The organism is Kitasatospora sp. NPDC001175, from assembly GCF_053598215.1.
Genome location: NZ_JBSFJU010000010.1, coordinates 1 through 55759 on the forward strand (window position 1 = coordinate 1; position 55759 = coordinate 55759).

General features: G+C 72.0%; 50 protein-coding genes and 3 pseudogenes. 23 read left to right on the top strand and 30 right to left on the bottom strand.

The genetic code is table 11. The features are described from left to right. Window positions 1-88: 88 nt before the first annotated feature. The 3 genes from ACWDAK_RS09945 to ACWDAK_RS09955 all read right to left on the bottom strand — a co-directional run bounded on the left by ACWDAK_RS09945 (window position 89) and on the right by ACWDAK_RS09955 (window position 1612). On the bottom strand, window positions 89-418 hold the full coding sequence (locus ACWDAK_RS09945) for a hypothetical protein (RefSeq protein WP_344636145.1): 330 nt from the start codon (window positions 416-418) through the stop codon (window positions 89-91). 13 nt (window positions 419-431) lie between these two features. Further along, window positions 432-590: a hypothetical protein gene (locus tag ACWDAK_RS09950; RefSeq protein WP_427395691.1), complete on the bottom strand. Its 159-nt coding sequence runs from the start codon at window positions 588-590 to the stop codon at window positions 432-434. A gap of 278 nt (window positions 591-868) precedes the next feature. Continuing rightward, entirely contained in the window at window positions 869-1612 is a 744-nt protein-coding gene (locus ACWDAK_RS09955) for an SCO2400 family protein (RefSeq protein WP_449806454.1), read from the bottom strand. Between the two features lie 202 nt (window positions 1613-1814). On the opposite strand from ACWDAK_RS09955, the gene ACWDAK_RS09960 reads away from it, so the two are divergent. Then, window positions 1815-2741, top strand: coding sequence for an AurF N-oxygenase family protein (locus ACWDAK_RS09960; protein ID WP_344636143.1), 927 nt, complete (start codon window positions 1815-1817; stop codon window positions 2739-2741). Window positions 2742-2784: 43 nt separating this feature from the next. Here ACWDAK_RS09960 and ACWDAK_RS09965 read toward each other — a convergent pair whose 3' ends face one another. From ACWDAK_RS09965 to ACWDAK_RS09985, 5 genes are all read right to left on the bottom strand, one after another. Then, the gene (locus ACWDAK_RS09965) at window positions 2785-3627 is read right to left on the bottom strand and encodes a C40 family peptidase (protein WP_427395689.1); all 843 of its coding nucleotides are present in this window, start codon (window positions 3625-3627) and stop codon (window positions 2785-2787) included. Between the two features lie 435 nt (window positions 3628-4062). Next, window positions 4063-4452 (bottom strand): phosphopantetheine-binding protein, encoded by a 390-nt coding sequence (locus ACWDAK_RS09970; RefSeq protein WP_427395688.1) that lies wholly within the window; start codon window positions 4450-4452, stop codon window positions 4063-4065. Window positions 4453-4689: 237 nt separating this feature from the next. Next, window positions 4690-6264, bottom strand: a complete 1575-nt coding sequence (locus ACWDAK_RS09975; RefSeq protein WP_427395687.1) for an MFS transporter — start codon at window positions 6262-6264, stop codon at window positions 4690-4692. Window positions 6265-6322: 58 nt separating this feature from the next. Next, window positions 6323-10336 carry an nSTAND1 domain-containing NTPase gene (locus tag ACWDAK_RS09980; protein WP_427395686.1) on the bottom strand — a complete coding sequence of 1338 codons (4014 nt, stop codon included), beginning with the start codon at window positions 10334-10336 and terminating at the stop codon, window positions 6323-6325. Between the two features lie 217 nt (window positions 10337-10553). After that, complete coding sequence (locus tag ACWDAK_RS09985; RefSeq protein ID WP_344636138.1) at window positions 10554-11333, bottom strand: SGNH/GDSL hydrolase family protein; 780 nt, start codon at window positions 11331-11333, stop codon at window positions 10554-10556. Between the two features lie 357 nt (window positions 11334-11690). Between ACWDAK_RS09985 and corA the strand changes: the two genes are divergently transcribed. After that, entirely contained in the window at window positions 11691-12665 is a 975-nt protein-coding gene (corA, locus tag ACWDAK_RS09990; RefSeq protein ID WP_427395685.1) for a magnesium/cobalt transporter CorA, read from the top strand. Window positions 12666-13124: 459 nt separating this feature from the next. Here corA and ACWDAK_RS09995 read toward each other — a convergent pair whose 3' ends face one another. Beyond that, window positions 13125-13733 (bottom strand): hypothetical protein, encoded by a 609-nt coding sequence (locus ACWDAK_RS09995; protein ID WP_427395684.1) that lies wholly within the window; start codon window positions 13731-13733, stop codon window positions 13125-13127. Window positions 13734-13935: 202 nt separating this feature from the next. Here ACWDAK_RS09995 and ACWDAK_RS10000 point away from each other — a divergent pair, with 202 nt between their 5' ends. Both ACWDAK_RS10000 and ACWDAK_RS10005 read left to right on the top strand, forming a co-directional pair. Then, on the top strand, window positions 13936-14406 hold the full coding sequence (locus tag ACWDAK_RS10000) for a hypothetical protein (RefSeq protein WP_344636135.1): 471 nt from the start codon (window positions 13936-13938) through the stop codon (window positions 14404-14406). After that, on the top strand, window positions 14403-14915 hold the full coding sequence (locus tag ACWDAK_RS10005; protein WP_427395683.1) for a hypothetical protein: 513 nt from the start codon (window positions 14403-14405) through the stop codon (window positions 14913-14915). The genes ACWDAK_RS10000 and ACWDAK_RS10005 overlap by 4 nt, the downstream gene beginning before the upstream one ends. A gap of 87 nt (window positions 14916-15002) precedes the next feature. Here the strand turns inward: ACWDAK_RS10005 and ACWDAK_RS10010 are convergent, their stop codons facing one another. From ACWDAK_RS10010 to ACWDAK_RS10020, 3 genes are all read right to left on the bottom strand, one after another. Continuing rightward, entirely contained in the window at window positions 15003-16493 is a 1491-nt protein-coding gene (locus ACWDAK_RS10010) for a M1 family metallopeptidase (RefSeq protein WP_427395682.1), read from the bottom strand. A 273-nt stretch (window positions 16494-16766) separates the two neighbouring features. Then, window positions 16767-17234, bottom strand: a complete 468-nt coding sequence (locus ACWDAK_RS10015) for a YchJ family protein (protein WP_344636133.1) — start codon at window positions 17232-17234, stop codon at window positions 16767-16769. Window positions 17235-17277: 43 nt separating this feature from the next. Then, window positions 17278-17946: a hypothetical protein gene (locus tag ACWDAK_RS10020; protein WP_425557579.1), complete on the bottom strand. Its 669-nt coding sequence runs from the start codon at window positions 17944-17946 to the stop codon at window positions 17278-17280. Between the two features lie 331 nt (window positions 17947-18277). Here ACWDAK_RS10020 and ACWDAK_RS10025 point away from each other — a divergent pair, with 331 nt between their 5' ends. Beyond that, window positions 18278-18508 carry a hypothetical protein gene (locus ACWDAK_RS10025; RefSeq protein WP_344636132.1) on the top strand — a complete coding sequence of 77 codons (231 nt, stop codon included), beginning with the start codon at window positions 18278-18280 and terminating at the stop codon, window positions 18506-18508. A 315-nt stretch (window positions 18509-18823) separates the two neighbouring features. Continuing rightward, complete coding sequence (locus ACWDAK_RS10030) at window positions 18824-19819, top strand: pirin family protein (protein ID WP_427395681.1); 996 nt, start codon at window positions 18824-18826, stop codon at window positions 19817-19819. A gap of 142 nt (window positions 19820-19961) precedes the next feature. Here the strand turns inward: ACWDAK_RS10030 and ACWDAK_RS10035 are convergent, their stop codons facing one another. Further along, the gene (locus ACWDAK_RS10035; protein WP_427395680.1) at window positions 19962-22409 is read right to left on the bottom strand and encodes a GH92 family glycosyl hydrolase; all 2448 of its coding nucleotides are present in this window, start codon (window positions 22407-22409) and stop codon (window positions 19962-19964) included. A gap of 390 nt (window positions 22410-22799) precedes the next feature. On the opposite strand from ACWDAK_RS10035, the gene ACWDAK_RS10040 reads away from it, so the two are divergent. The 4 genes from ACWDAK_RS10040 (at window position 22800) to ACWDAK_RS10055 (ending at window position 26438) form a co-directional block, all read left to right on the top strand. Continuing rightward, window positions 22800-24338: an AMP-binding protein gene (locus ACWDAK_RS10040; RefSeq protein WP_344636129.1), complete on the top strand. Its 1539-nt coding sequence runs from the start codon at window positions 22800-22802 to the stop codon at window positions 24336-24338. 126 nt (window positions 24339-24464) lie between these two features. Then, window positions 24465-24611: a hypothetical protein gene (locus ACWDAK_RS10045; RefSeq protein ID WP_344636128.1), complete on the top strand. Its 147-nt coding sequence runs from the start codon at window positions 24465-24467 to the stop codon at window positions 24609-24611. A gap of 305 nt (window positions 24612-24916) precedes the next feature. Then, the gene (locus tag ACWDAK_RS10050) at window positions 24917-25516 is read left to right on the top strand and encodes a cysteine hydrolase family protein (protein ID WP_344636127.1); all 600 of its coding nucleotides are present in this window, start codon (window positions 24917-24919) and stop codon (window positions 25514-25516) included. A gap of 10 nt (window positions 25517-25526) precedes the next feature. After that, complete coding sequence (locus ACWDAK_RS10055; protein WP_344636126.1) at window positions 25527-26438, top strand: GlxA family transcriptional regulator; 912 nt, start codon at window positions 25527-25529, stop codon at window positions 26436-26438. A gap of 7 nt (window positions 26439-26445) precedes the next feature. On the opposite strand, the gene ACWDAK_RS10060 is transcribed toward ACWDAK_RS10055, so the two are convergent. The 7 genes from ACWDAK_RS10060 to ACWDAK_RS10090 form a co-directional block, all read right to left on the bottom strand. Next, complete coding sequence (locus tag ACWDAK_RS10060; protein WP_427395679.1) at window positions 26446-27258, bottom strand: trans-aconitate 2-methyltransferase; 813 nt, start codon at window positions 27256-27258, stop codon at window positions 26446-26448. Window positions 27259-27604: 346 nt separating this feature from the next. Next, complete coding sequence (locus tag ACWDAK_RS10065; RefSeq protein ID WP_344636124.1) at window positions 27605-27751, bottom strand: hypothetical protein; 147 nt, start codon at window positions 27749-27751, stop codon at window positions 27605-27607. 36 nt (window positions 27752-27787) lie between these two features. Beyond that, a complete protein-coding gene (gene efeB / locus ACWDAK_RS10070) occupies window positions 27788-29050 on the bottom strand; it encodes an iron uptake transporter deferrochelatase/peroxidase subunit (RefSeq protein ID WP_427395678.1) in 1263 nt (420 codons plus the stop codon). Beyond that, complete coding sequence (locus tag ACWDAK_RS10075; RefSeq protein ID WP_427395677.1) at window positions 29047-30264, bottom strand: EfeM/EfeO family lipoprotein; 1218 nt, start codon at window positions 30262-30264, stop codon at window positions 29047-29049. The genes efeB and ACWDAK_RS10075 overlap by 4 nt, the downstream gene beginning before the upstream one ends. Window positions 30265-30332: 68 nt before the next feature. Further along, window positions 30333-31205, bottom strand: coding sequence for an alkaline phosphatase family protein (locus ACWDAK_RS10080; protein WP_344636121.1), 873 nt, complete (start codon window positions 31203-31205; stop codon window positions 30333-30335). A gap of 508 nt (window positions 31206-31713) precedes the next feature. Next, window positions 31714-32922 carry a GNAT family N-acetyltransferase gene (locus ACWDAK_RS10085; RefSeq protein WP_427395692.1) on the bottom strand — a complete coding sequence of 403 codons (1209 nt, stop codon included), beginning with the start codon at window positions 32920-32922 and terminating at the stop codon, window positions 31714-31716. A gap of 273 nt (window positions 32923-33195) precedes the next feature. Then, window positions 33196-34095, bottom strand: a complete 900-nt coding sequence (locus ACWDAK_RS10090) for a spherulation-specific family 4 protein (protein ID WP_427395676.1) — start codon at window positions 34093-34095, stop codon at window positions 33196-33198. 159 nt (window positions 34096-34254) lie between these two features. Between ACWDAK_RS10090 and ACWDAK_RS10095 the strand changes: the two genes are divergently transcribed. Further along, window positions 34255-35802: an AMP-binding protein gene (locus tag ACWDAK_RS10095; protein WP_344636119.1), complete on the top strand. Its 1548-nt coding sequence runs from the start codon at window positions 34255-34257 to the stop codon at window positions 35800-35802. Window positions 35803-35836: 34 nt separating this feature from the next. Here ACWDAK_RS10095 and ACWDAK_RS10100 read toward each other — a convergent pair whose 3' ends face one another. Together ACWDAK_RS10100 and ACWDAK_RS10105 are read right to left on the bottom strand one after the other, a co-directional pair. Further along, window positions 35837-37231, bottom strand: coding sequence for an APC family permease (locus ACWDAK_RS10100; RefSeq protein WP_344636118.1), 1395 nt, complete (start codon window positions 37229-37231; stop codon window positions 35837-35839). Between the two features lie 29 nt (window positions 37232-37260). After that, window positions 37261-38481 carry a hypothetical protein gene (locus ACWDAK_RS10105; RefSeq protein ID WP_344636117.1) on the bottom strand — a complete coding sequence of 407 codons (1221 nt, stop codon included), beginning with the start codon at window positions 38479-38481 and terminating at the stop codon, window positions 37261-37263. Between the two features lie 114 nt (window positions 38482-38595). On the opposite strand from ACWDAK_RS10105, the gene ACWDAK_RS10110 reads away from it, so the two are divergent. From ACWDAK_RS10110 to ACWDAK_RS10125, 4 genes and pseudogenes are all read left to right on the top strand, one after another. Then, complete coding sequence (locus tag ACWDAK_RS10110) at window positions 38596-39456, top strand: class I SAM-dependent methyltransferase (RefSeq protein WP_344636116.1); 861 nt, start codon at window positions 38596-38598, stop codon at window positions 39454-39456. A gap of 806 nt (window positions 39457-40262) precedes the next feature. Next, a pseudogene (locus tag ACWDAK_RS10115) lies at window positions 40263-40365 on the top strand (site-specific integrase); the annotation flags it as partial. A 532-nt stretch (window positions 40366-40897) separates the two neighbouring features. Then, on the top strand, window positions 40898-41104 hold the full coding sequence (locus tag ACWDAK_RS10120; protein ID WP_344636115.1) for a hypothetical protein: 207 nt from the start codon (window positions 40898-40900) through the stop codon (window positions 41102-41104). Further along, window positions 41095-41244, top strand: coding sequence for a hypothetical protein (locus ACWDAK_RS10125; protein ID WP_344636114.1), 150 nt, complete (start codon window positions 41095-41097; stop codon window positions 41242-41244). The genes ACWDAK_RS10120 and ACWDAK_RS10125 overlap by 10 nt, the downstream gene beginning before the upstream one ends. A gap of 526 nt (window positions 41245-41770) precedes the next feature. On the opposite strand, the gene ACWDAK_RS10130 is transcribed toward ACWDAK_RS10125, so the two are convergent. Then, the gene (locus ACWDAK_RS10130) at window positions 41771-42166 is read right to left on the bottom strand and encodes a RidA family protein (RefSeq protein WP_344636113.1); all 396 of its coding nucleotides are present in this window, start codon (window positions 42164-42166) and stop codon (window positions 41771-41773) included. A 126-nt stretch (window positions 42167-42292) separates the two neighbouring features. Then, window positions 42293-42487 carry a hypothetical protein gene (locus tag ACWDAK_RS10135; protein WP_427396007.1) on the bottom strand — a complete coding sequence of 65 codons (195 nt, stop codon included), beginning with the start codon at window positions 42485-42487 and terminating at the stop codon, window positions 42293-42295. Window positions 42488-42539: 52 nt separating this feature from the next. On the opposite strand from ACWDAK_RS10135, the gene ACWDAK_RS10140 reads away from it, so the two are divergent. After that, a complete protein-coding gene (locus ACWDAK_RS10140; RefSeq protein ID WP_427396008.1) occupies window positions 42540-43451 on the top strand; it encodes an aminotransferase-like domain-containing protein in 912 nt (303 codons plus the stop codon). 274 nt (window positions 43452-43725) lie between these two features. After that, window positions 43726-44595: a class II glutamine amidotransferase gene (locus ACWDAK_RS10145; RefSeq protein ID WP_427396009.1), complete on the top strand. Its 870-nt coding sequence runs from the start codon at window positions 43726-43728 to the stop codon at window positions 44593-44595. Window positions 44596-44706: 111 nt separating this feature from the next. Here the strand turns inward: ACWDAK_RS10145 and ACWDAK_RS10150 are convergent, their stop codons facing one another. The 3 genes from ACWDAK_RS10150 to ACWDAK_RS10160 form a co-directional block, all read right to left on the bottom strand. Continuing rightward, on the bottom strand, window positions 44707-45918 hold the full coding sequence (locus ACWDAK_RS10150; protein ID WP_344636109.1) for an FUSC family protein: 1212 nt from the start codon (window positions 45916-45918) through the stop codon (window positions 44707-44709). Window positions 45919-46010: 92 nt separating this feature from the next. After that, complete coding sequence (locus ACWDAK_RS10155; RefSeq protein ID WP_427396010.1) at window positions 46011-46772, bottom strand: HdeD family acid-resistance protein; 762 nt, start codon at window positions 46770-46772, stop codon at window positions 46011-46013. Between the two features lie 436 nt (window positions 46773-47208). Then, window positions 47209-48375, bottom strand: coding sequence for a deoxynucleoside kinase (locus tag ACWDAK_RS10160; RefSeq protein ID WP_427396011.1), 1167 nt, complete (start codon window positions 48373-48375; stop codon window positions 47209-47211). Window positions 48376-49087: 712 nt separating this feature from the next. Here ACWDAK_RS10160 and ACWDAK_RS10165 point away from each other — a divergent pair. From ACWDAK_RS10165 to ACWDAK_RS10175, 3 genes and pseudogenes are all read left to right on the top strand, one after another. Continuing rightward, complete coding sequence (locus tag ACWDAK_RS10165) at window positions 49088-49738, top strand: TetR/AcrR family transcriptional regulator (protein ID WP_344636106.1); 651 nt, start codon at window positions 49088-49090, stop codon at window positions 49736-49738. Then, window positions 49735-50160: pseudogene (locus tag ACWDAK_RS10170) on the top strand (MFS transporter); the annotation flags it as partial. The gene ACWDAK_RS10165 and the pseudogene ACWDAK_RS10170, both read left to right, overlap by 4 nt. Window positions 50161-50287: 127 nt before the next feature. Next, window positions 50288-50494, top strand: a pseudogene (locus tag ACWDAK_RS10175) (short-chain fatty acyl-CoA regulator family protein); the annotation flags it as partial. 45 nt (window positions 50495-50539) lie between these two features. Here the strand turns inward: ACWDAK_RS10175 and ACWDAK_RS10180 are convergent. The 3 genes from ACWDAK_RS10180 to ACWDAK_RS10190 all read right to left on the bottom strand — a co-directional run bounded on the left by ACWDAK_RS10180 (window position 50540) and on the right by ACWDAK_RS10190 (window position 52142). Then, window positions 50540-51136 (bottom strand): hypothetical protein, encoded by a 597-nt coding sequence (locus ACWDAK_RS10180; RefSeq protein ID WP_344636105.1) that lies wholly within the window; start codon window positions 51134-51136, stop codon window positions 50540-50542. Between the two features lie 172 nt (window positions 51137-51308). After that, window positions 51309-51803: a hypothetical protein gene (locus tag ACWDAK_RS10185; RefSeq protein WP_344636104.1), complete on the bottom strand. Its 495-nt coding sequence runs from the start codon at window positions 51801-51803 to the stop codon at window positions 51309-51311. Between the two features lie 123 nt (window positions 51804-51926). Further along, window positions 51927-52142 (bottom strand): pyroglutamyl-peptidase I family protein, encoded by a 216-nt coding sequence (locus tag ACWDAK_RS10190; protein WP_427396012.1) that lies wholly within the window; start codon window positions 52140-52142, stop codon window positions 51927-51929. A gap of 642 nt (window positions 52143-52784) precedes the next feature. On the opposite strand from ACWDAK_RS10190, the gene ACWDAK_RS10195 reads away from it, so the two are divergent. The 3 genes from ACWDAK_RS10195 to ACWDAK_RS10205 are packed head-to-tail and all read left to right on the top strand — an operon-like array spanning window position 52785 to window position 55539. Next, complete coding sequence (locus ACWDAK_RS10195) at window positions 52785-53978, top strand: molybdopterin-dependent oxidoreductase (RefSeq protein WP_344636102.1); 1194 nt, start codon at window positions 52785-52787, stop codon at window positions 53976-53978. Between the two features lie 2 nt (window positions 53979-53980). Next, window positions 53981-54454, top strand: coding sequence for a hypothetical protein (locus ACWDAK_RS10200; RefSeq protein WP_427396013.1), 474 nt, complete (start codon window positions 53981-53983; stop codon window positions 54452-54454). Between the two features lie 14 nt (window positions 54455-54468). Next, a complete protein-coding gene (locus ACWDAK_RS10205; protein ID WP_449806455.1) occupies window positions 54469-55539 on the top strand; it encodes a class I SAM-dependent methyltransferase in 1071 nt (356 codons plus the stop codon). Window positions 55540-55759 lie beyond the last annotated feature (220 nt).

A 55759-nucleotide genomic window follows, 5' to 3' on the forward strand; every position in this document is an offset into this window, starting at 1 on the left:
GCCGTCGGGCCTGAGGGCGAGCATCGGCGTCGTACTACTCGAGCCGGACGGTGACCCCGAGCCGGGTGGGCCGTCAGGACTGGTGGGCCTACTCGGCTGTGCGCAACTGGGCCAGCTCCGCCTCCAGAGCCTCGATCCGGGCCTCCAACTGCTGCTTGTCCCGTACGGCGTCCGCGTAGCCCTCCTTGTGGCGCTTGGCGATGTGGCTGAGCGTGTCGACGCGGTCGGCGAAGGCGTCCCGTTCGGCGGCGATCGGTTGGACGACGTGCTCGGCGACGGTGGCCGCGATCCAGTCCGCCCAGTTGCTGATGTGCTGGGCGCCTCCCGGACCGTGGAGTTGGGCGTCCTGCAGACCGCTGAGCATGGCGGGGCGAATGGTGTCGGCGATCCGCTGGGCAACGGCGGTCTGCTCGCTCACGGCGTCTCCTTCTTCAGTGGTCGGACGGGTTCGGTGGTCGGACGGGCCGGCCGTCGCGGTCGACGGTCTCCTGGGCACCATTGTGAAGGCCGAGGCAGTCGTCGTGGCCGCCGGCTGCGGGCACGGGGTCCGCGTCCTTGGCGGGTACGACGGTCGCCGGGGTACGGTCCACGGCTGCGGTGGTGTGCGCGGGCAGTGTTCGCGGGCGTGAGACGGCTACGGACCGCACCGACCGAGCCGCGCGTACGCATGGCCGGGTTCCCGGCCTACCGCGCGCGTGCTGGCCCGTTCCCCGTCGCGAGAGATGGCCGACGGGCACCGAACGGTCGGCGCGGGGGCACTCGCCTGATTACCGGCTCGTCGCCCCGGAACGGCCTGCAGGGACGGCGGAGAGGGTGGCGACTGCTACGGGCGGAGGAGCGGGTGCGGCCAACGGGAGGCGGGCCCGGCTCAGCTGCACCAGAAGAGGAAGTGGGTACAGGTCGGTGACGGCGACGGCGCGGGTTTCGTCGGTCGAAGGGTCGTGGACGGCCTCGGTGCGGTCGTCGAGGAGGCGGTCGCCGCCGAGACGGTGGGGACGGGTGCCGAGCTGGACGGGGGGCCGCTCGGCCGTGAGTGGGCTCTGGACCTGGTCGCTCCGGCCGACGGCGAGGTGCTGGGGGTGATCGGCGACGGAGCGGGCGGCGCCGTCTGGAGGGCCACCTCCGGTCCGTGGTCCTCGGCGGCGGGTGTGGGGGCCGGCCCGGTCGGCCCGCCGGACTGCGGCGGGGTCAGTGCCAGCACGCCCGCGCCGCCGAGGGCCAGCGTCACCGCCGTGACGGCGAGCAGCCGCCCCCGACGCCGGGATCTGCGTCTGCTGCGCCGGTTGCGGCGAGCCTCCGCCGGCCCGGGCAGCGGGTCGGTGACGGGGCCCGGGTGGTCCGCTGGTCCGGGCGTGGATCCGGCGAAGGGGGCTTCGGCGGAGGCCGGCGCACCGCAGCCGGGACAGGACAGCGCACCGTTGAGGTGGCGGCGGCAGGGTGCGCAGTAGTCCATCGTCGTCTTTCCAAGCTCTGTGCTCTGTTCGGTGCGTTCCGGCGCTCTGTCCCGCCGTTCTGTCTCGCGCCTCGGACGCGATCCGCGTCCAGGAGACAGTAGGCACGGCACCCGATCGACCGACAGGTGCCAGATGTGAGGCTTTGGGAGAGACCCCATGGTGGTGGCGGCGCTGCTGGTGGGCAGCCGAGCGGGCGAACACACGGAAAGCCCCTCGAGCGGACCGGCGCAGCAGCCCTGTGCCCCGCGGGCGCGGGCGTCTGCTGCCACCGCTATTGACGCAACGTCTAATAGTCTCTAGCTTCGGGAAGGAGAGGCTTGCCAGGCCGGCCGCCCCTCGTGAGCCGAGGAGGAGTTGCCCATGACCGTGACCCAGCGCAGCCGCGCGGGCGCCGAGCAGCAGGTGCGGGACCGCCGGCGTACGGCCGAGCGCCTGCTCGCCTCCTCCGCCAAGCTCTCCTTCGACCCGCTCAAGGACGTCGACTGGTCCGCCGCTCCGCTGCCCGGGCGCTACTACTGCCCGCCGAGGCACCTCTCGCTCTACGGCACCGAGCTGTGGGAGGGGCTGTCGGAGGAGCAGCGGATCGAGCTCAGCAAGCACGAGGTGGCCAGCATCGCCAGCGTGGGCATCTGGTTCGAGGAGATCCTGATGCAGATGCTGCTGCGCCACGCCTTCGACCGGGACCCCACCACCGCGCATGTGCAGTACGCGCTGACGGAGATAGCCGACGAGTGCCGGCACTCGGTGATGTTCGCCAGGATGATCTCGTGGATGGGCGCACCCGCCTACGGGCCCGGCCGGCTCTCGCACGAGCTCGGACGCTTCTTCAAGGCCACCTCGACGCACAGCCAGACCTTCGGCGGCACCATGTACGTCGAGGAGATCCTGGACGCCTTCCAGCGCGAGATCATGAACGACGAGTCGCTGCAGCCGCTGACCCGCCAGGTCTCCCGGATCCATGTGATCGAGGAGTCCCGGCACATCAGCTACGCCCGCGAGGAGCTCCGGCGGGGGCACCTCGGCCCGGTCCGGCGCCGCTGGGAGCAACTGTTCATCGGCCTGATCATCCTTCGGGCGACCAAGAGTCTGATCCACCCCCGGGTCTACGCCGCCGTCGGCATCGACCCGAACGTCGGGCGCGACGCCGCCCGAGCCAACCCGCACTGGCGGGCCGTCAAGACCGGGATGGCGTCCAAGGTGATCGGAGTGCTGGACCGGGCGGGGTTGGTCGGGCGGACGAACCGCTGGCTGCTGCGCCGCGCGGGCGTGCTGGCCCCGGCCGGCTGAACAGCCGGGACGCTCCGGCGGGTCGGCGTGGTGGGCGGTTGGCTCAGCCGCAGGCCGGGACGCCGTCGAGCCAGTAGCCGCCCCGGAGATAGATGTTGGTGATCCACGCCCGGTAGTCCGGCAGGAACGACCAGGCGTCGTTGGTGATCCCCTCGGCCGTCACGCTCTGGGCGTGCTTCTGGCACTCCACCCGCACGGTGGTCGGGCCGGCGAAGGCGTACACCCGGGCGCTCTCCATCGCGGGCCGGGCGTGCGTCCACACCCCGGTGCCCCAGGTGCTGACCAGCGGGCCCCGCACCGGTCCCGGGTCGATCCGCACGGCCCCGAACAGCTCGCCGCCCAGCCGCAGGTCGTTGACCGCGACATGGGTGCCGGACTGCCGGGCCTCGACCGTCCTCCCGGCGCCCAGGTAGACGGCGATGTGATGGAGGCCGGCCGAACTCCCGTACGCGATCAGGTCTCCGGGCAGCAGCGAGCCGGGGATCTGGTCGGGGGTGAGGCGCTGGGCCGCGTGGACGGTGTGGAACTGCTGGTCGGCCGAGCCGTCGAGGACGTCCTGGCCGACCGCCTGGGCGTACGCGTACCGGACCAGCCCCGAGCAGTCGAACCCCAGCCGCTCGGCGTCGTGGTCGCTCGCCGGGTCCACCCCGTCCGGATGGCCGTAGGTGGGACCGGGCCGGGCGCCGTGCCCACCGCCCCAGGTGTACCAGGTGCCGATCTGCGAGCAGGCTGCCCGGACGGCGCCCTCGGCGGCGGCCGAGGCACCGGGGGCGAGGATGTCGCAGACCGGGTCGGCGGCGGTCGCGATGCCGGCGGGCGCCGGGCCGAAGGCGACGGCGAGGGCGAGGGCTGTCGCGACGGCGGCTGACGCGAGGCGGAATCCCATGGTTGTGCTCGGCTTTCTCGGTGACGGACGCGGCTACCACACCGGGGCGGGGGGTCACACGGCGTGCCGGGTAGGCCGGTTGAGGTCCTCGGTGAATCCCGACCCACAGGTGGACCTGGGCCCACGAGCCTCCCGTCCCGGTGGACGGTCCGGTTGGCCGATTTGCTCGCGGGCCCCGGTTGGGGTCGGCCCGGCGGAGCGCGGCGGAGCCGGCGGAGCCCCTGCGGGCTCCGGCGGGCCGATGGCTTGAGCGTTCCGCATCGGAGGGGTGAAAGGCCAGCAGGCGGCCGTCTCCCAACTCGCCGGGATACGGGAAACGTTCGGGAAACGACCGGTGCGCCGACGGACCGCGAAACCCCGCACCGCCGTACGGCTGGGGCGGCGCCGCCCCGCCCGGCGGTCGCAACGGCCGGACCGGGCGGGGCCGGTGCGACCTCAGCCGATGGCCTCGCGGGCGAGAGCGGCCACGCGTTCCAGGGTCGGCTCACCGAGGATCCGGGCCAGTTCTCCCATGAAGGCGTCCTCCTGCGCCGGTGTCAGCACCTCGCGGCAGACGGCAGCGAGCATGGCGAGCAGGGACAGCGAGGTACCGCCGAGGTGGTAGAAGTCGGCCTGGGCGTCCAGCCGCGAGCGCTCCACACCGAGAGTGCGCGCCCAGATCCCGGCCACCGTCTCCTCGACCGGATCCAGCGCGGCGGACGGCTCCGCCCCGCGCTCCGCGGCGGCCGGCCGGTCACCGAACGGGTCGGGCAGCGCCTTGCTGTCCACCTTCCCGCTCACCGTGTACGGCAGTTCCGGCACCACCACGGTGGCGGCGGGGACCATTTAGGAGGGCAGCACCGAGGTCAGGTTTGGTCGGCGAGCGGCCGTAGTTGGGTCCGTCGGCACCTGCGGTTCGAAGGGGATTCGGCGCGCCTCCGCGCTCGGCCGTATCGGACGCTATGACCTTGATCCAGCTTTGGGCATCCCCTATTTCCCTTTGCGGAACCCCTGTTCTTCGCGTGTGGAACACAGGCTGTAAGTTTCCCAATCTGCGTGTTGTCAAAGAAGACTGATCTAGCATCAGGGAATCGTCAATTTTTCCGACAGGGCGTCAGTCGCAGGCGTTCCGGCTGGTTTCGCAGCGGCGTCCGGGAGGTGGCGCAGCAGCCGGCCGGCCCCCAGTGCTGCCCCGGCCATCAGGACCAGGCCCACGAGCGCCGCCAGGTGCATCCCGTCCGTGAACGCCGACCGGGCGGCGGTGAGCAGCTCGTCACCCGCCCGGCCCGGCAGCTGTGCCGCCACGGTGACGGCGCTGCCGAGCGTTTCGTGCGCCGCCCGCGCCGCTCCGCCCGGCAGGTGGGCCGGCAGCGCGCTGTCCAGCCGTGAGCGGTAGACCGCCGCGCCGGCCGCGCCGAGCACGGCGATGCCCAGCGAGCTGCCCAGTTCGGTCGCGGTCTCGGAAGCGGCGGCGGCAGCACCGGCCTGCTCGGCGGGGGCGGCCGAGAGCGCCAGGTCGGCGGTGAGCGTCGTGGTTCCGACGGTGCCCGCGCAGAGTACGCCCGCCGCCGTGAGCACCAGGGCCAGCGGCGAGTGGGGCTCGACCCGGGTCATCAGTGCGAAGCCGGCCCCGCCGACCAGGAACCCGCCGGTCACCAGGTGGGCCAGTCGGACCCGGCCGGACAGCGCGGAACAGGCGCCGACTGCCACGCCCACCCCGAGGCTCGGGGCCAGCGCCCAGAGTGAGGCGGTAAGCGGATCCATGCCCTTGACCAGCTGCAGGTACTGCGAGGTGAAGAGGCTGAAGCCCATCATGGCGAACATGGCGACGGTGTTGACCGTGACAGCCCCGCTGAAGGCTTCGATCCGGAACAGGCCCAGGTCGACGAGCGGGTGCGCGGTGGTGCGCTGCCGGTGGATGAAGAGGCCGCCGAGCGCGATCCCGGCCACGAGCAGCAGAGCGGGGAGCGGGCTCCAGCCCTCGACCGCCAGCGTCTTGACGCCGTAGACGAGCGGCAGCAGCGAGGCCGTCGACAGCCCGGCGCCGAGCAGGTCGAAGTCGCCGCGCCGCGGGGCGCGGTACTCGGGGAGCAGGGACGGACCGGTGAGCAGCAGCAGCGCCATCACCGGAACGGACAGCAGGAAGGCCGAGCTCCACCGGAAGTGCTCCAGCATCAGCCCGCCGGCCACCGGGCCCAGTGTGGCGCCGCCGGTGATCGCGGCGGTCCAGGCGGCGATGGCCCTCTGGCGCTGTTTCGGGTCCTGGAACATGTTCCGGATCAGCGCCAGGGTCGAGGGCATCAGGGTGGCGCCGGTGACGCCGAGCAGGGCGCGGGCGGCGATCAGCTGGACCGCCCCGCCGGAGTACGCGGCGAGCAGGGAGGCGGCGGCGAAGCCGGCCGCGCCGCAGAGCAGCAGCCGGCGGCGGCCGATCCGGTCGCCGAGCGCTCCCATGGGTATCAGCAGCCCGGCCAGCAGCAGTGAGTAGCTGTCCATGATCCATAGCTGCTGGGTGCCGCTCGGTCGCAGATCGGCGCTGATGAACGGCACGGCGAAGAAGAGCACTCCCATGTCCATCGAGAGGACCAGGGACGGGAGCAGGAGGACGAGGAGCCCCATCCAGGCGCGACGGTCCGCGCGGGCGTTGGTGGCGGTCATGCCAGTTGATGGTACGTACGTTTTAGACGCTTGTATAGATATGGCTCCCGCTACCCGGTCACGACCCGGTGCACCCGCCGTCGTCCGGCTGGTCCGGGAGCAGGCGGGCCCACCGGGCCCGGTCCACCGGCCCGACCAGGGCGCAGACGGCCGCGGCGCGCCGGCCCGGATCGGTGTTCCACAGTCGGACCGCGCCGTCGTTGCCGCTGCTGGCCAGGGTCAGCCCGTCCGGGCTGAACGCGACCCCCCAGACCGCGCTGGTGTGGCCGGTGAGAACCGCGATGCTCTGGTGGGCCACGGTGTCCCACAGGCGTACGGTCGCGTCGTTGCCGCTGCTTGCCAGGGTGCGCCCGTCCCGGTTGAAGGCCAGGCCGCGCACCGAACCGGTGTGCCCCGTCAGGGTGGTGACGGCCAGTCCGGTCGCGGTGTCCCACAGGCGTACGGTCGCGTCGTTGCCGCTGCTTGCCAGGGTGCGCCCGTCGGGGTTGTAGGCCAGGCCGCGCACCGAACCGGTGTGCCCGGTCAGCGTCCCCGCCAGCCGGGCGCCGGCCACCTCCCAGAGGCTGATCGTCAGATCGTCGCTGCCGCTCGCCAGCACCCGTCCGTCCGGGCTGAACGCGAGCGCGTTGACGAAGTCGGTGTGCCCGGTGAGCACCGCGATCGACCGCTGCTCCCGGACGTCCCAGATCCGCACCGTGCGGTCCTCGCCCGCCGAGGCGAGCAGCCGTCCGTCCGGACTGAACGCGACTGCGAGCACCGACCCTTGATGACCCGTGAGTACGGCCAGCGGCTGCCCGCGATCGAGGTCCCAGAGCCGGACCGTGCGGTCGGCGCCGCCCGAGGCGGCCAGCGTGCCGTCCGGGCCCGCCGCCACCGTGAACACCGAGCCCTGGTGACCGGTGAGCGAGTGCAGCAGGCGGTGCGAGCCGGCGTCCCAGACGCACACCGTGTGATCCGTCCCGGCGGTGATCATCCGCCGGCCGTCCGGACCGAAGGCCACCTTCCACACCTCGGTGAACGGACGGGGCACCACTGCGGCCGTCGCCGGGTCCCACAGCACCACCGACTGGTCGAAGCCCGCGGTGGCCACCTGCCCGCGCGTACTCACCGCGACCCCCTGGACGTAGTCGGTGTGCCCGGTCAGCATTCCGACCGTCCGCAGACTCGGCACGTCCCACAGCCGCACCGTGCCGTCGCCGCCGGCGCTGACCACCGTGCTGCCGTCCGGGGTGAAGGCGACCGCGTTGACGTCGTCGGTGTGGCCGGTCAAGGTGGCGGTGTTCTGCAGGCCGCCCACGTCCCAGAGCCGCACCGTGCGGTCGGCGCTGCCGGAGGCCAGGGTCCGCCCGTCCGGGCTGAAGGCCAGGCCGAGGACATCGTCGGCATGGCCGAAGAGCGTGGCGATCGGACTGTCCGTCACGGTGTCCCACAGCCGCACCGTACGGTCGGCGCCGGCCGAGGCCAGGATGTGCCCGTCCGGGCTGAACGCGACCGCGTCGAGATCATCGGTGTGACCGGTGAGGACGGCGATGCTCCGGTGGCTTCCGGTGTCCCAGAGCCGGACCGCGTGGTCCGCGTCCGCCGACGCCAGCACCCGCCCGTCCGGATTGAACGCCACCGCACGGGCGCCGCCGCCGTGACCGGCCAGAGTGGCGGACGGCTGCCGGGAGGCGACATCCCACAGCCGCACCGTGTCGTCCGAAGCGGCGGAGGCCACCGAGGCGCCGTCCGGACTGAACGCCACCGAGCGCACCCGGCCCCGATGCCCCGTGAGAGTCGCCACCAGGGTGCGCCGCGAAGCGTCCCACAGCTTCACCGCGTCGTCCGAACCGCCGGACACCAGCAGCCCGCCGTCCGGCGCGAAGGCGACCGCGTTCACCGGACCGGTGTGGCCGAGCAGCCGGCCCTGGAACGGCTGCGCCTGGGTACTCAGGAGCGCACCACGCGCCTCCACGGTCGGTGAACTCCGGTACGCCGCACGGGCCAGCAGCATCGCCGCCTCGGGACGGCCCACCGCCAGCGCCGCCGAACGGGCCGCCATCGCCCGTGACTGCGCCTGGCGTCGCTGCGCCAGGGCGCCCGACCGCTGCTGGAACGCGAGCGCCCCGGCGAGCAGGGTCAGCACCAGCAGCGCACCGAGGGTGGCCACCATCCGCCGCTGGCGGCGGGACTGCCGAGCGGTCGCCTGCCGCTGGGCGTCCTCGGCAGCCGTGCTCGCGGTGAGGAACTCGGTCTCGGCCTGGCCGAGTTCGGCCCGCCGACCGCCGTCCTCGGCCCAGTCGTGGGCCGCTGCCAGCTTGGTGCCCCGGTAGAGCAGAGCGGGGTCCTGCCCCGCGCGGGTCCACTCGGCGGAGGCCTCGGCCAGTTGCTGGCGGCCCAGCAGCGCGGTGCGGTCGACCTGGATCCAGCGCCGCAGCCGGGGCCAGGCCCGCAGCAGCGCCTCATGGGTGATCTCCACCGTTTCGCGGTCCGCCGTCACCAGCCGGGCCCGGACGAAGGCGTCCAGCACCGCCGCCGCATCCTCCGGATCGGCCGACTGTCCCAGCAGCCGGTCGCGTTCGGCTCGCGACCGGGTCTCCTCGCCACCTTCGCGCAGGTGCACCAGCCGCACCAACAGGCGGCGCGCGACCTTCTGTTGGGACGGTGTGAGTCGGGTGAACACGTCTTCGGCGGTCCTGGCCACCGCACCGTGGATCCCGCCGCTGCGCAGATAGCCGTCGACGGTCATCACCCGGCCCTGGCGCTGCTGCCAGGTGGCGCGCAGCGCGTGCGAGAGCAGCGGCAGGGCGCCCGGGTGCGGGCCGGGCCCGGTGCCGCCTCCCAGGTCGTCCGGGCTGCCGAGGTCCCGCAGCAACAGTTCGACCAGGCCCGGTTCCAGGACCAGGCCGACCTGTTCGGCGGGGCGGGTGATCGAGGCACGCAGCTCGGCGGCGTTCATCGGGGGCAGGGCGAGTGAGCCGTGGGTGAACACCGGGGCCAGTTCGGGGTGTTCGAGGCACCGCCCGCAGAAGTCGGCGCGCACGCCGAGCAGGACGGCTACCGGCAGCTGGGTGGGTGGCGGAAGGGTAGGCGGTAGCTGGGCGGGCGGTCCGACGGTTGCGGGGAGGGGCGGGGGAACCGCCAGGGCGTGCAGCAGGCGGACGAAGGCGCGCCGCTCGGTCTCGTCCGGGCAGAGGGTGAAGGTCTCCTCGAACTGGTCCATCGCCAGCACCAGCCCGCCCGGTGCCCCACCGCCCGTCGCCTCCGGCCCGGCGGCCGGCCCCTGCCAGGCGCGGCCGAGTGCGGTGCGGATCGTCCCGGCCGCCTCCTCCGGGGAGTCGCGAACCTGAGTAACCGTCAACTGCGGTACCACGCCGCCGAGAGCCGACTCCAGGGCCCGCAGCAGCGCGGCGATCGGACGGGCGGTCGGCGTGCCCGTCACGACCGGCCAGTCGGCGCAGTCGGGGCGGCCGCCGGCCGGCCGGGGCCCGCCGAGCGCGGTGCCCTCGCGCTGAGGTCCGACGAGCGGCCCATCGCGCAGTGCGCCGTCCCGCAGTGCGCCGTCCCCCAGCGCGGGCAGCAGACCCGCCATCAGAAGTGAGGACTTGCCCGCGCCGGAGGGCGCCACGAGCGCGACCGGGCCGTGGCCGATCCGTTCGGCGAGCCGGTCCAGCAGTGCGGTGGTGACCGCCTCCCGGCCGAAGAACCAGCGGGCCTCGCGCGAGCCGAACGCCGCCAGCCCGGGGTACGGGCACTCGGGCCGGACGGTGTCCGACTCCGCCGCCCGCGACTGCGGTCGGCCCGGAGCCGGGACTGCCGTCCGGGCTGCGGCCGCGCCCACCAGCCGGAGCAGTACGCCGCCGCTCCGCAGGGCCTCGTCGCAGCGGCGGGCCACGTCGGGGGTGGCCGGCTTGGTGCCGTTCTCGATCTTGCTGAGATAGCCCTTGCTGTAGTGGATCAGCCGGGCCAGCTCGCTCAGCGAGACCTGCCGCGCTGCCCGCAACTCCCTCAGTCGGGCGCCGAACTCGCACTCCGCGCCTGTCGGTCCGGCCTGCGCCGTACCGTTCCCGCCCGCCTCCGGTCCCCGCTCCATACGTACCCCTGCGGTCCTCGCCCGGACCCGTCCGCCGATCGGGTCCTCGGTGTGGCACCGTCAGACTACGTTCGGTAGTCGTCGCCGGGAGAACCTGCGCGGGCATCAACCACCCCCGGGGAGTGGCGCTGTTGGAAGGTCGGCCCGTTCGGGGGAAGGAGTCGAGGGGATTCGTCGTACGTCCAGTCGGCAATCGGCAGTCTGTGCTGACTGTGGGTCAGAGCGGCAGCAGGTCAGGGCGCTTGGCCTCGATGTGGTCACCCGAGGACTCACCGCGCAGCCGCCGGCCGACCCAGGGGAGCAGGAACTCGCGGGCCCACTGGATGTTCTCCCGGCGGAGGTCGGCCGGGGACGGGGTCGGCTGGTAGGGCCACGGCGCCTCGGGGTCGTCCACCGCGAGGCCGAGGGCACGGGCGGCGAGCAGGGCGACGCGCTGGTGCCCCTCCGGGGAGAGGTGCAGGCGGTCCTCGCTCCAGGCGCGGCGGTCGTGCACCGCGCGCAGCGACCAGAGGTCTGCGACCCGGCAGCCGTTGCGGTCGGCGATCGCCCGCAGGTGTGCGTTGTAGGTCGCGATCTTGCCACGGAGCATTCCGAACACCGGGACGCCGCGGGTGTCGAAGCCGGTGCAGATCAGCAGGGTGTCCACGTGCTCGCGCAGTTCCACCACCGCGGCCTCGAAGCGCGCCGCGATGTCGTCCGGGTCACTGCCCGGCCGAAGGATGTCGTTCCCTCCCGCGCACAGGGTCACCAGGTCGGGCGCGATCCGCCGGACCTGCGGAACCTGCTCGGCGACGATCTGGTCGAGCAGCCGTCCCCGGACGGCGAGGTTGGCGTAGCGGAAGTCGCTGTCGGGGCGGCGCGCGGCCAGCATTCCGGCGAGACGGTCCGCCCAACCGGCGAACTGGCCGTCCGGGCCTGGGTCGTTGAGGCCCTCGGTGAAGCTGTCCCCGAGGGCTGCGTAGGAGCTGAGGTCAAGGGTCTCCTGGTAGTCAGCCATGACTGCAATAGTTCACTGCATGAAGTGACCTACGCCACCGTAGGTGACCCTGTACGGGGCGTGATCTCGACCACGCCCCCTCCGGTCCGTGAAAACGCACTCGCGCGGGGGGCGGGAACGCTGCCCGACGGGCCGGCCCGCTCGACCCGGCCGGGCAGCAGATCGAGTGCCCGGCACCGACTCAGTCACCCGAAGCGATGGCACGGCATCGCGATGCGCACGTAGGCACCTGCGGTTCAATCGCCGCACTCCACATCGCAGTGATCTTCCTCCGGCTGAAGCCGCGGTCCGTAGGGCACTGCCGGTCCGGACGGGGTCGCCGTCAGGTGCGAATGGAGCGTCGTTACGCTGTCCGCCATGGCTAGAACCCGACTGTACCGAAGCGGCAACCTGATACTCGAGGACTTCCCTGCAGAGGACATCTCCGAGTACGTCTCCGACCCCTCGGCGATGGTGTGGCTCGATCTGTGCGCACCGACGCCCGCCGACTTCGAGATGATCAGTGAGGAATTCGGCCTGCACGCTCTGGCGGTCGAGGACGCCCGGCACGACCACCAGCGCCCGAAACTGGACTGCTACCGCACCCACTCGTTCCTCAGCGCCTACGCCGTGACCACCGACGCCGGGAGCGGGGAGCTCAGCGCGACGGAGATCTCGGTCTTCATCACAGACAACGCGCTGATCACCATCCACAAGGACGACTCGTTCGACGTCGAGCAGGTGGTCGCTCGCTGGGACAGCAACCCCGACCTGGCCAAGCACGGCGTGGGCTTCTTGGTCCACGGACTCCTCGACGTCCTGGTGGACGGCCACTTCGACGCCGTGCAGGAGTTGGACGACCGGATAGAGGAGGTCGAGGACATCCTCTTCGAGGACGGCAGCCGGGAGATCGAGTCGGTCCAGCGCAGGTCCTTCGAACTGCGTAAGAGCCTGGTGAAGCTGCGCCGGGTCGTCCTGCCGATGCGCGAGGTCGTGAACACCTTGCTCCGCCGCGACCTGCACATCGTCCACGAGCCGCTGATGCCCTACTTCCAGGACGTCTACGACCACGTCCTGCGCGCCACCGAGTGGACCGAATCCCTGCGGGACATGATCACCTCTGTCATGGAGACCAACCTCACCATCCAGAGCAACCGAATGAATCTGATCATGAAGAAGGTGACCAGCTGGGCGTCGATCATCGCGGTGCCCACCGCCATCACCGGCTTCTACGGACAGAACGTCCCGTACCCGGGTTTCAACGCCGAATGGGGCTTCGTCGCCTCGACCGCACTGATGGTGGTCCTGTCCATCGGCCTGTACATCAGCTTCAAGCGGCGGGACTGGATCTGAACCGCCCGCTCCACCGAACCGGACGACCGGGCGTACGTCGTCGTTCCCGTGCTCGCTGGGATGCCCCGCTCGCCGTCGGTCGGCCGACGGGTGCACGGCACTTGGGCTGGTGCAGGCCGGCCCAGCGGCCGCGGGCGTCTCCGCGCGGCGCTGCGAGCTGTGAGGTGAGCAGCAGCTCCGACGAGCCGCGGGTGATCTCACTCAGCAGCTCAGGCGGCGCCGACAGCAGGTCCTGTCCGTGCCCGTCCCGGAACTCGTCGAGCCGCCGGCAGACCGCCACGTCCACACGCTGCTCCGCGTACTGGCGCAGCATCACCCCGGCCCGTCGCGAGCTGAGCCGCGCCGATCCTCCCGGGCTCACTGCCTGCCGTGATCGGGAACCGCTCTGCCCGCACACCGAACGGCTGCCCTTCTGCGCCGTAGGCCGGCGCACGCCGAGGCATCCTGTGGGGCTGGGTATCAGTGCGGGAGCGCCTGGTAGAGGCCGCGGCCGGTGCGCTGGGCCTTGGACGCCTTTACCGCCCGCTCGAGGCTGGTGCGTACGGCGTTGACACCGGCGGGGGTGGTCTCACGGCCCAGGGCCTCGGCGACCTGTGCGGCCCGGACCGGTTCCTTCACCTCGGCCAGGTAGGCCAGGACACCGGTGGACAGCCCCGGGGCGCGCTTGCGTGCCGGGACCGGCTCCGACGTAGCGGTCGTGGCCGCCCTCGCCGAGGCCTTGCGGCGCGGTGCATTCCGCGACTTGGCCGGGGAGACGGCCTTCTTGCGGGCGGTGGCCGGCCTGTGTCCGGACGCTGCCGCTGCGTCCGCGGTGGCCTGCTCGCCGTCCGGTTCCGCTGCCGGTACCGCCGGCGGCGGGGCGTGGTCGGCCGTCCCACCCTCGGACGACGGGACGGCGGAAAACGCCTGCAGGGCGCGCAGTGCGTCCCGCGCCGCCTCCAACCGGCCGCTGACGGCGGCCAGTTCCGCCTCCAGCCGCTGCTGGTGCTGCTCGAGCTCAGGAAGCTCGGCACGCAGGGCGGCGATGGTGGACGTCACGCTGATGTGGGTGTCTGCGTTGTGTGCCAAGGGTGCTCCTCTTGGTGTCCCGGACGCGACCGGCCGCATGGGTTACGGTCAAACTGTACGGTGAAAACGGGCAGTTCGTCCCTGTAATGCTCGAATGCCAACCTCCAGGGCTGGATGCGTCGTGGTTGACGGCGTGTGGTGCCCGCCCATCAGTTGCCGCAGTTCCCGGGGCGGGGCCGCAGCCGGGTCCCGGGTCATCGGAGTGGGCATCGCGACGGGCACGCGGCGGTGTCAGGCTCTCCACCGGTCCCGTAGGGCGCGCGGCAGGGAGGCGCTCCACCATTTCCGCGGTCCCGCCCTGGCCGAGTTCTTCCGGGCCCAGGCCGCCTCCCCGGCGCACGCCTTCTGCCACTTCGACATCGCCGCGACCCGTCTGGCGCCCATCGGAGCCTGGATGTTCCACCGCGCCCGGATGCGCCACCCGCTCGGCCGCCACGACGGCGTCGCCTCCGCACAGCGTGCGCACGGCGACGAAACCCTGCTGCGCGCCGCGGCCCAACCCGGCATCCGACCACTGCTCTACGAGCCACGCGCCGTGGCGAACCCGTTCTGCACCACGCTGCGCCCGGTCATCGGCGTTCGCCCGCACCTGGAGGCGCCGCTTCGCCTGGCCCTCGGGCGGGCCGCCCGCCGACCGGTCGGCCCGGAGCAACTCGCCGAGGCCACCCGGTGACGCCCGCCGTACCGCTCGCGCTGCTCGGGCTGGTCGACGCGGCGTTCAGCGGCTTCCGCGCATACGCCGGCCGCGACGCCCGCATCCGCAAACACCGAGCCACCGCCCGAGCCGCCCTGCGCGGGCTGATCGTTGGGGCCGTCCTGCTGCTCGCCCCCGCCCTGACCGCCGCCCTCCTGTTGCTGAGCGCGTCCGACCAGTCCAGGACGTACGACGCCCTGGCCTCCGGCGGCCTCGGCTACCTGCTGCCGCTCACCGTCTACGCCACCGCCGTACTGCTCTCGCTGGCCGTCTACTTCCTCCTGCCGTTCCGCGCCAGCACCCTCGCGATGGTCGTCGGCCTCGGCCCGCTGACCCTGCTGCGCCCGGTCGCCATCGCCGCCGCCTGCCTCGGCGCGCTCCTCAACGGCGGCGGTGGGCCCGCCCTGCTGCTCGGCGCGGTCGCGGGTGCCGCTGTGCTGTGCGTCGAACCCGCGGTGCACCGACGCTGGTATCGCCAGGTGTTGTGAAGGACTGCGGACGCGGTTTGGTAGGGCCGACGGTGCGGCCCGCCCGGACCGCGGTCCGGCCGGGCCGTCAGCGGTGCGCCGGGATGCTCAGTTCCGGTCCTGGCCGTGGATGTCGTTGGTCGCCTCGATCTGCTTCCAGGAGCGCGGTTCCTTGACGGAACCCTTGGCCGCCGCCGCGGGCTTCGCCAAGGCGGCCGTCGAGGCGGCCGGCTTGGCGGCGGTGTAGAGCCAGGTCTGGAACAGGTCGCCCAGCTTCTTGCCGGAGATGCGTTCCGCCAGCGCCTGGAAGTCCGCGACGGTCGCGTTGCCGTAGCGGTGCTCGGCCGGCCAGGCCCGCAGGATCTGGAAGAACCTGTCGTCGCCGACCGCGTTCCGCAGCGCCTGGATGGCAGCCGCGCCCCGGTCGTAGACCGCGGGGTGGAACTGGTTGGCCGGGCCCGGGTCGCCGGGCTTGACGGTCCAGAACGGATCGTCCGCCGGGTGGGTGGCGTAGAGGTAGTCGGCCAACTCCTGGGCGGTGCCCTCGCCCTCGTGCTCGGACCAGAGCCACTGGGCGTACCGGGCGAAGCCCTCGTTCAGCCAGATGTCGCTCCAGCGCTTGAGCGAGACGCTGTCGCCGTACCACTGGTGGGCCAGCTCGTGGACGACCACCGAGGGGTTGGCGCCACCCGCGAACTGCGCTGGGCTGTAGAAGACGCGGGTCTGGGTCTCCAGCGCGAAGTGGGTGTTCACATTGGGGACGTAGCCGCCGAGCGCGCTGAACGGGTACGGGCCGAAGACGCCGCTCAGCCAGTCGGCCAGCTCGCCGGTGCGCTCCACGCTGGCCCGGGCGGAGCCGTCGTTGTCGCCGAGGTCCCTGCTGTAGGCGTTGATGACGGGAAGCCCGCCGGAACTGGTCTGCGTGGTGACGTCGAACCTGCCGATCGCGAGGGTGGCCAGGTAGGTCGCCTGCGGTTTGTTCTCACGCCAGTTGTAGCGGGTCCAGCCCAACTGGGAGGAGGACGAGGTGAGTACACCGTTGCTGATCGCCTGGGTGCCTTCCGGCACCAGGACGGAGACGTCGAAGGTGGCCTTGTCCGAAGGGTGGTCGTTGCTGGGGAACCACCACCAGGCCGACTCCGGCTCTCCGGCGGCCACTCCGCCGTCCGGGGTGCGCAGCCAGGCGGTGAAGCCGTAGCGGGAGACCTTGGACGGCACGCCCGAGTAGCGCACCACCACCGTGGCGTTGGAGCCCTTGGCCAGCGGAGTGGCCGGCGTGATCTCCAACTCCTGCTCGCCGGTGGCGGAGAACCTCGCGGGGTGGCCGTTGACCAGCACCTCGCTGACGTCCAGGGCGAAGTCCAAGTTGAAGCGGGAGAGGTCCTGGGTGGCGGTGGTGAGCAGGGTCGCGGTGCCCTGCAGTTCGTCCGTCGAGGGCTGGTACTTCAGCCGCAGGTCGTAGTGGGACACGGTATAGCCGCCGTTGCCGTACGTCGGGTAGTACGGGTCGCCGATGCCTGGATCGCCGGGCGTCGGGGCGGCGGCCGACGCGGGGTTCGCCAGGAGCAGCAGCGCGGCGCTCACGGCTGGGATGATCATCCTCTTGCGCACGGATCCTCCGGTGCGTTGGGTGGACGGGATCCTGACGGTAAGTCGGATCCATCTCCCGTCGTGGCAGGGTTCACGCGTGCCGTTATGAAATGTTCATGCGGAGCAACGGGGGGTCGTACAGGGTTGACCGGCCGCCATCCGGCTCAGTCGTCGGCAGGTCGACTCACGGTCCGTCGGCCGGTCGGACTCACGACTCGTCAGCCGACCGGGCCGTAGGGTCCGTCGTTTTGCAGGCGCAGGGTCCACAGGGCCTATGACCCGTCAGTCGACCACTCCGTCGAGGTAGACCCAGGCGCCGTCCACCCGGACGAAGCGGCTCAGCTCCTCCATCACGCCCTCCTCCCGTCCCTCCGCGTAGTGCGCGCGGAACCGGACCGTCCCCTCGCTGTGGAACGGGCCGCCGTCGGAGGTCGCCAGGATCTCCAGCCGCACCCAGCGCAGTCGCGCGTCGAGATCGAGCCGTGCGGGCCGGGTGTCCGGGTGCCAGCTGCGCAGCAGGTATGCCTCGTCCCGGACGGCGAACGCGCTGAACCGCGAGCGCATCAGCGCCTCCGCCGTGGTGGCCACCGCCTCGCCCCGGTGCAGCCGACCACAGCACTCCCCGTACGGGGCGGGCAGGCCGCAGGGGCAGGGCGAGGTGCTGGAGGCCACCGGGGAGGCGGCCGCCGCGGACCTGGCCGAGGGCTTGGCGGCGGACCTGGCCGCGGACTTCGAGCTGCGTCGGGACATGGCCCCCATTCTGCCCGGTCGCGACACCCGCCAGTGACGGCCGTCAGGCCGTGCGCTCGCCCTCCGGCGCGGAGGCCCAGGTCCAGGTGGCAGGCCGGGGGCGGTCCGGGAGGTCGGCCCGGCCGGTCGACCAGAGCAGGGCGCGCCAGCGGTCCCCGTCCGCCGGGGCACCCGGGAACAGGCGCGCCAGCACCCGGTCGCACAGGTCGGCGGGCGGTGTCCAGGCCAGGCCCAGGCCCTCGGCCATGTCGTGTGCATGGAGCAGCGTCTCGGCCACCCCCATCGCCGCGAAGCCCTCCGGATCGGCGATCCCCCGGCTGTGGTACGCCCGGACCTGCGGCGAGGTCGTCGCCACCATGGCCGCCAGCAGTGCCGCGCCGGCCTCGAGCACCTGGAGCAGCCCGGCCAGGCCGGCCGCGCGGTCGGCGAAGACGGAGTTCCGCGGGCCGCCCGGGCGCTCCCTCGCGCAGCGGAACGGGACATAGCCGTCCAGCGGGGGAGCGGTGGGACCGAGCTGTGCCGCGTAGGAGAACAGGTCGTCGGCCAGGTGCTCGGCGGTCTCCCAACAGTCCCAGTCCAGCGAGCCCGCCTTGACGGACCAGCCCTGCTCCGCCTCGGGTCCGCGGCGCAGCACGGTCAGCGCGAGGCTCATGGCGAGTCGGACGTCGGACGCGGTGACGGGCTGTCGGGCGGATCGATCGAGTTGCGTCATGCGGCCGACCGTACCAACCGCGCATGACACTCGGTCATCTGTCCGCCCCCGCACAGCCACTCCACCGTTCGGGCCGGCGACTTACCCACTTCGGCGGACGCCCTGCTGATCGGCTGGGTCGGCTTCAGCGCCTTCGCCGTCTGCGGCATCGCACTGGCCGTTGCCGCCCGCTCGTACTGGCAGCGCACCCGCCCAGGCTGCCGGGCCGGGGAGGGCGCGCTGACGGCGTGAGCCGAACCGTCCTGACGGCCGGCCGCCTGGTAGCCTCCGGTCCCGGGGTGGGAAGGCCGGGTTGGAGCCCTGGCCGGTGGCTTCGGGGGAGGGAGCAGCGATGGACGCCGTCCTCGCGCTGGTGCTCGGATTGGGTGGCACGGGGCTGACAGCCGTGTTCCTGCTGCTGCGGCGCGAGCGCCGCCGCAGTGGCGGTGATGATCCGGTGGGCCTGCTGATCGAGCGGCGGCGCACGGCGGAGGCCGCCCACCAGCGGCGGATCTACTCCAGCTGGGCGGTCCACCACGGGAACGGATTCGTCCACGGCGACCCGTACAGGCCCAACTCCTAACGCTGGCAGGCGACTTCCATCCGTAGTCGCCTGCGGTCCCGGCTGCGCTCGGTGGCGCATGTCGCGCGATTCCCGACCGTGCCGCGCCGCTGGCGGGAGGGTTCGCTCGTCATCGCCCGGGGCGCTGCGGACGCCGCCCGCGCCGTCCGACTCGCGGTGACCGGGTTCCAGCCGCGGAGTACGGGCGATCGGACCCGGGCAGCGGGGACGCTGCCCCTGGCAGTGGGAATGTCCAGAGTTCAACGTTTGTTCGTGGGGTAGTACGGCGTCTGGTAGGACAGACAGAACCGGGACCGGCATCCGAAGGAGAGTCCGATGCCCGCAATCACCGTTTCCGACATCAGCGCCCTTCCCCGCATCCCCGGCCCCGACCGCACCGTCCTCGCGGAGCGGCCGGTGGTGTCGGTGACCACCGCACCCAGCGGTCTGGAGGGGGAGGGCTTCCCGGTCAGGCGTGCCTTCGCCGGCGTGAGCCTGCGGGACCTGGACCCGTTCGTCCACATGGACCAGATGGGTGAGGTCCAGTACGCGCCGGGTGAGGCCAAGGGCACCCCGTGGCACCCCCACCGCGGGTTCGAGACCGTCACCTACATGATCGACGGCATCTTCGAGCACGCCGACTCCAACGGCGGCGGTGGCGTGATCACCAACGGTGACACCCAGTGGATGACCGCCGGGAGCGGCATCCTGCACATCGAGGCGCCGCCGGAGCACCTGGTGGTCTCCGGCGGGCTGTTCCACGGCATCCAGCTGTGGGTGAACCTGCCGAGCGCCAACAAGTGGAACCCGCCACGCTATCAGGGCATCGAGGGCCGCGAGGCCGTGCTGCTGGCCTCGGCGGACGGCGGAGCGCTGGTCCGGCTGATCGCCGGGGAGGTGGCCGGCCACACCGGTCCAGGGGCCACCTTCACGCCGATCACGATGATCCACGCCACCGTCGGCGCGGGAGCCGAGCTGGCCCTGCCCTGGCGGCCGGACTTCAACGCCCTGGTCTACGTGCTGGCCGGCCGGGGGACGGCGGGTCCGCTGGCGGCCCCCGTGCACACCGGGCAGCTGGTCGTCTTCGGGGCCGGCGATCTGCTGACCCTGGCCGCGTCGCAGCAGGACAGCCGTACGCCCGAGCTGGAGGTGCTGATCATCGGTGGTCGGCCGATCCGCGAACCGGTGGCCCACTACGGCCCGTTCGTGATGAACACCGAGGCGGAACTGCGCCAGGCGGTCGAGGACTACCGGGCGGGCCGGCTCGGCGTCATCCCGGCGACGCACTTGCCGCACGGCGCCTGTGGCGGCACCAGGCCGGCCCGGGACTGAGCCGGTACGGCCCCGCTCCGGGCCCGGGACGGACCCACTCCCGATCAGGCCCGCTCCGGCTCCCGCTCCGGGCCCGGTCCGGAGCGGGGCGTGCGCCTCGACGGAAGTGGATCCGTCCGGTGACCGAAGCGCGAGGGCCGGGTCAGGACCGCCCGGCAGCGGAGTACGGCGGCGGGGCGGCGGCCGGGCCGGTGCCCCAGCGGCCGGGGGCGGCGGCGAGCCGGTAGTCGAGCAGCACGCCGTGGGCGAGGGCGGAGTGGCTGAGCCAGGTGCGCTGCCAGGGAAGGCCGTTGACTCGCAGGCCGACGGTGTAGCGGTGGTCCAGGTCGGCTCCCGGTGCGGAGATCACCACCGTGCCCCCCTGGCGGCCGCGGTACGGTCCGACGGTCAGGGCGGCGAGCGGGAACTGCGGGGTGGTGAGTAGATAGGTTCCGGTGCCGGGGGCGCCGGGGTAGAGCCCGAGGGCGGTCAGCACGTACCAGGCGGACATGGCGCCGAGGTCGTCGTTGCCGGTGACACCGTTGGGGGTGTCGGTGAACAGGGTCTCGGCGGCCCGGGTGACGGTCGCGGTGCGGTCGGGGCGGCCGGTCCACAGGTAGAGGTACGGCGCGAGCAGGTCGGGTTCGTTGTCGGGGTCGTAGGTGGTCCGGCCGAAGTAGTCGCCGGCGTCGTGGACCCAGGCGGTGCGGGCCGTCCCGGCGGGGTCGGCGAGCAGCCGGTCGTAGGCGAAGAAGGAGTCCAGCCGGGCGGTGGCCGCGTCCCTGCCGCCCAGCAGGCCGATCAGTCCGGCCACGTCCTGGGGCACCGACCACAGGTACTGCCAGCCGCCGCCCTCGTGGAAGGCGGTCCGGCCGCCGTCGCCGTGCTCGAAGCCGGAGACCGGGTCGAAGGGGGCCACCCAGCTGCCGTCCGGGTTGCGCGGGCCGAAGAAGCCGGTGCTCGGGTTCCACAGCGTGCGGTAGCTCCGGCCCCGGGCGGTGAGCAGCGCGGCGTCCGCGTGGTGGCCGAGGGCCTCGGCCATCAGGGCGAGGGCGGCGTCGGCCGCCGCGTACTCGAGGGTGGCGGAGGCCGGGTGCTGGCAATCGTCGTCCTGGCCGTGCTTGCCGCGGCAGTCGGGGAGGTAGGGCAGGTAACCGAGCGCGGCGTACCGGGGGTTGCCGCTGCGCCCGCTGAACTGGGAGTCGGTGGGCGGTACTTGGGTGACGTACTGCCACAGTGCCCGGTAGGTCTCCTCCTCGTGCCCGGCGAGCAGGCCCTTGGACCAGCCGTCGACCAGGAAGGGGGTGACCGGGTCGCCGGTCATCACCCCGGTCTCGCTGTTCTCCAGCCACCATCTTGGCAGCCAGCCGCCCTCGCGGTGGACCGCGAGCAGGGACAGGTCGATGTCGCGGGCGACCTCGGGGGTGAGCAGTTCGAGCAGTTGGTTCTGGGTGCGGGCGGTGTCCCAGAGCGAGAAGTTGGCGTACGGCGTCCAGTCGGTCGCGGTGCGGACCTTCCCGTCGGCGCCCGGGTACCGCCGGTCGACGTCGCCGATCAGGTTGGGGTGCAGCAGCGCGTGGTAGAGCGCGGTGTGGAAGGCCGTCCGGTGGTCGAGGTCCGAGCCGCCGATCCGGACCGCGCCCAGCCGCCGGTCCCACTCGGCGGTCAGCGCCCGGCGGGTCCGGTCGAAGTCGTGGCCGCTGGTCTCCGCCGCCAGGTTGCGGCGCGCGCCGTCGAGGCCGGTGTAGGAGAGCCCGACCTTGACGACGACTTGGCGCTCCTCGGCGTTCGCACCGGTGTCCGGGGCATCGCCGGTGCTACTGGTCGCGAAGGTGAGCCAGCCGCCGCTGCCGTGGCGGCCGTCCCCGGCGGAGTCCCGGGAGCCGGGGGAGAGGGTGCCGCCGCGCCAGGTGCCGAAGGAGGTGAAGGGGCGGCTGAAGGAGGCGGTGAAGTAGAGGGTGTGGTGGTCACTCGTGCTGCCGCAGAACCGGCCGTCCGTCACCAGGCCCTCGACGGTCCGATCGCCGATCACATGGAACTCCGAACTGTCCACCGGCATACCGGCCTTGCCGGTGTTGACCAGCACATTGGCCTGGCGCCCCGCCGGGAAGACGTAGCGCTGCCAGCCGGTGCGCGCGGTGGCGGTCAGCTCCGCGGTCACGCCGCTGTCCAGGCCCACCCGGTAGTAGCCCGCCGACGCCTGCTCGTCGCGGTGGCTGAAGTGCGCGGCGTACTCGGCCGGTTCGGAGGTCGTCACCGGGCCGGTGGTGGGCAGGATCGGGACCTCGCCGTTGACGCCGCAGCCGGCCCCGGAGAGGTGGGTCTGACTGAAGCCCGTGATGGCGGCGTGCTCGTAGGAGTAGCCGGAACCGGAACCGCCGGGGGCGATGGTGTCCGGGCTCGGCTGGGCCATGCCGAAGGGCGCTGCCGGGCCGGGGAAGGTTCTGCCACCGCCCCGGGTGCCGATCAGCGGGTCGACCAGCGCCGACGGCCGCTCGGTCGGCGTGGGCGCGGCGGATGCCGGTACGGCCGGGGTCAGGGTGGCGGCCAGCAGCACGGCGGAGCACAGGGCCCTGCGGAGGCGGCGGCGTGGGCGGCTGTGCGACGGCATGGCTCTCCCTGCGGGTGGTCGACACAGTGTGACGGTTCGATCCTGCCCTCAACGGGGGCTGAGGCTGCGGCCGTACACGCCCGTAGATGTGACGATCGATCAGGTGGAGCCGCTGCCGGGGTCGGTAGGCGGTGGCCGGCGAACGGGTGGTCGGGGCCGGTGCGCGGCAGCCGATGGATACGCACAGTGAGTTACAGCCGTGTTACCAGATGTCTTGATCTTGCGTGAGGAGACGATTACCATACGTATGGTTGCTCCGGGCAACTATCTTGGCGGAATGGGGTCATGGGGATTCCCGTTCTCCTCTGTGGGGCCGTCAAGCCCGGAGTCATCGAACCGAGCACAGTCGGCGCAGGGGCTCGTGTGCCGACGCCTGGAGGGGAATGACGTATGACCAGCAGCACGCAGACATTCCGGAGCTACGTCGAGCGGAACCTGGACGCGCTCGGGGAGCAGCCCGACCAGGAGGCGGTCGTCCACGAAGGGCGGCGCGTCACCGCGGGTGAGCTCCGCGATCTCGTCTACCGGACGGCCCGGGTCCTGCAGGAGCGCGGGATCGGCCGCGGCCAGACCGTGACCCTGCTGAGCGGCAACCTGCCGGAGACGATCGCCGCACGCTACGCGGCCAACCTGATCGGCTGCCGGATCAACCACCTGTACAACAAGCTCTCGGTGGACGTCCAGGCCGCGATCGTCCGTGATGTCGAGACCGTCGCCCTGATCGTCGACCCCAGGCTGGCCGAGCGGGCGGCCGAGCTGACCGCCCGGGTCGAGGTGGAGCACGTCCTGGTTCTCGGGCCCGCCAAGGAGGCCGAGAACCTGCTGGAGCTGGCGGCCGGGCGGTCGGCCGAGCCGTTCGGCGGTCTGGCCCGACCCGAGGACATCTGCTCGATCCGCCACACCGGCGGCACCACCGGCCACCCGAAGGGGATCTGCGCCACCTTCGAGCAGGTGAGCGACATCCGCTCGCAGCTCAGCGAGGTGCAGCAGGAGAAGCACCGTCAGCTGGTCTGCACCACGCTCGCGCACGCGGCGGGCCAGCTGGTCGACCTCACCCTGTCCGCCGGCGGCACCGTGGTGCTGCTGGAGGACTTCGAGCCCGCCGAGGTGCTGGCCGCGATCGAGCAGGAACGGATCAGCCGGCTCTGGTTGCTCCCGCCGCTGCTGTACCAGCTGCTGGACCACCCCGACATCGAGCAGCGCGACACATCCAGCCTGAGCAACCTGGTCTACGGCGGCTGCCAGGCCTCGCCGGTCCGGCTGGCCGACGCGGTGCGGCGGCTCGGCTCGGTGCTGTTCCAGTTCTACGGCCAGAACGAGGCCGGTGGCATCAGCGCGCTGACCGCCGAGGATCACGACCCCGAGCGGCTCGACCGGCTGCGCTCCGCCGGCAAGGTGCTGCCCGGTGTCGAGGTGGCGATCCGGGACGAGGCGGGCAACGACCTGCCCGCGGGGGAGCTCGGCGAGATTTGCGTCCGCTCCGGCAGCGTGATGCAGGGCTACTGGAAGCAGCCGGAGCTGACCGCCGAGATGCTGCGGGGTGGTTGGCTGCACACCGGCGACCTCGGCCGGCTGGACGAGGACGGCTTCCTGACGATCGTCGACCGGCTCAAGGACATGATCATCGTGGTGGGCGGCCACGTCTACACCACCGAGCTGGAGGACCTGCTCAACTCCCACCCCCAGGTCCGGCAGAGCGCCGTCTTCGGGGTTCCCGACGCCGACCGGATGGAGCGGGTGCACGCCGTCGTCGTACCCGTCCCGGGTGGTGCGGTGGACGAGCAGCAGCTGCGCGAACTGGTGCTGCGCGAGCGGGGTGCGATGTACGAACCGGCCCGGATCACCTTCGCCTCCGAGCTGCCGCTGACCGATGTCGGCAAGCCGGACAAGAAGGCGCTGCGGCAGGCCGCCCGGGAAGCCGCGGTCTGACCGCCCGCGGCGCTCCCCGTCGCCCCGGCCGCGGGGAGCGCCGGATCCTGAAGCAGCGCCATGTACACGGCGCATGACAGTCGGTAGCGTCATCCTCTGTCGACCGGCTTGCAACGGAGGGTGGTCATGGATCGCGAGAAGCCCCCGCGCACGATTCACGGCAGGGACACGTTCGTCATCGACCCGGAGGACGACGAACAGGAGTGCTCCCGGCCGTGCTGCCGCCCGGCGGATCCACCACCGCGCTGGGGGCAGTGGCTGCGCCGCTCGTAGTGCGGGTCCGCCCATCGCCGGACCTCAGGCCGGGTGGCACAGCCCCTGCCGTGAGAACTCCCGTCCCGCCCTGGGGACATGACATCGACCCAGTCGCTCGGTTCGCCATCGGCGGCCGATGTCGTGCGATGCCGGCCGCCTCGTCCGCAACGGGATGATGCCGGCCGCCTCGTCCGCAACGGGATGATGCCGGCCGCCTCGTCCGCAACGGGATGATGCCGGCGGTCGGCCGTGACCGGATCGGTCCGCTCCCGGACCTGATGCGGCCTGTCGAGGGTCCATCGGCGCCGACCAGACTTGGGGACATGAACCGAGCACTGATCGTTGTCGATGTCCAGGAGTCCTTCCGCGCCCGTGCGCTCTGGGAGACCGTATCCAACCCGGAGATCGCACACCAGGTGGACCGCCTGGTCCGACTCGCCCGCCAGGCGGGCGACTTGGTGGTCTGGGTGCTGCACTGCGAACCCGGCACCGGCAACACCTTCGACCCCGAGCGCGGCCACGTCCGGCTGATGGCGGAGCTGGAGCGCCAGGACGGGGAACCGCTGATCCACAAGACCTCGCACAACGCCTTCACCACGACCAACCTGCAGCAACTCCTCACCGAGCACGGCATCCGCGAGCTCACCCTGTGCGGCCTGCGCACCGAGCAGTGCGTGGAGACCACCACCCGCCTCGCGAGCGACTTCGGTTACCGGGTCACCTTCGTCACCGACGCAACCGCCACCCACCCCATCCCGCACCGCGACGCCCCCGCCGACCTCACCGTCACCGAACTGCTCGCGGACCCGCGGACCCTGGGTGCCGAGGAGATCATCAGGCGGACCGAGTACGCCCTGGCCGGCCGCTTCGCCACCATCGCCACCATCGACGAACTGGAAGCCGCCGCGGCGACTCGGGCATGATGACCGGATCGTGAACCAGATCGCCTTTCTGCTGGTGCCCGGAGTGCACCTGCTGGACCTGGCCGGCCCCGCGCAGGTCTTCTCCACCGCAGGTGACTTCGGGCACCCGTACACGCTCAGCTACGTCGCCGAGCGGACCGAGGTCCCCAGCGCCCAGGGGCTGCCGCTGACCGCCCGGTCGCAGTGGCCCGAACTCGGGCCCGAGGACCTGATCGTGGTGCCCGGCTGGCGGGTGCACCCCCGGGTCGCCGCTCCCGTCATCGGGGAGGGCGTGCTCCAGGCCCTGCGGGACCACCACGCCAGGGGCGGTACCGTCGCCAGCATCTGCGCCGGAGCCGAGGCGCTCGGCCGGGCCGGGCTGCTCGACGGCCGCCGCTGCACCACCCACCACGACGTCCAGGACGAGCTGGCCCGGCACCACCCCGGCGCCGTGGTGGTCCGCGACGTGCTCTTCACCGTGGACGACCGGGTGGTCACCTCGGCCGGCATCGCCAGCGGCATCGACCTGGCCCTGCACCTGGTCGCAACCCGGCACGGCCCCGCGGTCGCCGCCCAGGTGGCCCGGGACATGGTCGTCTACGCCCGGCGAAACGGCGGCGAACCGCAGGCCAGCGCCATGCTCAGGCACCGCTCCCACCTCGACGACACCGTGCACCGCGCCCAGGACATCATCGACACCCGGTTCGCCGAGCCGCTGCCGCTGCCCGCACTGGCCTCGGCCGTCGGGGTGAGCGACCGCACGCTCACCCGGCTCTTCAGCCGCGCCACCGGCGGTCTCACCCCGCTGCGCTACCAGCAGACGCTCCGCCTGGAGCGCGCCGAGCACCTGATCGGCCACGGCGCGACGGTCGACTCCGCCGCCCGCTCGGTCGGCTTCGAGGATGCCCGCATGCTGCGCCGCCTGCGCGCCCGGGCGGGCTGAGCGCCGCTCAGCCCCGTCTGGTGGCGACGGCGAAGACACGGCGGAAGGGGTACACGGTGCCGTGCGGGCCGGCCGGGTACGCCGTGCGGAGTGCATCGCGGTACTCGGTGAGGAACGCGGCGGTGGCCTCGGGGTCGTCGGCCAGCGCGGTGAGTACGGGGCGCAGGGTGGTGCCCTTGACCCAGTCGAGCACCGGGTCCCGGCCGGGAAGCAGCTGGGCGTAGCTGGTCTCCCAGACGTCCACCGTGCAGTCGAGGCCGGCCAGGAGTTCCAGGTAGCCGGCCGGGCTGAGGACGAACTGGCGCCGCTCGCCGGCGTGGTCGGCCAGGCGCCCGCGCCACCGGGCGCTTCGGCAGAGCCCGTCGAGCAGCGTGTGGCTGGGGGCGGCGGACTGGTCGGGGATCTGGAGGCCGAAGGTCCCGCCGGGGGCGAGGGCGCCGATCCAGACCGGCAGCATCTCGGGGTGGTTGGGTACCCACTGGAGGGTGGCGTTGGACACGATCAAGTCCCAGGCCCGGTCGGGGACCCAGGAGGCGGCATCGGCCGGGTGGAACTCGAGGGAGCCGCCGCCGGGGGTGGGACCCGCGAACTCCCGGGCTGCGGCGAGCATTTCGGCCGAGTTGTCGAGGCCGGTGATGTGCGCGGCGGGCCAGCGGTCGGCGAGCAGCGCGGTGACGTTCCCGGCGCCGCAGCCCAGGTCGGCGATCAGCGCGGGGGAGCCCGGTGGCTCGGGGACGCGGGCGAGCAGGTCGAGGAACGGACGGGTCCGGTGGCCCGCGTGGCGCAGGTACTGCTGCGGGTCCCAGGTGGCCTGGCGCATGGCGTGACTCCTTCGGCGGCGATCCCTGCTCCGTCGGCTCCATGATCTGGCAAAATTATCTCGATATCAAGCTTCTTGATGGCGAGATATGGCGAGACATCTTCCCGTGGAGTCCCGTCCAACCGAATCGCCGGGAGTCGTCCAGCCATGGAGTCGGGGCCACCGGGACGGTCCAGGGCTGGTTGGCTCCGGAGGGAGGGTTCGTGCTCGTCCGGCCTCTGCTATCGGCAGGATCAGGGCGTGAGTTGAGCGTCCGTGCGAGGGGCGCGCTGCTCGGGGAGGGGAAGGACCGGGAGGGCGGCAGGGCGGGGCCGTGCCGTTCCGAGGCCGGCTACCGGTTCCGTTCTCAGCCGGCCAGGATCCGCCGCACCTGCGCGGAAACCTCCGCGCAGGTGCGCAGGTCGTCGTGCTCCATGCAGGAGACCTGGACGTTCTCGGCCCCGGCCAGCGGGGCGCTGTGGGTGGGGAGAACCGCTCGCCGCAGGATGACCACGGCGGCTCACGCAGGCCGGTGCCGGGGCGGCCCGGGTCAGGAGAGCAGGGTCGAACCGAGCCAGTCGGAGGGGCCCTTGGCACCGGGGAGTGTGAAGAAGTACCCGCCGCCGGTCGGGGAGATGTAGTCCACCAGTGGTTCCCCGGCCAGCCGCTGCTGGACGGTCTGGAACTGCCGTTCCACGTCCTGCTGGTAGCAGCAGAAGATCAGCCCGACGTCCAGGTTGCCGTCGAGGTCCAGGCCGCGGTCGTAGTTGTAGCCGCGGCGCAGGAACCGCTGGCCGGCCGAGTCGGGGGTGCGCGGGTTGGCCAGCCTGATGTGCGAGTTCATCGGGGTCAGCAGGCCCTGGGAGTCGCTCTGGAAGTCGGGGGCGTCGGACTCCCCGGTACCGTCCAGCGGCGCGCCCGAGTCGCGGCGGCGGCCGATCATCCGTTCCTGCTCGCGCAGCGAGACCCGGTCCCAGAACTCGACCAGCATCCGGATGATCCGCACCACCTGGTAGGAACCGCCCTCCACCCAGGCCGGCTCGCCGTTCGCACCGCCGTGCGTCCACAGCACCGAGTCCGCCACCGTCCGGTCGTCGATCTCGGGGTTGGAGATGCCGTCCTTGAACCCCAGCTGGTTGCGTGGGGTCCCGGACGGACGCGGGGCGGCGTGGAAGCCGTCGGCCTTCCAGCTCGGCTGCATGCCTCCTCGGGTGTGCCGGGTGATGTCGCGCAGCGCGTGCATCACGGTGTCGCGTGAGTCGGCGCAGATCTGCAGCGACAGATCGCCGTGCAGTTCCTTGGAACCGAGCATGTTGTCGTCGGGGAAGACCGGCATCGCCACCAGCTTGGCGGGTTTGCGCGCCGTGAGCCCGTACCGGTCGTCGAACAGCGAGGCGCCGACGCTCACGGTGATCGTCAGCCCGTCGGCCGGCAGCACCGGTCCGAGGATCGCGCTGTCGGTGGGCGGTGAGGCCAGGTCGGTGGCCGGCACCGGGCCGCCCGAGGTCAGCAGCCGGATCCGCTCGGTCAGCGTCCGCAGCAGCTCCGAGAGCCCGGCCCGGTCGGGCGCGATGACGTTGAACGAGACGAAGGACGCCGCGTCCTGCTGCGGCGTGGTGATGCCGGCCTGGTGCGGGCCGTGGAACGGGATCCGCCGGCCGGACGGGCCGGCGGACTGGGGTTCGGCGGCGGCCGCGAAGGCCCCGGCGAGCGCGCCCGCCGTGACGGCGGCGCCCGCGGAGGCTCCGCGCAGGAAGGCACGGCGGGCGAGCGGCGAGCGGTGCTCGGTGGCGGACGGGTCGAGGGCGGTCACGCGTGGTTCCTCGGGGTGAGTAGGTTGGGCAGGACGGCGAGTTCCTCCAGGAGCCGGCCGAGCTCTCCGTCGAGGCGCTGGCGCTGGGCGGTGGTGAGGTTCGCGGACGCCGTCCAGGAGCCGTCCTTGGCCCGGTAGGCCGTCACTTTGCCCTCGAAGTCCGGCAGTTCGCGCTGCAGGCGGTCGAGCAGCGCCGGATCGCGGGGCCGGATCACCGGAGCCAGGATGTCCAGTACCTTCTCGGTGCCCTGGACATTGGCGTCGAGGGTGGCGAGCGTGGTGCCGCTGCCGCAGTCGGCGGTGCCGTTCAGCTGGAACTGCAGCGAGTTCTCCAGGATCTCGTGCACCCGAAGCGAGAGGTCGCCCGGGTCGGTGTCCTCGCTGGGGAAGTCCTGGACCAGTTCGTCGGCGTCCGCCGCCAGCTGCTGGGTGACCGGTCGCAGCCGGTCGGCGTCCCAGCCGTGCCACAGGCCGTACTCCGCGGCGAGGAAACCCGTCCAGCCGGCGGTGTCGACGCCCTGGGGCAGTCCGTTCGCCATGCCGTTCAGGGACTTGTCGAAGTCGCCGAAGGAGTTGTAGGCGGCGCCCAGTCGCTCGTAGTCCAGGTGTGCGGTGAGCCAGTCGGTCCTGGCGGCCGCCAGGTCGCCGCGGGCGATGTCGGCGTCGAGCGTACGGGCTGCGGCCAGTAGTCCGGGCAGGGCGGCCTTGACGTAGTCGCGGTAGGCCTTGACGGGGGCACCCATCTCCTTGTCGGGCATGGGTGGGTAGCCGGCCACGGCGCCGGACGCCTTCCCAACGACCGTCAGCGGGAGGGTGGTGAGCACCGGGCCGCTGGAGAAGACGCAGCGCACCGCGTACTGACCGCCCGTCAGGGTGGTGGCCAGCGGGAGCGTCTTGCCGGGGCCGAGCCAGGGGATCTCCGCGTACGCCAGGCCCCCGTCGGGCGAAATGACGTAGAGCGTGGCGAAGACCTTGGAGTTGTTGGTGACGCTGAACGAGACCGGCCCCGCGGGCAGGTGCTCGGGCGGTGTGCCGCAGGTGCTGGTGTCCACCCGGAGCCTGCCGCCGGGCGGGGCGAGCAGGCTGCTGTCGGCGGGCGCGGAGCCGACCAGTGCGGTGGTGCCCAGCAGGGCCAGCCCGGCCAGTGCGGGGCGGAGCCGGCGGGCGGTTTCGCGCCGTCTGGCTGGGGGCGTGGGGGGAGTTCGCTCCGGCATGGTGCGGTCCTTCGGGCAGGCAGGAGCCCGGCCCCGGGCGGGGAGGCGGGGCCGGGATCCCGGACGGTTCAGTTCCAGATGTCGGTGATCGGCGCGGCGTTGGCGCTCTGGCCGGCCTTCGGCAGACCGTATGCCTGCTCCAGAGTGGCGAGTACGTTGTAGTGGTCGACGGTCTCGCTGTACTGGCCCTGCTGGACGTGGGCGCCGTAGAACACGGTGGGGATCTGGTTGCTCTCGGTGTAGTCGTCCTCGTCCCAGGTGACCACCAGCAGGCTGTTGTTCTGCTGGGCCCAGTTGGCGTAGTCGGAGAGGTTGTTCTGCAGCCAGGAGTCGCCGTCGGCGATGGTGCCGTCGTGCATGTCGTCGTTGAGGTTCGGGATCACGAACGATACGGTGGGCAGCTGGTTGTAGTCCGTGGGGAAGGCCGAGAACGGCTGCTGGTCGGCGGCCGGGATGTTGGTGAAGTTGGCCCACGGGGAGTGCTTGCGCGCGTAGGCGCCCGAGCGGCAGGTGGTGGAACCGGCCTTCGGCAGGTCCTCGGAGTAACCCGCGAAGGTGTTGCCGGCGGCCAGCAGCTCGGAGCCCAGGTTGGCCGCGTTGCCCTTGTTGACCGGGCAGGCGTCGGAGCTGAGCCCGAAGGTGCTGCCGCCGAACAGCGCCATGTAGTTGGGCTCGCTGGGGTGGGTGACGCCGAACGAGGAGGTCATCAACGCACCTTGCGAGGCGAGGGAGTTGATGTAGGGGGCGTCGCTGGTGTCGCCGATGATGTCGTCGAAGGAGTGGTTCTCTTCCATCACCACGACGATGTGCGAGAACGCGGGGACGGACCCGGCGGCCGGTGTGGCGGCGGCCGAGCTGTGCGGAGCGAGGGCAAGGGACGTGGCAAGCGCCGTCGCCGTGGCAACGGCGGACAGGCCGGCGAGACGAGACCTCGAACGCATGGGGACTCCAGGGGAGGATGAGCCGGGGCGTACGCCACGGCTGCTACGGAAGTGGGGGTTTCCGCCGCACGGGCCTCGTGGCCGAACCGCGGACCGGTGCGGGGGTGGCCGGGCGGTCCGCCCGGCCTCGGTGCCGCGTAAAGCATTGGGGCCGTAGGTGCCCTTCAGTTGTCGGTGGACTGGCGAGTCTGTGAACTTAGCGAGGAGACGGAGCGGTGGGGCGAGACCCTGCCTGACCGAAAGTCAACTCGTCTGCGGTGACCGTCATTGCCGGTTGTTTCCGCTGCTTGTGCTTCCTTTGTGCAACCCTGACCTCCGGTCAGGAGGCCCAGCTCGGGCTCACTGGCGGCCGCGGGACCCTCCTTGTCTGCAAGTCCCTTGAATGTGACCAAAGTTGTTTCGGTTCTCGGCCGCCGGAAAATGATGTTGCTGTACCCCGGGAAGCACTGTCAATGGATCGGTACCTGCCAAGTCATCCACAAAGACTCGAGTTATCCACAAAGACTCATCAGAACTCGTCACTGGTGAACGGCAGCCGGTCCGTGTACAGCGCGGCGTCGAGCACCCGGGCCGCGCCCGCCGTGTGCTCCGCCACCAGGCCGGCCCGCACGAGGTCGCCCACCCGGGTGCCGCCCAGGTAGCAGGCCGCCAGATCCCGTACGTCGAGGGAGAGATCGGCGGGTTCGGCACTCGCGCGGTACGACTCACCGCCGGGGCCGGCCGCCAGTCGGAACCGTCCGTTGTTGGCGGGGATCGAACCGTCGCTGACGTCGAGCACCAGATCGACCGGTGCGGCCCAGGAGCGCCCCGTCAGCGCCGCCCCGACGTCCGCGAGCCGTAGCCACAGCGCCGGGAACTCCTGGGTGACGCGCACCTGGTCGCGGTCGGCGGCGATCAGCAGCAGCGGGTCGTCGGCCGGGCGCCCCCAGGCCCGTACCCTGCCGGTGAGGTCGATGCCCGCGAGGTAGCTCCACAGCGCCGCCGCGGCCCGGCCGGTCCCGGCTTCCAGCTCGTAGACCTCGACGACCCCGGGGGAGTCCTCGCCGCCGCGGGTGCGGTAGACCGCGTAGTCGAGCGACGGTCCGTCGCCCAGCACCACCACCCGCGGCGGGCTGAGCTCGTCGTCGTCCTCGTCCTGTTCGGGCAGGATCTGCTCGCGCCACCAGTAGCCGTCCCTGGCCAGGCGGCCGGCCCGCTCCGCCCGGCTCGCCTCGTAACGGGGGCCGAGCACCTCGGGTGCTTCGGCCGGGTCGAGCAGGCGCAGCGGCCGGGGATCGGGTGCGACGCGCAGGTCGAGCGGCCGCCGGGAGTCGATCTCGACCGTGCACAGCCGGGTGGCCGCACCGAACCCGTACCGGCCGTAGATCGCCGCCTCCGAGGCCCACAGGGCGGCGAGCGGCCGGCCCGCGACCGCGCACCGGCGCCACAGCTCGGCGACCAGCTCCGACAGCACCCCGCGACGGCGGTGGGTCGGTGCCACACAGACGAAGGTGAGCCCCGCGCAGGGAAGCCCGCCGCCCGGCACGGAGACCCGCAGCCGGACGGCGGCGAGCAGGCCCACGAGCCGGCCGTCCGCATAGGCGCCGATCCGGTTGCAGCGGAGCAGGAACTTCCGGTGCCTGGCGCGCATTTCGTCGTCGTACGTCTCCAGGAAGACGAGCGAGGCGAGGTCGATGGCGCGGTCAAGGTCGGAGTCGGGCACCTCCCGGATCCGCAGCCGGGAGGAGGACTCGGGCGTGGTGGCGGCCGTCGGCGGAGCTGAGTCGCTCACGGAGGAAATGCTAGTTCGCCACCGGGCCGCCCGGAAACGGAGTCCGCGAGCGGAACGGAGGTCGGCCGCCCGGTGACGCGCCCGCCCACTCATCCGGTGTGCGCCGATCGGGCGCGGCCGAGGGGGTGAGGCCACGCCGTCACCGTCCGGACGGCACGGGCCCCACCGCGATACGCACGGTGGGGCCCGTCGATGCGCCCGTGGAGCGCGGCGGTCAGGTCAGCCGATCGTCGCGGCGTGCGAAGTCTCGGCGGTGAAGCCCCAACTCGGGGCGGTGTCCCAAGGGTTGGGCATGGTGTCGCCGGTCGCGTAGGCGTAGCCGGCGCCGCGGGCGAAGGCGGTGTCCAGTGCGGTCCGCATCCGGGGCTCGTCCGGCACGTTGTAGACCAGGTGCCAGAAGGAGGTTCCGCTCGGGTCGAAGGAAGCGCCCGAGTAGTAGCCCGAGGTCAGGTTGAAGACGTTGCCGCCGAGCCAGCCGCCGCCGGTGTAGTCGGCGTAGCTGCCCTCGTAGGTGACGAAGGTGTCGGCGGTGCGGTGGGCGGGGTCCAGGTAGCAGTCGGCGATCGCGGTACCCGGGTTGTCCACCACCAGGTCCTGTGCGGCCGGGTCGATCGCGTTCATGGCGGTCTGCACGTACTGGCGCAGCGTGAAGTAGTAGTCGCGGGTGCTGTTGGCGGTGCCGCAGTCCCGGCTGACGACGTCGAAGAAGATGCCGTCCACGTGCAGCTTGCCGTCGGCGGTCTTGAGGTAGTTGTCGATGGACGCCTCGACGTCCGCGAGCGGGCGGGTGCCGTTGTCGGTGTGGACGTAGCCGATCACCTTGGTGTGCCCTCCGGCGGCGGTGGTTCCGGCCCGCAGGGTGTCGGCCTGGGCCTGCCAGGCCGGGGTGAACGCGGTGTCGCCGTTGCCGGGGTTGAGGATCACGATCGAGGCGGCCGGGGTGGCGGCCTGCAGGCCGGAGAGCATCGGGTCGCCGGGCCACACGTACGCCGGGACGCCGATCTCCAGGCCCCGGGTGGTGGCCGTCGAGGTGGCGGCGGTGGCGCTGGACGAACCCGCCGTCACGGCGAGTGCGGAACTGAACAGCAGGGCCAGCAGGCCCTTGGTGCGCTTGCGCACGGCATCCCCCTGAATTGATCAACAGTGTCCACATTCTGCCCCATCGACACCCGGCGGGGGAGCCGTCCGGTGGTGCTGGTCCTGGCGGGCCCGCACGGTTGCGAATAGCGTCGATGGCGCACCGCCGTACGGATCCACCCGCCCGAGGGGAGCCGCACCATGGACCACGACCGACCCGCCGAACCCCGCCGGACCTTCACCGGCTACGCCGAAGCGATCCTGGACGTGCTGGCGCGTACCCCCGACCGCCCGGCGCTGACCGCCGCCGACGGCCGGTTGATCCGGGCGGGGGAGTTCCGCGACGGTGTGTACCGGCTGGCGCGCGAGCTGGCCGGCCGGGGGACCGGCCGGGACATGACCGTGTCGCTGCTCACCGGCAACACCCCCGAGGCCCTCGGTGCCCGCTACGCGGCGAACCTGGCCGGCGCGCGGGTGGTCTTCCTCTACGACGGCATGGCCCCCGAGACGCTCGCCCAGGTGGTCGACAGCGTCGACACCAGGATGCTGCTGGTCGACCCCACCCGGTACCGGGACGCCGGGGGACTGCTGCCGCGGGTCCAGGTCCCCGCCGTGCTCACCCTCGGTCCGGGCTCCTTCGGCGAGGACGTCCTGGCGAGCTCCGGGCACCGCGAGCCGGAGCCGTTCGCCGTCCCGGTCGCCCCCGGTGACGACTGGTGCATCCGCCACACCGGCGGCACCACCGGGATCCCGAAGGGCATCCGGATGGCCCACGGCCCGTACCGGCGCAACATCGCCATGCCGCTCACCGGAGCGGGCGACCCACCCCGCTTCCTGGCGTGTACCGCGATCGGCCATCTCGCGGGTGTGCTCGCCGACATGACGCTGTTCCAGGGTGGGTCGGTGGTCCTGCGGTGGGCCTTCGATCCGGGTGACGTGCTCGCCGCGATCGAGCGTGAACGGATCACCCATCTGTGGGTGCTGCCGCCGCTGCTCTACCGGCTGCTCGACCACCCGGCCCGGCCCGACACCGATCTGTCCAGTCTGTGCCGGATCAGCTACGGCGGCTGCCCGGCGTCCCCGGCGCGCCTCGGGCAGGCGGCCGAGGCCTTCGGACCCGTGCTCCACGGCTTGTACGGCCAGACGGAGGCGCTGGGGATCACCGAGGTCGGTCCGGACGAGCACTCGGTGACCGGGCGGGGCGGGCAGATCACCGTCGGCCGCCCGCTACCGGGCGTGGAGATCGAGATCCGGGATGACGACGGCGAGCCGCTGCCCCCGGGGCAGGAGGGCGAGATCCACGTCAGCTCGCCAGGCGTCATGAGCGGCTACTGGAAGCAACCCGAACTCACCGCCGAGGTGGTGCACGACGGCTGGGTCCGGACCGGGGACATCGGCTACCTCGACGACGAGGGCCACCTCTTCATCGTCGACCGCCGCAAGGACATGATCATCGTGGTGGGGGGCCACGTCTACCCGGCCGAAGTCGAGGAACTGCTGCTCGCCCACCCGGCCGTCGCCCAGTGCGCGGTCTTCGGCGTCCGTGCCGACGACTCGACCGAACACGTCCACGCCGCCGTGGTCGCCGCCCCGGGCCACCACCCCGATCCGGACCGGCTGCGCGAGTTCGTCACCGCCCGCAAGGGCCGCATCTACGCGCCGGAGGCCGTCCACCTGGTCCCGGCCATCCCGCTGACGTCCGTGGGCAAGCCCGACAAGAAGCTGCTGCAGCGGACACTCGGCGGCTGACCACCGCGGACCGGCGGGCCGGCCCACCCGGTGCTCAGGCGTCCGGCCGCAGGCCGGTCGGACGGCCGGTCAGCCGGCGGACGGCCAGGATCGCGGCGCCGAGCGCCAGCCAGCACACTCCGGCGATCCGGGCATGGACATCCGCGCGGTAGAGCACATAGGCGATGATCACGAAACCGGTCACCGGGACGACCAAGTGCGTGCCGTAACTGCGCTGCCGGCCGTGCACGATGAAGTGGGACACCACCGACAGGTGCAGCATCAGGAAGGCGAACAGGGCACCGAAGTTCACCAGCGAGGCCAGCAGGCCGACCCTGCCGACCAGGGCGAGTCCCAGTCCCAGACTGACCGCCGCCACCAGCAGCACGGCCCGGTCGGGCACCTGGCGCCGCTGGTCGACATGGGCCAGGAAGCGCGGCAGCCGACCGTCGCGCGCCATCGAGAACAGCAGTCTGGACGTGGCGGCCTGCGCCACCAGCGAGTTGGCAACCGCCGCGGCCAGTGCGCTGGCGACCGCCACGACCGGCTTGAAGGCGGCGCCGCCGACGGTCCGCGCGAGGTCGTAGAACGCGGTGTTGCGCGCGGCCTCGCCCGGCAGCCCGGTGCGGCCGGGCAGCAGCAGCGCCGCCAGGTAGGTCTGCGCCACGAAGAGCGCCGCGACCAGGCACAGCGACAGCACTGTGGCCCGTCCGACGATCCTGCTCCCGCCCCTGACCTCCTCCGCGAGGGTGGAGATCGCGTCGAAGCCGAGGAAGGACAGCACCGCCACGGACAGCGCGGAGAACACCAGCCCGACGGAGAAGACCTCCGGGTTGTAGAACGGTGCCAGGCTCCAGTGCGCGCCGCCGGTTCCCCGTACGACGGCGACGGTCGCCAGTACCAGGAACGCGGTCAGCACGGCCAGTTCGCCGACCAGGAAGAGCCGGTTCATCCGGGCCGTGGTCCGGATCCCGAGCAGGTTCACCGCGGTGTTGAACACGACGAAGAACACGATCCACCCGCGCTGCGGCACACCGGGCACCACCGACTGCAGCGCCACGGCGCCCGTGACGTAGAGCAGTGTCGGCACCAGCAGGTAGTCGAGCAGCACGCCCCAGCCGGCGAGGAATCCGGCCCATGGGCGCAGTCCGCGTGCCGCGTAGGAGTAGACGGAGCCGGCGATCGGGAAGGCACGGGACATCTCGCGGTAGCTGACGGCGGTGAAGAGCATGGCCACCAGTCCGAGGACGTAGGTGAGCGCCACCATGCCCCGGGAGATGTCGAACACGATGCCGAAGATCGCGAACGGTGCGATCGGCACCATGAACACCAGGCCGTAGACCACCAGGTCTCGCAGCCGCAGGGTCCTGCGCAGCTGCTGCCGGTAGCCGAACCGCGACAGCGGCTCGTCGTCACCCGGCGGGACCGGGCTCTTCTCCTCGTCGGTCATCCGGACCGCTCCCGTCCGCTGTCGGTGCGTCAGGTCTCCCCGTCGGCGATTGTCACAGGTGTCCGCCAGGATCTCGGCGTCGGGCCCGCGCAGGCCGACGACACCCCGGTACGGCTGTGGAGGGCAGCCAGGACGACGCCGAGAAGCGCGCCCCGATGCCCTGGTTCACCTCGTTCGACGCCCTGAAGCAGTACGTGATCGAGGCCGCCGTCGACCGTGAGCGGCCGGCCTGGTCCCCGGCGGTGATCCGGGAACCGAGATCGGCCTGCTGTCGCTACTGGCCCCGTGCTGAAACGGCGCCAGCACAGACGGCAGTAGCCCTTCTTCAACCGCACGAGTCGCCGGCATCCGCTGCACTCGGCCGGTTCCTCGGTGCGGCGGAAGCTCTGGCACGCGCTGCAGGTGCGGCCGGGCAGCACGCCCCAGCCGAAGCAGTCCGGGCAGGTGGCGGGCGGCTTGCACCTGCCCGCCGGCAGGACGTAGGCCATCACGCCGGGGGCAGCGAGCGCCCGTCGCGGCGGCGGGGCACCACCGCCGGCCCCGCCGCCGGTCGTGTAGCGGTGCAGGATCTGCCGACCCTCGGGGGTGGCGTGGGAGGCGACGAGGTCCTTCACGTGCCGTTCGAGGCGGACCATCTGCTCGTCGCGGGGCGGCAGAGCGCCAGCGGCCACGAGGACGCTGCGGATGTGCTCGACGACCTTGCTGTCGGGGAGGTCGTCCAGGGCCTCGTGGGTCAGGGGACGCCGGCCGGAGGCCAGGTCGGACAGGACGGCGGAGACGATGTCTTTCGAGAGCCAGCTCATGGCTGTCGCCGTCCGCCGGGTGTCGGCCAGGGCGTCATGGAGGGCCTGCAGCTTCGGCGGAACGGCGCCCGTGTCGTCGGTGAGGAGGCCGTTGAGCCGCTGCTTGAGCGTGCAGCGGCGGCAGGGGCCGGGTGTGGTGAGCCGTTCGGCCTCGCCGCAGATCGGGCAGGGGCGCCAGAGTTCGGTGTCCGGCTTCGTGCAGGGGCCGCAGACGGGGGCATCGGCGGTGCCGGAGTGGATGTCGCGGAAGCGTCCGCAGACGGTGCAGTGCACCTCGCGCTGGTCGCAACGGCCGCAGCGGGGCTGCCCGGTCAGCTTCGAGATGCGCTGGACATTACCGATGCCGCCACCGCCCTCGCCGCCGAGGGCCATCTCGTGGACCCCGACGACCTGGCCACCGTCAGCCCGCTGATCACGCGCACCGTACACCGCTTCGGCGACTGGCACTTGGACCTCACCCCCGCCCGAGGACGTCGTCGCCACCAGGCTGGACCTGGCCGGCGGAGCGCTGTTTCCCACCGCGCCGGTGTTACGCCCCGGTGGCCTGGCTAGCCTGAAGGCATGACTGATGCGGAGGGACGGGTCGAGCCGTCCGGGGTGTGGGCCACAGCCGTGGGCGTGGCCCGGGTGAGGGCGATGGAGACGGCACGCGAGCAGCCACTGTTCCGGGACCCGCTGGCGCTGGCCTTCGCCACGGCCGGAGGGAGAGGCCCCGGGACGCCGCCGCCCCCGCGCGCGGACGAGGCGGCGCGGCGCCGCTGGCTCGGTGTGGCCTTCTCGATCGTCATCCGGACGAAGTTCCTGGACGACCTGCTGGACCGGGCGGTCGCGTCCGGCATCCGGCAGGTCGTACTGCTTGGAGCCGGGATGGACAGCAGGGCCTTCCGGATGGACTGGCCTGCGGGGACCCGGCTGTTCGAGGTCGATACGGCCGAACCGCTGGGCTTCAAGGCCTCGGTGCTGCGTCAGGAGCGGGCCGTTCCGCGCTGCGAGCGGATCACCGTCCCGGTCGACCTGCGCGAGGACTGGCCCGGCGCCCTGGCCGCGGCCGGGCACGATCCGGCGCAGCCGACGGTGTGGATCGCCGAGGGACTGCTGATCTATCTGCCCGAGGACGCGGTGCAGTCGCTGCTCGAACGGGTCGGCGCGCTGTCCGCTGCAGGCAGCAGGATGGGCCTGACTCTGGGCTCGCGCGGTGTGGTCGAACGCTTCCGCGGGGACGCCGCTCCGGGATCGGCAGCGTCGATGTGGGTCTGGGAGATGCCGGAGGACCCGGTCGGCTGGCTGGACGGCCTCGGCTGGGAGGCGGAGACCTTCACCCTGCGTGAGCGCGCCGAGGCCTACGGGCGTCCGGTGCTCACCCCGTCGCAGCAGGACGAGGGCGCCGGCGGACTGATCTCGGCGGTGCGCGCCACGCACTGAGCACGACGAAGGCCGGCCCCCGCGTGTGGCGGGGGCCGGCCTTCGACTGTCCGTCCCTGCGGTCCGCTAGGCCGGCACGCTGGCCACGCCCGGGGCGAGGAACGGCTTGCCGTTCACCCGCTGTGACACGCCGCTGCGGTTCAGGTAGGGGCGAACCGCCCGGCCTGAGAGGTACCGACTTGGAGCCATACAAAGCAGGGAGCGCACCGGGGCACATGTCAGCGTGCGGTGCCCGGTCATGAGGGGCAAGGCCGGCGGGGACTGTTCGCACGTGGCGTGCGAGCCCCCGCACACCGGATGCGAGGAGTCCCAGCACCTGCTGCCGGCTTTCACTGCTGTGGCAGCCCAGTAGGACCGGCACCGTCCCAAAGCCGCCCCAGGTGAAGGTCACCAGGCCGCAAGCCCGCGATGTCGATGCGCACGCTCATGCATCCATGCTGCACCCGCCCACCGGCAACGCCGTCGTCGTTTGACGGCAGCCGTCAATCGGCGCGACTTTCCGTGCCGCACCGGCGCAGGATGGGGACCACCGGGGCAGCCGCGGAGCCCGAACATCCACGTCCCGAGAATGCGATCCCCCCATGAGCGTCACCCAGCAGTACCTCCTCGACACCCACCGTGCCCGCCAACTCGGCCAGCCGACCCCGCTCGCGCCCGGCATGGGCGAACTGCGGCTCCTGTGCGCACTGCGCGAATACCGGCGGTTCCGGGCGGTCCTGGCCGGGCGCCCGGCCCTCGGCCGGATCCGGCACACGCTTGCCCGCGGGGCGGACCCCCGCGCCCTGTGGCGGTTGGCACTCATGATCCGGGGCCGCACCCGCGGACCGGTGTTCGTCACCCGCCGCCGCCCCGGGGCCCGGGAAGGTGCTCTCGCCGCGCGTAGTCTGCCCCGACACCGGCCTGGCCCGCGGCTGTGAAGTTGCATTTCGGCTGTGGCCGTCGCCCTGCGCGAGGCCGCGCTCAGCGGCGTCCTCGGCAGCGACCAGGCCGCGCTGTCCGCGCTGCTGAAACCGCGCCAGGGCCTGCCTCCGCGAATCGCGGACCGGCTGGGCGAGTTGGACGCCGCGTTCGTGCACAGCCTCCCGAGTGGAGCGCTTCGACGGCGAGCCGTCCCGGCCGGTCCGGCGGTGGGACACCGTGGCGCGTGTCTGGGTTCGCGAGAGATCCGAAGTACTACGGCGACCGGCTGGTGTAGGCGGCCGCCGGCTCCAGGGGTGCTGACCTGCCTGGCGGACTGTCCGGCCCTCCGTCGGCTCAGGCATCCACATCTCCAGGCGGAGTGGCAGCGTGGAGGAGTCACGACCCGGATGCGCGGGGGTGGGGCTGGATGCACAGAGTGGAAAGCCATGCCCTTGACACGAAACCGGGTGGACCGAGGGAACGCCGGTCCGCCCGGGACGGGCTGTGCTCGCGGCTGAGGGTGCGCAGTGTCGCCGGGCAGGTGTTCCTGTGGCTGCTCGTCGTCGTGGTGCTGCTGGTAGCCGCGGCGCTGACGGCGCTCATCCTGCAGGCCCGGAACTACGCCACGAGTGACGCCGAACACCGCACGCATGCCGCAGCCATCATCTTGGCGCACTATCCCGGGGCGGCTGCCGCTCTGGACCCGCCAATCCCTCTGCGGCGTTGCAGCCACTGGCCGTGGACGTGAAGAACGGCGGCGGCTTCGACTACACCGTGACCCTCGCCGTCCCAGAACAGGGTGGGGTCCTGGCAGCAGACCCCGGCGAACCAGCACAAACGGATAAACGTCAAGCGTACGTCCAGCAGCTCGGGCATTCGAGCGGGTGAGAGGAGGTTCTGATGTAACCGGGCGTCAAGCTCAGGGCAGCCAGCCGGTGTGAGTCCGGTCTGGGGAGACGCCGGGGTCCCCGGTAGCTGACTCCCGGCGTCGTTCGAGAGGGCGGCGTCGAAGTGGAGTGACGAGCGTCCTTCGGGGGCGTGCGACCGGCCAGTCCGCAATATCAAGTGAAGCCTGCAGCGCCGTCATTTAACCCCCGCCCCGGGAGGGGCGGGCCAAGGAGGAGCCGAGCCTGTGTTTGAAGGGCGAAGGCCATGGAAGGCTTCCCAGAACCTGGAGCGGGCGCTCAAGAACCTCCCGGCGTCAGCTTCCTGCAGACCCGCTCCCGCGCCTGACTGCGGAACACCCTCCCCACACCCTGGCGTGGCGGGCCTGATCGCCGCGCTCGCCCGGCCTCGTGGCTTTCCAGACCGACACGGTGCTCGGTCGTGAAGACGCACCGCCTGACGAAGATGCCACCCTCGACCGCTACCGCCGGTCGAGGGTGGCAGGTGGATCGCTGCGGCCGCTGCGTTCTCACGCGCTGGCAGGCAGGACGGCGAGGGCGTCGATCTCGATGCGGAAGCACGGGTGGACGAGTCCAGCGACCTGCACCAACGAACAGGCCGGCGGGCGGGCAGGATCCAGATGCTCGTCACGGATCCTGCGAAAGTCGTCCAGGTCGGCCAGATCGGTCAGATAGACGGTCAACTTGACCACGTCTTGCAGTTGAGTGCCGGCCGCCTGCAGTGCGGTGGCCAGGTTCGTGAAGACCTGTCGAATCTGGGCGGCGGGGTCCGATTCGCCGACGGTTCTGCCTTCGGCGTCCACGGGAACCTGGGCGGAGACTGCGACCATCGGTCCGGTGAACACCACTGCGTGGCTGTAGCCGTTGACGGGTGGACTTCCGTGGGGACGGACGACGTGCTGCATGTGATCTCCATCTTCTTGGTTGCGGTCGGAGGGTCAGTGGTGGAAGAGCCGCAGCCCTGTGCACACGAGCGTGATGCCGTGTTCGCCTCAGGGCCGGCGTCGCGAGCTCGCCCGCGACCGTCGCCATCAGCGCGCCGGTGGCGAGGCCCGCCGTTCCGCCGCCCCGCTCCGGTCGGCGGCGTAGCCGGGGACGACCGACAGCAGCAGGTAGAAGCTGGTCGAGGCGCCCAGAACGGAGACGAAGCGCAGCAGGAGCGGCCGCGTCACCAGGGGCGGGCGCGGCGCGAGAGCCGGGGGAGTCGAGTCGAGGGTGTCGGTCACGCAAAGACGCTAAGCGGCCGGGTGGATCGCCGGTAAGCTCCGTTCCGCGCCGTTGGAGTGGTCCGGTTCCTCGCCCGAGCTGCTGCTGGTCGTCGATCGGACCAGCGGCCGGCCCCTGCGCGCTCAACTGGAGCACGGGGTACGGGACGGGATCCGCATGGGGCGGCTGCAGGTCGGCGAACGGCTGCCGTCCTCCCGCGAGCTCGCCCGCACGCTCGGGCTCTCGCGCGGCCTGGTGCAGGAGTGCTATGCCCAACTCCAGGCCGAGGGCTATTTGGTGACCCACCCCGGCTCCGCCACCCGGGTCGCGGCCGGGTCCGCGATTCCGCCCGCTTCGGCCCGGCCGTCCGGCGCGGCCCCGCGCCTGGTGGCCGACTTCCGCTGGGGCGTACCGGACTTGGGCGCCTTCCTGCTCCAGGACTGGCTCTGGGCGACGCGTGAGGCCGCGCGCGCCCGCGCCGTCGTGGCCACCCCTGCCCACCAGTGGCCGACCGGCGTCGCTCTTGCCCTGCAGCCGCGACTGGCGCTGCTCGACTGGGTCAGGGACCGCGACGCGATCGTCATCGAGGACGACTACGACGCCGAGTTCCGGTACGACCGCGAACCCGTCGGTGCGCTCCAGGGCCTGGCGCCCGACCGGGTCATCTTCCTCGGCACCATCAGCAAGTCACTCGCCCCCGCCCTGCGGATCGGCTGGATGCTCTGCCCGCCGGATCTCGCCGAACCGCTCACCGAGCAGAAGCACCTGAGCGACCGCCGCACACCCACGCTCGACCAGCTCGCCCTGGCCAGGCTGATCGAGTCCGGCCGCTTCGACCGCCACCTGCGCCGCATGCGCGCCGGATACGCGGCCCGGCACGCCACCCTGCTCGCCGCGCACCGGGGGAGTACATGCTCCCAGCGCGCGTCTGCTTCGGGAACCGCGCGGCGCACGGGTGGGGGAGGGGCGCTGGGATCGTGTTGAGCCACGGCCGGTCGCCGGTCGACGCTGCCGACGGACAGGTTCGCGTGCGGTCGAGTCGGCTGTTGGCAGCGACCCGAACTACGCCCGACAAGCCGAACCGGTGGGCGTAACGAGCGAGAAAACAGCGGAAGTTGACGCTTGGCCGCCAGATCAGGCGAACATGCGAGAGGTGCATGGTCGTGCGACTGTCCGGGTGTGAAGGCGCGCGGTCGGGAGTGGCGGGCCGTCGTCGTGGGAACCGCTGTGGGCCCGACCCCCAGCGGAGGATGACCAGATGTGCCGTCTGTTCGGCCTGAGCAGCAGCCCGAGGCGCACCCGCGCCACCTTCTGGCTGCTGGACGCTCCCGACAGCCTGAGCACCCAGAGCCACCGCGACCCCGACGGGACCGGCCTGGGCTACTTCGATGCCGACGGCACCCCACGGGTGGACAAGCAACCCACCGCCGCCTACGAGGACCGCGCCTTCGCAGAGGAGGCGAGGGAGGTGGAGTCCACGACCTTCGTCGCCCACATCCGCTTCGCCTCCACCGGTGGCCTGCTGGCGAGCAACACCCACCCGTTCGAGCAGGACGGGCGGCTGTTGGCGCACAACGGCGTGGTCGGTGGTCTGGACCGGCTGGACGAGCGGCTCGGCGAGGACCGCTCACTGGTCCTCGGTGACACCGACTCCGAGCGGGTCTTCGCGTTGATCACCCGTGAGATCAGGGCGAACGGCGGTGACATCACCGCCGGAATCACGCAGGCGGTCCGCTGGATCGCCGGGAACCTGCCGCTGTACGCGCTCAACCTGGTCCTCACCACGCCCACCGAACTCTGGGCGCTGCGATACCCCGACACCCACGAGCTGTACGAGCTGCACCGGACCGCCGGCGGACAGCATGGCAACCGACACCTGGACCACAGCGGTACCGCCGGCCGGATGCGCGTGCACTCCGAGGACCTCCGTGCGGCGGACACCGTGGTGGTGGCCAGCGAACGCATGGACGAGAACCCCGACTGGCGCCTGATGGCCTCCGGTGAGCTGCTGCACGTCGGACCGGATCTCCGGCGGACCCGCCGGATCGTCCTGCCCGACGCCCCCGCGCACCCGCTCGCCCTCGGCGATCTGCGACCGGAGGCCGCGGCCTCCCAGCAGGCGGCCTGAAGGGTCGGGCCGGCAGCCTCCCAACAGGCCGTCAGAGGACCGGGGGCGTGGTCTCCGAGCGGCCGCCTGAGGACCCTGAGGACCGGGATCGCCGGCCGACTGGCCTGGTGCTCAGCCCCGCTCCCCGCGGGCGAGGCTGCGCAGCCTCTCCAACCACTCGAACCGCTCGCGGTTGGCCACTGCGGCCCGGTCCAGTTCCTCCATCAGGCGCCGCGAACGGTGTTCCAGGTCCAGTTCGTCCAGGATCCGGTCGATCTCGGCCAGCAGTGAACCGTGCAGCTGCCAGGCGTGCGGGTGCTCCTGGACCTGCCGCAGCAGCATGTGGGCCACGGTGTCCCGGCTGACCCGGGCGGCGGAGAGCTCGGCGGCGAGCCGTCCCTCCGCCTCCTCGGCGCTGTGGCTCACCTGGGTCGTCACCAGGACGGCGAAGCTCACCAGTGCCCCGCCGACGTGCACCAGCAGCTCCTCCAGGGCGAGTGCCACCGGCGGTGGGAAGAGGTCCTCGTCCCGCTCGCGGCGCTTGGCCAGGTCGGTGAGCGAACGCGCCATCACCCGCACCACGACCACGCAGATCTCCAGGGTGTCCAGCCCGGTGCGCAGTACCAGCCGGGAGAGCAGACCCTCCTTGATCCTCGGGTTCAGTCGCAGACTGTCCTCCGCCTGGCGCAGCGCGGCGTCCACGTCGGCGATGGCCTGGTCGAGCCGGCGGGCCTCGTGCAGCCGTGCGGTCGCGCGCTCGACCGCTGTGGGACCGCTGAGCTCCTCGGAGATCCGCACCAGCAGATGGCGGGACCTACGGGCCAGGTCCTCGATCGACTCGCCCGCCGTGTCCACCCATACCGGGGGCGCGAACACGAAGTTGAACAGCAGGCCGACCCCGGCTCCGATCAGGGTCTCCAGCACCCGGTCCCAGGCCTGCGAGGCCAGCCGGGTGACCCCGAGGATCAGCATGGCGCTGATCGCGACCTCCTGGACGAACTCGTCGACCCGCACGAAGTGCCCGATGGTCAGGGAGGCCAGGATGATCAGCCCCAGGCTCCACCAGGACAGCCCCATCACGGAGCTGAAGCCGATGGCGATCAGCACTCCGACCACCACCGAGTTCACCCGGCGGATGCTCGTGGTCAGGGTGGAGTAGAGGGTGACCTGAACCACGAGCAGGGCAGTCAGCGGTGCGGTCAGCGGAGCCGGTTCGCTGCTCAGGCGGACCGCGACCGCGTACGAGATCGTGGCCGCCACCGTCGCACGCACCGTCAGTACGACAACGGGCTCCCTGAGCCGGCGTCGGACGGTTCGGATCACCGTTTCGCGCGGAGTTGGCATTCCTTCGTTGTTCCCGCTCCGGGTGCCGCCTCAACGCGGTCGGGCGAGGCGGCACCCGGCACTGCGTCAGCGGGTGTGAGCATCCGACACTGCTAGGTCTGCGGGTGCGGACGCGTACCCAGCCCGGGAGTTCTGCCACCCGGCACGCCGGCGGTCAGCATCTTGGTCCGGGAGCGCAGTTGGATGGCGTGGATGATCTCCATCAGCCCCAGGACGATCAGCCAGACACCCGCCACCAGGGTGAGCGCCGCGATCGAGCGGAACGGCGAGACGATCAGCACGATTCCCGCGATCGTGGTCACCACGCCGAGGAAGACCTGCCAGCCTCGGGCCGGCATCGCCGGAGTGGAGATCGCCGCTGCGGACAGCATGATCCCGCGCAGCAGCCAGCCGAAGCCGATCCAGAGCGCGAGCAGCAGGATCGTCTCCGCCGCGCCGCGGAAGCAGATCAGCCCCAACAGCAGGAACAGCGCGCCGCTGACGAAGTGCAGGGCGCGCAGATGGCCCGGCACATGGTGGCCGAACGCGGCGGTCAGCTGGAACACACCGCTGACCAGCAGGTAGACGCCGAACAGGATGCCGACCACGAACAGCGTGGCACCCGGCCACGCCAGGACGCACACGCCGAGCGCGACGGCTGCCACACCAGCGGTCAGCATCACCTGCCAGGTGGCGTTGGCCAGTGCGTTCAGTGTGCCGCCGACAGGGGTGAGGTCGTGCTCCGCGGCGCCCACGCCCGTACTCGCGCCCCTGCCCGCGCCCGGTAACGGGCCGGTACCGGGAGTCTCGTTCGCGTTCTGCGGCCGGACGTCACGCGGGTCGGTACCGGACGGGAAGTCGGATGAGGAGCTCATGGCCCGCACCTGCCTATCTCAGCTTCGGGACACTGCGTGTCCATCGTCACCCGCTGGGCGCAATCCCGCCCGCGGACGTCCGCCGGACGGTGGGGCGGTGGCGGCTCCGGCGACGGGTACGGGAGACGGCTGCGGCGGTGGGTGCGGCTGAGATGGCGGCGACGGTGCCCCGGAACGTGGTGGGGCGGTGGGTGCGGCTGAGATGGCGGCGACGGTGCCCCGGAACGTGGTGGGGCGTACGGGTGGGCCCGACCGGCCGGGTTCGCACGGGGGGTGACGCCTGCCCGGGCCGCAGGGACGCCGGGCCGGGACGGGCAGGCGGCGAACCGTCCCTGGCGGGCGGGGGCTGACGAGTTGGTCGGCGCGACCCGGCCCCAGGGGGCCGGTGTTCATGGACCCGGCGCAGCCGTCCGGAGTTCTCGGCTCGCCGGAACGGTCACTCGGGTGACTCCCCGGGAAGCGGTGGGTGCTGCTCGGGCAGTAGGCGGCGGAACCGGTCGAGCACCTCCTGCGGGCCGAGTTCCGAGGCGTCGATGCGGTGGACGGGTATCCGCGCCGCCAAGTCCTCCGCCACGTCCTCGAAGCACTGAGCGACGAGCGCGACGTACCGGCTGGTGAAGGATCGTTCGAGCCTGCGGTCGCGACGGCGCAGCCGCCGCATGAGCACCTCGGTGCGGGCCGTCAGGTGCACCACGGCGGTCGGCGGCGGCAGCATGGCGGTGACCAGATGGTGGTAGCGGTAGTAGGCCTCGTACTCCTGGACGGTGAGATCGCCGTTGAGGTACAGCGCCTTCGCGTAGGCGAGCGAGCTGTGCACGTCCTGGTCGAGGATCCCGGTCTGGCCCGTCCTGAGGTTCTGCAGGACGCGCAGCAGCAGTGTCTCCAACTGGCAGAAGAACGCTGCCGAACTGTCTCCGAGCAGATAGCGGGTGAGGTGGTCGTCCCGTCCCGGGCCCCGGTTGACCGGGACGACGTCGGGCACGTGCTCGATCCGGCCGTCCGCTGCCGCACAGCGGCCGAGCAGGGTGCTCTTGCCGACCGCGGGCGGCCCGAGGACGACCACGGCGGCCGGAGCCTCGGGGCGGGCCAGCAGGGGTACCGGGCCGATGAGCCGGTGCGCCGAGCGCTCGATCGCGGCCGGTGGCGGGCGCTCCTCCGCCATGGTGGCCAGCCGCGTGCCCAGCGACCGCAGCCGGCCGAAGGCGGCGGGGTCGAGGCCGAGCTCGCCGAGCCGGTCCAGCGGCACCCAGCGGTAGCCGGCCGGAGCGGCACCGGCGGCGGCCACCCGGTCGGGGAGCCGCCAGCCGAACACCCGCAGGTTGCGGGCCGGTGCCCCGGCGCGGCGGTTGCCTTCGGCGTACAGCTCGGCGAGATAGACGAGGTGCTCGGCGGGGGCGCGTAACCGGGTCCTGCCCGCCAGCGCGGCGGACGCGGCCCGGCGGAAGGAGCTCCCTGACTCGACGACGGCCGACGGCAGTTCGGCTTCGGCTTCGGTCTCCCGCCCGGTGCGGGCGTCGTGCAGCAGCAGCCGGCCGTCGTGCAGCACCAGGCAGGCAGCGGCGGTGTGAGCGGGACGATGGCGGGGCGGCGGGGCGGTGAGCATCACTCTCCTGGGCAGACGTGGTCAGCCTTACGGCGGGCGGGAGTTGGTCGCGGGGACGGCCAGTGGGAGTGCGGACGGATGTGTTCGTGGCGGCGGTCCGTGCGGCTTCTCGGCCGGTCCCGGACGACGCTCCGGTGGCAGCGCAGGTTGCCGCGGTGGGGCAGACGCACGGGGTGGAATCCGGCCGTGCCGGTGTTCGCGGGGTGAGCCTCGATGCTGGAGCCACGGAAGTCCTCCTGCCCTGGTGCACACCGGTGCCAGTCGACGGGACTTGCCAAGCCATCCCCGGAATCCTCACCGAGCCCGGAGTCGAGGGCAAAGATGAATTCCGGACATCTGCCGTGAGCATGCCGGTCAGTCCCGGGCGCTGCGTGGGCCCCGGGGGACCGGTGCTCGGGCAGCAAGGCGGTGTGGCCCCGGCGGGGCGGGGGTCTGGTTCAGGTCGAATCAATTACCTTTCCTGACTTGCGAATTGATGCCCGGGCAGCGACGGCGGAGGTCGGCTGCGGCAGCCGAGTCCGGCAGCCGGCGGTGTTCTGCCCCGAGCCCCGCCTGATCGGGTGCGCGCCAAGTCGCCTGCAACGGCAGTGGCTTCAACTCTGCTCCCAAGAGGCCCCGTTGAGGGTCCGCCTGGGATGGCCGGGCCGGCCCGGTGCCGCTGTCCCTACAAATCCCATTGACGGAGTGAGTGCTCACTCCGTACATTCGAAGCATGACAGAGACACCTTCGAACAAGCCGTCTCCCCGGCGGCGCGCACCCGCGATGGAGCCCGACCAGCGCCGCGCGATGATCGTCGCCGCCGCCCTGCCCCTCGTGATCGAGTACGGGGCCTCCGTGACCACGGCGAAGATCGCCCGTGCTGCCGGCATCGGCGAGGGGACGATCTTCCGGGTCTTCGCCGACAAGGACGCACTGCTCGCCGCTTGCATGGCCGAAGCCCTGCGGTCCGATGAGGCCGTCGCCCACCTGGCGGCGATCCCGCTCGACCAGCCGCTCGCCGCCCGACTCATCGAGGCCGCCGAGGTGATGCACGGCCACATGGCCCGGATCGCGACCGTTGCCGGCGCCCTGGCCGCGGCCGGACGCTTCGAACGCACCATGCCGCCCGGCAAGCCGGGCGAGGCCCCGCCGGACCGTTCGGCGGCGCTGGCCGGGCCGCGCGCCGCCCTGGCCGCGCTGTTCGAACCGGACCGGGACACCCTGCGCCTGAGCCCGGAACGGCTCGCCAACGCCTTCCAGCTGCTCCTGATGTCCACCGGCCGCGCGGTCACGCATCCCCCGCTGACCGCCGAGGAACTCGTCGACCTCTTCCTGCACGGCGCGCTCACCACGCCCGCCCCCACCACCGGGAAGGCCCGATGACCACACCCGATCCCTACGGCGAGCTGGCGCCCGCCCGCCGCCGGTTGATCACCCTCTCCTTACTGGGCTGCGCCTTCCTGGCCATGCTGGACGGCACCGTGGTCGGCACCGCCCTGCCACGGATCGTTCGACAGATCGGTGGCGGCGACTCCTGGTACGTCTGGCTGGTCACCGCGTACCTGCTCACCTCCTCGGTCGGTGTGCCGATCTACGGCCGGCTCTCCGATCTGCAGGGGCGGCGCCGACTGCTGCTCACCGGGCTCACCCTGTTCCTGCTCGGCTCGCTCGCCTGCGGTCTGTCGGGGTCCATGACGGCGCTGATCGTCTCCCGTGCGGTGCAGGGCCTGGGCGCGGGCGCCCTGCTCACGCTCGGCATGGCGCTCCATGCCGGCCACATGCCTCGGACGGTCGAGGCCGTGGCCGTCGGCCTCTCCGGAACCAGGCCGGAGAGGCCGACGCGTGAGCTACGGATCCTGTTCCTCGGGCGACCGGACGCGGCGCGCCCGCCAATCGCGGCGCAACAGGACATCAATCCTTGGGCTGCGCGAACGGCTGGTGTACTCCGCCGGCCGCGACCTCGACGACGAGTCGGCGGCCACCCCGATCGGCCTCGGCTGCCGGGTCTGCGAACGCCCCGCCTGCCCGCAGCGCGCCGCACCGCAGATCGGACGACCACTGCTGGTCGACGAGAACGCGGGCACCTTCGTACCGCACCCGGTCCGAGACGAGGAGCGGGACCGGCCCGCAGATCGGTGACGACCGGGGAAGGCCGCGCGGAGCGGGCCGGTACGGAGGTGCGGGTCAGCGGACCGTGATGTCCCCGTCGGGGAGGTCCTGGACGGTGACCTTCGCCGACGGCTCGCCGAGCGCCTGCGCCACGGCCCGGGCGATGCCGTCGGAGTCGGGCCCGGTGGGGTAGGGCACCTCCTCGCCCGGGCCGTAGCTCTCGATCGCCCTGGTCAGGTAGCTTGGGTCCCAGGCGCCGACGGCACCCCTGACCTCCACTGCGCTCACCCGCCGCTCGCCGACCCGTCGGCGCAGGGCGGGGAGGATCCGGTCCGACCGGTACGCGCCGGGCACCTGGAACAGACTGGCGTGCGCTCCCACCAGCCCGCCGTCCCGCAGCCGGACGGTGACGGTCAGACAGCTGGTGACGCCGGGGTACAGGATGCTGCCGCCCCGGCCGGCCTCGGCCACCCGGCCCTCGGTGATCCGCACCTGCCGGGCGGCCTGGTCCCGGTCGCCGACGGGGGCGGACCGGGACGGGCCGGACGGCTGGACCGGCGCCGCGGTGGCGGTGGCGGTGGCGGTGCCGCACTGCAGTGCCAGTACGGTGGCGAGGGCGGCGGCGGCCAAGGCCGTCCGCTCCGCGTTTCGCCGAATGCGGCGGATGAGCACGAGGACTCCTTCTGCTCTGCTGGAACGGAAATACTACGGCGGGTGCCGAGCGAGAGGTGAAACGCCGTGTCTTCCGGACTGGTTGATCCACCGTCACCGTGAACTCACGGACACGGCGGAGCCGGTGGCCCTCGCCCCAAGGGGCGCGGTCCACCGGCTCGTCAGACCGGCGCTACTTGACCCTGAGGGTGGCCTTGACCACCGTCTTCGGGTCGGATGTGCAGAAGAAGGAGATGTCGTAGGTGCCACCGCTCTTGACGTTGGTGAGCTTGGCGGTGCCGACAAGGGTGCTGCCGCGCTGGCCGGGGGCCAGTTTCGTGACCCCGATCGGGGCCCGTTCCTTGGAGCCCTTGCTGATCGGCGCGCCCTCGGCCGTTCCGCCCTTCTTGGGGTTCCGGCAACCGCGCAGCAACAGTGTCACGGTCTGATCGGTGCGGGCGGTCCTGGGTGCCGCCGCCGCCCTCAGGCTCGGCTTGGCCGAGGTGGAAGCCGATGGCGTGGCGGTCGGCGACGGCGACGCGGTCGGCGATGGCGTGGCGGTGGGCGAGGCGGTGGCGGTCGGCGACGGCGTGGCGGTGGGGCTGTTGGCCGAGACTGCCGCCGAGGTGGTCAGGCCCAGTACGGCACCCGCTGCCACCGTAATGGCTGTGATCTTCACCGGACGCATGGGTTCGCTCCCTTCCGGCACGACCTGGCTGGCATCGCATACCGACGGCCGCGCCTGGCTCCCTCCGACGGTAGGGAGGTGCCCGGCCAGCCGCGACCGGCGCTGGGCCGACCGGGTGATCCGTCAGTGCTCGGTCCCCTCGGAGACCCGCGGGTCGGTGCGGTGGGTGGCGGCGGCGGTGAGCAGCGCGCGCAGTCCGGTCGCGACGGCGGCGGCGGGCAGTGACGGCACCGCCCGGTCCAGGACCTGCTCCGGCAGCGCGGGTACGTGGACGAAGCCGCCGCGTACGGTCGACCGCCGGTTCTTCGCCATCATCACCGACCTCGTCGGCACTCCCACCGAACTCCTGGACCCCGCCAGCGACAGCGTCGCCTGGCGCACCGTTCCCACCCCTTGGGGTAACTCCGCCCGGCCACACGACAGCACCACCTACACCCCGCCGCGGTTTCCCGGCCAGTGATTCGACCCCGAAACCCGCCTCCACTACAACCTCAACCGCTACTACGACGCCGAAACCGCCCGCTACACATCCCCTGACCCCACCGTGCGGGGACCCGTCGAGCCGTGCGGAGCGCCGGTTCGACCGTTCGGCTGGCAACGGACACCCACATGCTCGCCAGACGCGGACAGCCGACCCGGTCCGTGCCAGGCTGTAGTTGACGACTTGACCAGCACTGACGGCGCGGCGGGGTTCGATTCCCCCTCTGAAAGTCGGCCCGGGGACAGCGGAGGCAGCCGATGGACAGTGGCGGAGGGCCTCCTGGCACCTCAAGCTCCGGCGGCCCGCAACGCCCGAGATCGGACGAGAAACACGCGCCGCGGCGCGTCGAACGCGTTCGCGCCGCCGCGGCGGCTCGGGCCGCCAAGGCGGCCGCTCGTACCCGGGCCCTCGTGCGGCGGGTCGAGCAGATTCCTCCGCCCCCGGGGCCGTTCCGTCCCGGCTTCTGGCGCAGCCCTATCCGCGGGCCCTGGCTGACCTCCGTGTTCGGCCTCGTGCTGCTGATCGGCATCCCGCTGCTCTTCGTCACCGGCGCCCTGTCCTACGCCGCCTACAACCCCGGTCTTGGCGCACTCAACGACCAGACCCAGGACAAGGGCGCGCTGGGCTTCTACCTCTTCGACTGGCCCACGCATCCGTACTGGCTGTACCGGCTGACCCAGGGCGTGCACGTGACGCTCGGCGTGGTCCTGGTGCCGGTGCTGCTGGCCAAGTTGTGGTCGGTGATCCCGAAGCTGTTCGAGTGGCTGCCGGTCCGCAGCGTCGCCCACGGACTGGAACGGCTGTCCCTGCTGATGCTGGTCGGCGGGGTCATCTTCGAATTCGTCACCGGCATCCTCAACATCCAGCTGTACTACGTCTTCCCCGGCTCCTTCTACACCCTGCACTTCTACGGCGCCTGGGTGTTCATCGCCGCCTTCGTCGTCCACGTGTGCCTCAAACTCGGCCGGATGAGCCGCGCCCTGCGCTCCCGCGGCCTGGCCGCCGAACTGCGCACCGACCTCGCCCACACCCGGCCCGAGCCGCCCGACCCCGACGGCCTGGTGCCGACCGCCCCCGTGCCGCCGACGATGACCCGCCGCGGAGCGGTGGGAATGGTGGGGGCGGGCTCCCTGCTGCTTCTCGTGGTCACCGCCGGACAGAGCATCGGCGGTTGGCTGCGCGGCACCGCCCTGCTCGCGCCGCACAACCGCGAACCGGGCAGCGGCCCGAACGGCTTCCAGATCAACAAGACGGCCGCCGCCGTCGGCATCAACCCGGCGCATGTCGGCCCGGGCTGGCGGCTGGAGGTCCACGGCCAGGGCCCGGCCCTGGTCTTCACCCGCGAGCAGCTCCTGGCGATGCCCCAGCACGCCGCCGCACTGCCGATCGCCTGCGTGGAGGGATGGTCCACCCCCGACCAGCACTGGAGCGGCCTGCGGCTGACCGACCTCGCCGCCATGGCAGGCAACCCCGACGCCGGAAGCGTCCTGGTGGAATCCGTCCAACCACCCGGCCCCTACGCCTCGGTGGTACTGCGGGGCAACCAGATCCACGACCCCCGATCACTGCTCGCCCTGCACGTCAACGGCGCAGACCTCTCACTCGACCACGGATACCCCGCCCGCATCATCGTCCCCGCCAACCCCGGCGTGAACAACACCAAGTGGGTGCACCGACTCACCTTCAGGACCTGACCATGGCACGCTTCGTCCGCTGGTACGGCTCCGGGCCCCTCCACCTCCTCGTCCTGATCTGCTCCTTCGCCCTCACCGGCTACGCCCTGGTGCGCCTGTTCGCTGAGCGCCCGCTCGGGGTGGCGATCTGGTTCGTCGGCGCGGCCATCGGCCATGACCTGATCCTGCTCCCGCTGTACTCGCTCGCGGACCTCTCGGCCCAGTCCGTGCTTCGCCACCGCCCGGAACGCACTCCTGTGGTGCCGTGGATCAACTATCTGCGCGTGCCCGCCTTCCTGTCCGGTGTTCTGCTGCTCGTGTGGTTTCCCCTGATCCTCAATCTGTCGATCCCCTACCAGGGCGACACACGGCTGCCGGAAGACGTCTACCTCGGCCGATGGCTGGCGATCACCGCAGTGCTGTTCGGCGCGGCGGCGATCGCCTTCGCACTCGACCTGCGCCGCGCCCGACGGACCGCCCGTCCGAAGCCGCAATGACCGGCGATCCCCACATGCAGCCCCTGCGCACCGACCGCGGGCCGCTGTACCTGCGGCAGGCGGACGGGCAACGCCCCCGACTGACGCTGCACCGCCTGGACACGGAGCCCAGCACGGCCGACGAGACCCTGCTCAAACGCTGCACCGGCCCCGTCCTCGACATCGGCTGTGGACCGGGCCGCCTCACCCAGGCGCTCACCCGCCGAGGCGTCGTCACCCTCGGCATCGACATCGCACCCTGCGCCGTCGCCCGAACTCTCGCCGTCGGCGCGGCCGCCCTGCGCCGATCGGTGTTCGACCCGCTTCCGAACGAGGGAGACTGGCAGACCCTGGTGCTCGCCGACGGGAACATCGGCATCGGCGGCGACCCACAGGCCCTGCTGCGCCGTTGCGCCCAGCTCGCCGCCCCGGACGGGGTCCTGCTCACGGCGGCTCTGCCGCATATCCGGTACAGACTCCGTACCGGCCTCGGCGCCCGTCCAGAGCCGGCCGGGAGAGGAGAACACGTCCCGCAGTCGGGCGGCGATGTCCTCACGAAAGCATCGCGGATGCCGATACCGGGCCGGCCAACGGCGGCCCGCGCGCGGATCGGCGGCGACTTCGCCCGGATGCGCCGGATCGACGCTGGCATCGTCCGGATCGTTCGCGCTGCCGGGTTCCCAGTGGCCGCCGACCCAGTTCGACGAGCTGGACACCAAAGCACGACATCGACGAGCCCTTCACCGCGAGGTACTTCGCGACGACCGCCGTCTCGACCACGCTCCTCGGCACCCAGGCACTCTCGCTGGACGAACTCGGCCAACTCGCCCGGGCATTCGAGCCGGATATGGTCGCCAACCCGGCGGCCGCGCTCGTTGAGAGCACCTTCGTGGTGCGCGGCTTCCCCCCGATCTGCGGCCCGGACGGTGGTCTGGACCTCTTCCCCCAGGGATGTGCGGAACACGCTGACCGCTCTCGCCGACAGGGCATCCTTGGACGACCACCGAGCGGCATGGACCGCGGCGGACGTGCTGCGCTGCTGGGGCCTGGACCTGTGCAAACGAGCCGAGCGCGAGGTCGAGACGGGGAAGGGCACGTGCCGGTGACGGTGCCGCCGTTGCTGGTGGAGCCGCTGCCGGCGGAGATGCGCAGGCGAGCCCGTGCCATGGCCCTTGAAGAACGCAGCGGACGTCCTGCGGGAAATCCTGTCGCCCAACCGGCGTTGCGACGATCCCTTGATGGCGACAAGTGCGTTTGGTGCGGAGCGCTGGGGTTGAGGACGGCGCTCATCAGGCGCGCGACGCGGCAGCGAGAACGGTCCCGAGG

Excerpts from the sequence above, each read along its gene's own strand:
- ACWDAK_RS09955 (WP_449806454.1), bottom strand. The coding sequence starts at position 1,612 with ATGGGGTCTCTCCCAAAGCCTCACATCTGGCACCTGTCGGTCGATCGG.
- ACWDAK_RS09960 (WP_344636143.1), top strand. The coding sequence starts at position 1,815 with ATGACCGTGACCCAGCGCAGCCGCGCGGGCGCCGAGCAGCAGGTGCGG.
- ACWDAK_RS09965 (WP_427395689.1), bottom strand. The coding sequence starts at position 3,627 with ATGGGATTCCGCCTCGCGTCAGCCGCCGTCGCGACAGCCCTCGCCCTC.
- ACWDAK_RS09970 (WP_427395688.1), bottom strand. The coding sequence starts at position 4,452 with ATGGTCCCCGCCGCCACCGTGGTGGTGCCGGAACTGCCGTACACGGTG.
- ACWDAK_RS09975 (WP_427395687.1), bottom strand. The coding sequence starts at position 6,264 with ATGACCGCCACCAACGCCCGCGCGGACCGTCGCGCCTGGATGGGGCTC.
- ACWDAK_RS09980 (WP_427395686.1), bottom strand. The coding sequence starts at position 10,336 with ATGGAGCGGGGACCGGAGGCGGGCGGGAACGGTACGGCGCAGGCCGGA.
- ACWDAK_RS09985 (WP_344636138.1), bottom strand. The coding sequence starts at position 11,333 with ATGGCTGACTACCAGGAGACCCTTGACCTCAGCTCCTACGCAGCCCTC.
- corA (WP_427395685.1), top strand. The coding sequence starts at position 11,691 with ATGGCTAGAACCCGACTGTACCGAAGCGGCAACCTGATACTCGAGGAC.
- ACWDAK_RS10010 (WP_427395682.1), bottom strand. The coding sequence starts at position 16,493 with ATGATCATCCCAGCCGTGAGCGCCGCGCTGCTGCTCCTGGCGAACCCC.
- ACWDAK_RS10015 (WP_344636133.1), bottom strand. The coding sequence starts at position 17,234 with ATGTCCCGACGCAGCTCGAAGTCCGCGGCCAGGTCCGCCGCCAAGCCC.
- ACWDAK_RS10020 (WP_425557579.1), bottom strand. The coding sequence starts at position 17,946 with ATGACGCAACTCGATCGATCCGCCCGACAGCCCGTCACCGCGTCCGAC.
- ACWDAK_RS10025 (WP_344636132.1), top strand. The coding sequence starts at position 18,278 with ATGGACGCCGTCCTCGCGCTGGTGCTCGGATTGGGTGGCACGGGGCTG.
- ACWDAK_RS10030 (WP_427395681.1), top strand. The coding sequence starts at position 18,824 with ATGCCCGCAATCACCGTTTCCGACATCAGCGCCCTTCCCCGCATCCCC.
- ACWDAK_RS10035 (WP_427395680.1), bottom strand. The coding sequence starts at position 22,409 with ATGCCGTCGCACAGCCGCCCACGCCGCCGCCTCCGCAGGGCCCTGTGC.
- ACWDAK_RS10040 (WP_344636129.1), top strand. The coding sequence starts at position 22,800 with ATGACCAGCAGCACGCAGACATTCCGGAGCTACGTCGAGCGGAACCTG.
- ACWDAK_RS10045 (WP_344636128.1), top strand. The coding sequence starts at position 24,465 with ATGGATCGCGAGAAGCCCCCGCGCACGATTCACGGCAGGGACACGTTC.
- ACWDAK_RS10050 (WP_344636127.1), top strand. The coding sequence starts at position 24,917 with ATGAACCGAGCACTGATCGTTGTCGATGTCCAGGAGTCCTTCCGCGCC.
- ACWDAK_RS10060 (WP_427395679.1), bottom strand. The coding sequence starts at position 27,258 with ATGCGCCAGGCCACCTGGGACCCGCAGCAGTACCTGCGCCACGCGGGC.
- ACWDAK_RS10075 (WP_427395677.1), bottom strand. The coding sequence starts at position 30,264 with ATGCCGGAGCGAACTCCCCCCACGCCCCCAGCCAGACGGCGCGAAACC.
- ACWDAK_RS10080 (WP_344636121.1), bottom strand. The coding sequence starts at position 31,205 with ATGCGTTCGAGGTCTCGTCTCGCCGGCCTGTCCGCCGTTGCCACGGCG.
- ACWDAK_RS10095 (WP_344636119.1), top strand. The coding sequence starts at position 34,255 with ATGGACCACGACCGACCCGCCGAACCCCGCCGGACCTTCACCGGCTAC.
- ACWDAK_RS10100 (WP_344636118.1), bottom strand. The coding sequence starts at position 37,231 with ATGACCGACGAGGAGAAGAGCCCGGTCCCGCCGGGTGACGACGAGCCG.
- ACWDAK_RS10110 (WP_344636116.1), top strand. The coding sequence starts at position 38,596 with ATGACTGATGCGGAGGGACGGGTCGAGCCGTCCGGGGTGTGGGCCACA.
- ACWDAK_RS10130 (WP_344636113.1), bottom strand. The coding sequence starts at position 42,166 with ATGCAGCACGTCGTCCGTCCCCACGGAAGTCCACCCGTCAACGGCTAC.
- ACWDAK_RS10145 (WP_427396009.1), top strand. The coding sequence starts at position 43,726 with ATGTGCCGTCTGTTCGGCCTGAGCAGCAGCCCGAGGCGCACCCGCGCC.
- ACWDAK_RS10150 (WP_344636109.1), bottom strand. The coding sequence starts at position 45,918 with ATGCCAACTCCGCGCGAAACGGTGATCCGAACCGTCCGACGCCGGCTC.
- ACWDAK_RS10155 (WP_427396010.1), bottom strand. The coding sequence starts at position 46,772 with ATGAGCTCCTCATCCGACTTCCCGTCCGGTACCGACCCGCGTGACGTC.
- ACWDAK_RS10160 (WP_427396011.1), bottom strand. The coding sequence starts at position 48,375 with ATGCTCACCGCCCCGCCGCCCCGCCATCGTCCCGCTCACACCGCCGCT.
- ACWDAK_RS10165 (WP_344636106.1), top strand. The coding sequence starts at position 49,088 with ATGACAGAGACACCTTCGAACAAGCCGTCTCCCCGGCGGCGCGCACCC.
- ACWDAK_RS10185 (WP_344636104.1), bottom strand. The coding sequence starts at position 51,803 with ATGCGTCCGGTGAAGATCACAGCCATTACGGTGGCAGCGGGTGCCGTA.
- ACWDAK_RS10200 (WP_427396013.1), top strand. The coding sequence starts at position 53,981 with ATGGCACGCTTCGTCCGCTGGTACGGCTCCGGGCCCCTCCACCTCCTC.
- ACWDAK_RS10205 (WP_449806455.1), top strand. The coding sequence starts at position 54,469 with ATGCAGCCCCTGCGCACCGACCGCGGGCCGCTGTACCTGCGGCAGGCG.